Origin of the sequence: Vibrio sp. V09_P4A23P171, from assembly GCF_963875615.1 — a bacterium.
In the GTDB taxonomy this organism is placed as follows: Bacteria; Pseudomonadota; Gammaproteobacteria; order Enterobacterales; family Vibrionaceae; genus Vibrio; species Vibrio anguillarum.
In genome coordinates, this window is the sequence record NZ_CAWNMR010000013.1 from 1 (window position 1) to 54,211 (window position 54,211).

Here is a 54,211-nt window from a genome sequence, read left to right on the forward strand (position 1 = left end):
CCCTTTCAATTCTTAATTAACTCTTACAGTTGCCAGACCACAAGACGTTTTTATCAAATTGAAAGGGGTTATAACTGACTTATAGCCGTAAGCTTTACGGAACCCCCAGCCTAGCTAGGGGTTTTCTCGATACAAAAAAGCGTCCACTAATGAGTGAACGCTCTTATGCAATGGAAATAGTTAGGTTGAGAATTAATTCGTTTTATCTGCAGATTTTTCTGCTCTAATTTGGGATGCAACGATTTTTATGGCTTCTGCGGTACTGATACCTTGAGCCATTAGTTGTTGAATTTTCTCAACAGCTTCTTGCTGTTCTTGGTGAGATAAAGTTGGAATATCATCAAACATTTAAAAAGGCTCCGGTTGATTAGGAGCCTGACTATAGAGATCGAGTTAATAACTAGCAAGGAAATTTATGTAAGCTCCCATCGCATTATCGTTTGTATAGCTAGCTCCAATGTCCAGTTGGAAGAGATTGAGAGGTGAGATCCCTACCCCTGCTGTGATTGTTCCATCAACATTATCGTATGCTAAGTTCTTCTTATATCCTGCTCTTAATTTTAACTGACGCATGATATCGATTTCACCACCTACTCGAATCATCTGTGTATTGTCATTAAAATTCGTGTAGCGCTCTTCTTCATTAAGATCATAATCCACGCTTAATGTGGCATAGTCTGCAACAATGCCTACGCCTACTGTATAAAGTGGCCTCATTTGGTATGCGTAGCCAATATTGATGTCTCGTGTTTTACCGAATTGGCTCTTAAGACTCTTAGTGTAAGATTGAGTTTGAATGTCTCTCTTGACTAAATTGGTTGCGGAAAATCCAACTCTTAAAGGCCCATAAAACCACAATGCGCCGGCATCAAGGTTGAACATGGTTTCACCTTGGCCATTATCTCGTGCATCTTTGATATCGTAATCGGTCACGCTTGCAGAATATACATAGGTGTAGATGCGTTGAAGTTTAGGTGTTACACCAAAGGCAATATGTTGGCCTAAAAATGTTTGGTACTTGGCTAACGAGAGACCTACTTCGGTTACCCCAACGGAAACAGCATTCACGGCGCTAAGCTCCGCGTTTTCAACAACTTGTTCTTCGGGAGTTAATGACGCAGTATTTTCGCCGCTGTAAATATCAGGAGTGACAAACGTTTCGGTATAGGCTTTGGCGAATAAATTAGCCGCTATAAATTGGTTAGGAATGGCAAAGGCGACAACACCGCCAATTTCGGCTTTTAGTTTATCATTTTGTAAATTATCTAAACTTTTCTGCAGCTGTTCAGTATTTGTGTAATCTTTTTTTTCTATGAAGTTTGAAATGCTGTCTAAATCATCGACCATGTGGTCTTCATCATTATAAGAAATCCCGAAGCTGGGAACGATCATACCTAGGTCATCGTTACGACGATAAATAGCCACAAGTGCAGGGTTATAAAATGGAGCAGTGAGAAAGTTCGCAGATACAACCCCTACACCACCCATCGCATCCCCTCGCGCCTCTATTGCATAATTGGCTGCGAAGCTGAAAGAGGGTGTAAGTACGACTGTAAGTGGGAGTATTTTAATGAAATTTTTCATAATGTTATAAACGTGTCGTTTCCTTTATGTCTATAACGGCACATTGTCTATTATCTTTAATTATTCATCTACTGAAACATCGTAGGTTTTACTGATTACTTGAGATTGCTCAATGATAATCGGCCCTTGCCAACGCTGTTGAGTCATTGATACCGCTAATACATAACGGTCTGCAGCCAAATTAGTGATTTCAAGTTCATTAGGATACTCAGACTCGTATCGTTGACTCCATATTTCAGAGTATTTTCCATCGATGTAATCATACAGCGATACATTGAGTTCAGGTAAAGGACAATATGGATTGAGTAGCGCTTTTTTTTCAATTTGCCATTGATCTTTCGAAGCCCAACGTACAATTTGCTTTGCTTTGGGTTCACCAAGCACAATCCATGCGCTCCAAGATTGCTGATCTTTGGCTGTTATATCAAGACGGTATAAACCCATTGTAATTTTACTATTGAGATTATAACGCTTTAAGTAATGTGCCGTTCCAGTGACGCTGTCACTCGAAGTGGTCGTTAATACACTATCGGTTGATAAACTTTTATCGACCCACTGCGCCAGTCTAATATCAGCAAGTGGTTTTTCAGCGTCCACTTCTATATCAACATGAAATGCATCTCTTCCTGGGCTCTGGATCTCTTGCCTATTAATGGTGATTGATTTAAGCCATTCGGGGAGTGGTTTTTTGTCTAAACTTTTACCGCAATCAACGGTTAATGATTGTAATAATAATTCATTGAGATGGCTCTGAATGTTTTTGTTATGTTCAAGCTGCCACACTTCGACAAGTGAGTTAAACATGGCTTCTAAATTATTATTTAAAAGATTCTGATGCGCTTGGGTAAGCGGTGTGATTTGATCAAACCACTCAACATTTTGTGCTTTGGTAGGAATAGCCACAAATGCTATGCCTACCAATAGTAAACGAGATTTCTGCATCACGCTTTCATCTTGTATCCAACACCGCGCAAGGTTTCAATCTCTAAGCCTGGAAGTTTTTGGCGCAATTGCAACACGTGGGTATCTACGGTTCTTGTCGTTGGAAAGTGGTTATAACCCCATACATGATCAAGCAATTCGTCACGCGTAAACACTCTCCCGAGATTGCTTGCTAAAAATAAGAGTAAGTCAAATTCAGTACGCGTTAAGGTAATTGAATCTTCTTTAAAAAAAACTTCTCTTGTGGCTTTATCAATAACAAGATTGGGTGTAACCACTTTCGTGTCATCCTGCCCTTCTGATTCTGGTGAACGAAGCTGGGCTCGAATTCGTGCAAATAATTCAGCCTCGGCAAAAGGCTTGGTTAAGTAATCATTTGCCCCCGCGTCCAATCCGGCCACTTTGTCTTTGACCGTAACAAGTGCGGTTAAAAGAATTACTGGCAACTCTTTTATTTTACGCCATTCTGGCAAATGCTGAACAGAATCGCCATCGGGTAATTGGCGATCGAGGATGACTAAGTCTGCACTGTCCCAATGCAGTTTAACATCTGCAATAGTTTCTGCATGTAAACAGTCATACCCTGCTTGTTCAAGGCTTACTAATAAGCCATCGGCAAGGTTTTTATCATCTTCAACGAGAAGCAATGTCTGTTTCACAGGGGATCTCCAATATAAATGTGGTTGGCGGTCCTGCGAGTGTCATCTTACCACCCATCCGACCTACCATTGATTCTACAATAGTCAAACCTAAACCTAAGCCACTTTTGCTGACAAAAGGTTTACGTAAATTTCTCCAATCTCGATGATTTAACAGACCTTGATCTGTAACTTTGATCGTGATTGAATTTTGTTTAGTTGTTACCTCTAACGTAACTGGAGCAACACCGTATTTTACTGCGTTTCTAATTAAGTTATCGATGCATGTCCCAAGCCAATAAACATTCAGTTTAGCTGCAATATCTTTGTTTATAACAAGATCTATGCTTTCACGAAACTCTTCTTCCACTTTGTATTGTAACCATTCTTCAACGGAAGGTACCCAGTCTGTTGCAAGCGGCCTGCTCTCTGACTGTAAATAATCCTTACTGGCTTCGGCCAGTTGCCGTAAACGTCTGGAATCTTCGCATAGGCGTCTAAACTCATCGTAAACAGTTGATGGTAACCTTTCAAATTCGCGCCTAAATCCTTCAACGGTTAGCGATAGACTTGCAATGGGTGTTCTGAGCTCGTGAGTAAGAATCTGCAGCACCAACATACGACTTTTCATTTCCTGTCGTTTTGAATTCCAACGATAAAGGGACCAGCCTAATACAAGTATTATGTTAGCTAGGACAAGAATTACCATACTTATCCGTAACACGTTGGAATGATCTTCAACATTCCAGCAAATGTTGCCTCTTTGAATAAAACAGGTCGAATTTTCCGAGGCCATGCTATAGCTGAGTCCTGCTTTACTCGCGTTGTCTAACCATACGTCTTCGTTAAAAACGTAATACATATCCCCTTTTCTCAGCCAAAGATCGCTGTTCTCTACAAACATGGTTGCACCTGATATAAGTGCTAAGATCGTATCTTCATTCATGTTTTGGATGCGGCCAAGCAAAGAATCCACACTTGCTTTGGTGCGCTCTCGTATGTGCATATATTGTTGCAACTCTACAAATTTCTCAGGGTATTTTTTCACATAACGAGCCGCATATGTTCCACCTCCTGGGTGAATCAAAGCGCTTCTCGCAAACCATTTCGACGGTAATTGAGATCCTTTACAGATAGCTCTCGTGAAGACTAATGGCTCTGTTATGAGTGGGCTCAGCGGCAACTTACCTGTACAGCTTTGAGATAATTTGTATAACAACTGTAGATCTTTTAAAGGGTATTCAGCCGTTTGCGGTAACATTGATTCGGGAGTCAATAAGCGAGTTGGATAATCAACCTGCAAAGTACGGATATCATAACTTACATCAGCGGTACTATAATCAAAAAGCGACGCAAAAAGGTCGATGCGTTCTGGCAACGAATCGGCATAGGTTTGAATAGGTATTAGAACTAAAATAGTCCAAAAGTAGGTCTTAATCGCTTTAAACAAGTTTTATTTTCATTAATGGTTTAGATTAAAAACTATATAACATTATTAACTAATAATACATTGCACGTGTTATATCCATGTCAATAATGATTGCTCAAAAACAGAAGAAGCCAGCATTTTGCTGGCTTCTTCATTATCCTAATCGTAGATGCTATAACGCTTTTGAGATGGCGTCTACACTCTCTTTTGCATCACCAAAAAGCATATAGGTATTATCTTTAAAGAAAAGAGGGTTTTGTACACCTGCGTAGCCAGTATTCATTGAACGCTTGAATACAATGACATTTTGCGCTTTCCATACTTCCAACACTGGCATTCCGGCGATCGGACTGTTCGGATCTTCTAATGCTGCAGGGTTTACTGTGTCATTTGCACCGATCACCAAAACCGTATCCGTTTCAGTAAAATCATCGTTTATTTCGTCCATTTCTAACACAATGTCATAAGGCACTTTTGCTTCAGCAAGCAGTACGTTCATATGGCCAGGCAAACGTCCCGCTACTGGATGAATACCAAAGCGAACTTTAATGCCTTGTGCACGCAACTTCTCCGTGATTTCGTGAACCGGATACTGTGCTTGAGCCACTGCCATGCCATACCCTGGAGTTATAATCACTGACTTAGAGTTTTTCAGCATTTCGGCTACTTCTTCAGCGTTTATTTCACGGTGTTCACCGTATTCAACGTCTGCGCTGATAGCCACATCCTGGCCAAAGCCCCCGGCAATCACACTAACAAAAGAGCGGTTCATCGCTTTACACATAATGTAAGAAAGAATGGCACCTGAAGAACCAACCAGTGCTCCGGTTACGATCAGCAAATCATTCGCTAACATAAAGCCAGCCGCTGCGGCTGCCCAACCAGAATAGGAGTTAAGCATCGATACCACAACGGGCATGTCTGCACCACCAATCGAAGCCACCAAATGGTAGCCAAACGCGAACGCTATCAGAGTCATAATAATCAATGCAAACATGTTGCCACCATTATTAACGAAGTAAATCATTAATAATGTGGAGACAACAATGGCCGCGAGGTTGAGCTTATGCTTATGAGGGAGATTGAGCGACGACGACGAAATGATTCCACGCAGTTTACCAAAGGCGACGATAGATCCTGTAAAGGTGACGGCACCAATAAATACCCCAATGAACACTTCAACCAAATGAATCACGTGTTCAGCGTGATCGAGTACAATTGGCGCATCGATATAGCTGTTATAACCCACTAATACCGCAGCCATGCCCACAAAACTGTGGAGAATAGCCACAAGTTCGGGCATTTCGGTCATTTCTACTTTTTTAGCATAATGAATACCGATACCACCCCCAATTACCATCGCCAGCAATACCCAAGCTAAGCCCTGCGCATCTGGACGAAAAATAGTGGCGATGAGTGCGATAGCCATACCCGCGATACCATAGTAATTACCAGCTCTTGCTGATTCCTGCTTTGATAATCCAGCAAGGCTCATGATGAAGAAGATAGCAGCAATAATATATGCGGCTTGTACTAATCCTGCAGACATATATTACTCCCTTAGTCTTTACGGAACATTTCAAGCATACGTTTGGTGACTGTAAAACCACCAAAGATGTTAATGCTTGCAATTAAAACAGCGATAAACGCGAGGAAAGTGACCACACCACTTCCTTGACCTATCTGCAATAAAGCTCCGACTACAATAATGCCGGAAATTGCATTGGTAACGGACATCAAAGGAGTATGTAAAGCATGAGTAACATTCCAAACGACGTAGTAACCCACAACACATGCTAAAACAAAAACGGTGAAATGGCTTAAGAAAGCCGCAGGTGCGACCGATGCGATCCAAGCAAAAGCGCCAACGGCAGCAACTAAGCCAGTAATTTTTTTCGTCGCAGAAACGGGTTCTTGCTTTTTGGATTCAGGTCTAGTTGGTGCGGTCTTGACTTGCGGTTGCGCAGAGACTTGGATCGGTGGTGCTGGCCACGTTATTTCGCCTTCTTTCACGACCGTCACACCACGTAAAACAACGTCTTCAAAGTCAATATTGATGGATCCATCTTTTTCCTTGCATAACAATTTCAGCAAGTTAACGATGTTTGTTGAATATAATTGAGAGGATTGTGTTGGTAAGCGGCCAACCATATCAGTATAACCGACCACTTTCACACCATTGGCGGTTGTAATCACCTGATCGGCAACCGTGTATTCACAGTTCCCTCCGTTTGCAGCTGCAAGATCGACGATCACGCTACCAGCGCTCATACTGTCGACCATCTCTTTGGTGATCAGCTTAGGGGCTGGACGTCCAGGGATCAAAGCCGTCGTGATAATGATGTCGACATCTTTAGCTTGCGCTGCATACAGTTCAGCGGCCTTTTTATTAAAGTCGTCAGACATCTCTTTGGCGTAACCATCGCCTGAACCAGCCGTTTCTTGGAAATCGACTTCCAAAAACTCTGCACCCATAGATTGAACTTGTTCTTTTACTTCTGGGCGAACATCAAAAGCTCGTACAATTGCCCCCAAACTTCCTGCGGCACCGATAGCAGCGAGGCCAGCAACGCCAGCTCCGGCAACCAGTACTTTTGCCGGCGGGACTTTGCCCGCTGCGGTAATTTGCCCTGTAAAGAAGCGGCCAAATTCATGTGCAGCTTCAACAACAGCGCGGTAGCCAGCAATGTTAGCCATTGATGACAAAGCGTCTAAAGCTTGTGCTCTGGATATTCTCGGCACTGAGTCCATCGCCAGCACGTTGATTTTTTTACTTGATAACTGTTCCATCAATTCTGGGTTTTGTGCAGGCCAGATAAAACTGATTAGGCTTGCCCCTTCTTTGATCAAAGCAACCTCATCAATCGATTGTTTTTCATCAACAATCGGCGCATTGACCTTCAAGATAATGTCTGAATTCCAAACATCTTGTGTCGAAACAATCGTGGCACCAGCCGCCTCAAAAGCCGCATCATCAAAACTGGCTAAAACCCCAGCTTGAGTTTCAATGGAGACGTCGAAGCCTAGTTTGATTAATTGCGCTACCGAACTCGGTGAAGCTGCAACCCGTGTTTCACCCGTAAGGGTCTCTTTTGGTACACCAATTTGCATAGTTATTCCTTGACTATTGGCACAATGATTATTCTGTTTTTATCTAACCACCAGCATAACTGCAAGCAGTTTGTAATAAAAATACAAAATGCTATTACATATAAGGTTAAGTAATGAGTGATTGTCATAGGTGAAAGACAAAAACACAACGACATCCAAACAAAGCAGAGGTCGAACCACTTATCACAAAGCTCTATAAAAACAGGATATTAGCCATGTATTTTACTCAATGAATAAGGGTATCGACTAATGAGGATATTCATTATGATTTTTATCAAGTTGGACGATGTTAGGAAAAGATTTTCTCGCCCATCTGATCGATGAGCATTTTTGCTTTTTTAAGCATAAGCTCATCAGCGTCGCTTTTACTAGCTACGACATCGGAGCGGATAAAACGGTGAGTACATATTTCACCATTAACATCTTTACTAATTTTACCAGCGACACGATATTGCCCTGATTCAGACATTGCATCTTGGTAAATTAAAAAACCTTTATATTCAATGGGATCTAAAAGCTTCATTTTTGAGTCATTGCCTGACCCTTGATTAAATAAACGAGAAAAAAATCCCACAAGAACTCCTTTAAGACTTGTTTGTTTCAATAATCGGCTTCTCGAACCACTCTAGTTCTAAGTTATCGTCAAAGCGCAATTGGCCTAGAATGATAGGAATATCATCTTCTCTGTGTCTACGTCGATCATTAACGATCATGCTTTCCGCCGATTCAACGGCAACTTGTGCATTCTCTTTAAGTATGACCAATTTTTCTTCAGGTAGCGCAGAGAGAAAATCTATGTCGTATCGAATATAGATCGGTCTCAATTGAGCAAGGGATAAGCATGCGAGATCGGCAAGCTGCTCATTATCATAGTGATTTACATACTTATCTTCAGCCAATACGCGTCCGACAAGTGTTTCCATGTAATTATGTACATCAACACTGATTTGCATCCTTACACTCCTTCCTCTTCGTACTAATCAAAATATTTAGATAGAACTTAGCAGTAACAACTTAGCGTACCTTGGTGATTTTATACAACTTTTAGATGCGTTGTCGTCTAAACTTTGTTCAAGTGCTCGCTTTCATTTAGTAAGTCTAGCAAAAAGCTTGGCAATCTATTAAATAAAAGTATGCTATGGGCCTTATTATCAATTTTAATTTTAAATGCCACAAAGGTCATATTTGTATTATTAATGCCGACAAGTTTTGTATCATCTCATTGGTTTCGATTCTTATTCCCAATAGGGTTGCTAATAGCCATTATGTTGGGGATGGAAAACGTCATTCTGATCACTAGCGCCAATATTGGCTTCGCTAGTAACCTGCCTTATATTCTTTTCACGGTAGCAATCGCATTAGGACACATTTTTAAGCAAGGGCGTTTGGCTATGATCTCGACAGCGATGATGGTGGCCTACGCAATCATCCAGTGGCGCTTACAAATGCCCCTTTCTACGGGAACAACCTTGCTAGAGCTTTCGTTATTAAGTTTGTTATTACCCGTTTTGTGTTTAGTACCTTATGCGTTAGGAAGTAATGCTACTGTATTGAGTAAAACTTATGGCTTATACATCGCTATTTTGCTGCTGTTAATGTTTTGGGCCGTTGTTACTTTGATGTACGTCAGTGATGGCGGATTTGAGAATTTTAGCCAGGTTTTGTTAGTAACTATACCGAAAATATCGAAATTGCCATTTTTGTTGGTGATGTACCTCTTGGCATTAATTGGGGTCTCCGCAATATTTGTGCTCACGCGAAACCAGATCTTAGACACCAGCATTTACGCCAGTATTTTACTCTCCTCCGTCACCTTTATTTTTTTCCACGTGAGTTATATCTCAAGCACACTTTTCTCTCTAGCCGGGGTTTTATTGATCTTATATCTAATTTCGGCGGGCCATAAAATGGCATTTATTGATCGCTTAACGGGTATCCCAGGTCGCCACGCCTTAGATCTTGACATCAAATACTTAGGCAAAAAATATGCGATAGCGATGCTAGATATAGACCATTTTAAGCAGTTCAATGATCACTATGGTCATGACACTGGCGATGATGTGCTTAAGTTGATTGCTAGCCGTTTATTGTTGACTCAAGGAAACGCACGTGTTTATCGCTACGGTGGTGAAGAGTTTACCATCCTATTTAAAGGAAAAAATGCACAGCAAGCTGCAATCTACTTAGATTTGCTTCGCAAAGATATTGAACAGTACCAAATGGTCATTAGGAACGCAGAAGACAGACCAAAAGACGATAAGCTCGGTTCCAAGAAGCGTGAGCAGAAAACACCATCAAATCTTGTCTCTATTACGGTTAGTATTGGCGTTGCTGATAGCTACGCCTCAGAAAAACCTGAAGCAGTGTTAAAAATTGCGGATCAAGCGCTCTATAAAGCTAAACAAAACGGCAGAAATAGAGTTGAAGTATGAACAGTTACCTTGATTTAATGCATCACATTTTGGTATAGAAATCGCAAAACTTGATACTCAACAAGGCGTACATCACATTCACAGAAACTTCATTAGATTGTGCAAAATACTTTGGTTAAGTTATTCATGTTGCAACTGTTTCGCAACGTCAAAACAACATAGCAAGAGTAAGATTATGAGTGAAAAAGTAAACGGAATTGTAAAGTGGTTCAACCAAGATAAAGGTTTTGGCTTTATTACCCCAGATAATGGCAGCAAAGATGTATTTGTACATTTTTCCGCTATTACGGGTGAAGGGCGCCGCAACTTAGTCGATGGCCAAAAGGTGAGTTTTGTAATCACTGATGGTCAAAAAGGGCCACAAGCTGAGAGCGTCAGTCCCGTTTAAATTTTTAAAAAGAACGACTCTAATCCACTCTTTCTAGGGTGGATTTTTTGTTTCTAGTAGACTGGATAAATACGAGAATATGGAGCGGGCAGCGGGAATCGAACCCGCATCATCAGCTTGGAAGGCTGAGGTAATAGCCATTATACGATGCCCGCGCACCGAATTGACGCTGTCACTATGCCACAGTTAGCAAAAAAGAAAACCCATTTTTTATCAAAACCCGTTCAAGCGAACAGTAAATAAACAAAGTAAATTCAATTGGTTGAGATTTGTGTGCTTTTGGTTATTTTTAACTCAATTGAATATCTACTCTTGCGTTTAAATTTTGAACTTTTCCATTTCTTGATTGAGTACAGTGACATTATCTTTTACTTGCGCTGACGTTTGGTTTGAGATTTGGCTAATACTTGCCACACTTTCCACCGAATTGACAACTTCTTGCATGAATTGAGTCATTTGGTGTGTTGATTGTTGTTGCAGATCGGCCGCCGAGGATAACTGGTGCATTTCCTTATCTAACGCCGTTATTTTTCCTTGTACGTCCATCATTTTGTTGAAGGCGTGGATGGTCTGCGCCGCACCTTCATTGGCAAGGTTCTGACTCATGTTAATTTCATTGACCACAGCCGCAGTCGCTGACTGTATGGCGTTTATAATAGTGTTAATTTCTGTGGTTGATTGAGTGGTTCGAGTCGCCAGCAGCCTAACTTCATCCGCTACCACAGCAAAGCCTCGTCCATATTCTCCGGCTCTTGCGGCCTCAATCGCCGCATTTAAGGCCAGAAGGTTAGTTTGTTCCGCTAATCCCTCTATTACTTCGGTCACACGCCCAATCGATTCGCTTTCTCGACTAAGATCGAGCACCAATTGCGTTGCCTTTTGTATGGTTTGATCAAGCTTATCAATACTCTTTCTATTTTGTTCTAGCGCCGAGGCTCCCTCTTTGAGCTCATTTTGTGATAACAAAAGAGATTGCGTAGATTGTTCAGCTTTTTCTGCGGTCGCCATAGAATACTGCGCCACATCGCTCAAACGTACTGTAACCTGCTCAATACTTGCTCGCTGCTGCTGTACTTGCTGCCGAGTGTTTGAGTTATAGTTCAGAAGCTCATCCATGTTTTGACTGACCTGTTGCGCTTTGGTACTGACTCCCTGAACGATCGTTCGCAGTGAGTTGTTCATATTGTTTATCGCGGCGGTAAGCTGAGATAGCTCGTCGCTACCTTCACACAAAAGTGCTGGTTGAGAGACATCTCCTGCCGCAATGATTTCGGCTCTCTTTCCGATTCGACTCACTCTGCGGCCGATATTCTTACCTAAGTAATTGGAAAGCCAAACAGCAACTGAAACAGTCACGGCAATCATGATAAATAACACGTTAATCACATTACTAATGCTACGACTCATCCTTTCGCCACTTTGCTCTGCTTTTGATTGTTGAGTGGCGATAACATCTTCAAGACGGTTAGTCATTTTATCTACGGCAGGCATAAGTTGTGTGGCCATTTTTTGGTTGACGCCGTTCCATTGCTCAGATTGGCGTATTGCAATCACCTGCTGTGCGAGTGGGAAATAAAGCTGCTGCATCTCATTAAATAATGACCACAGACTCTGTTCATCATCCGATAACAAAGAGGACTTTTCCACAATTTCAGCAACAGATTGGTTGTGAGAGTTAATTAAGTCTTGATATTTTTCGAGATGTTCAGGCTTCGCATACAGTAAGAAATCTCGCAACGATGCCAGTGCATTAGCTAACGAATTATAGCTGTCAGCATACAATTTAAAGAGACGTTTCCGCTCCCCTCCTTCTTTGTTAGTCGACTCGTCGTTAATCAGCCCTTGTAACTGGTCAAGTGCAACTTCTGCTATGGGGGCGGCCTCGTTAATGAATAATGTGTGGGCAGGTAAATTATCCTCACTTTGGCTCAGTAATACGATGCCTTGGATATGCGCTTTGATTGCAGCCCATTCGCTTATGATCGCGGTGTATTGCTCACTGAGAATCAACGTTTCTAACACCGGTACCGTTTTGTCCATCTGTCCAATAATAGTTTCAAGTTTTGTCAGTTGCGTTGCACCCACTGCACTTTGAGAACCCACCAATAAATAGGCGCGTAACGTTGAAATAACCTCTTGCATCGACTGCTGAATATTTCGGCTAGTATTCACGGTTGGCAGATCCGTTTGCAGCAATGAATTGGTGTGAGTTTCGACTTGCGTAATACTGCGATAGGTAAAAAAGGTCGAAATGATAAGAAGCACCACCAGCAATAAAAAACTTAATTGCAACTTCCCTGATATCGAGAGTTTCATCCTTTGACTCCTCAAAATTTTCTTCGTTTAACTATAGCGGGTTCAATGGGTTTATTAAATGCGTATAGCCAATGCGAGTCTACCGTATACTCGTCTTATAACCCTAAATTGAGCATTGTGCGTTCAGTTGTGGAGTTTATTCCACTCGGGCGATTTATCATCCCTAATGCGCTATTTTCATCGTTTTGTGGTGCATTTTGTTAATCTTTGCTTTAATTGGGACAAATATTCCTAAATTTCTCATGTTATGTCTTTTCATCGACTTATTATTCTTAGCATCGTGTTTTTTTCAGGATGTGCAATGTATGCGGGCTTGAACTATGACCAACTGTTTGGTGAAGCAAGCGTTCAGTCAAGACAATCGCCAGTAGATTCAAAAGAAGCCTCTTTCTTTTTAAATGATGTTAAACCCATCATCGATCAGCGCTGCGTGGTCTGTCACGCCTGTTATGATGCGCCCTGCCAGCTAAAAATGTCTTCAGTTGAAGGGATTGTTCGTGGAGCCAGTAAAGCGTTGGTTTATCATGGTACGCGCCTGACGGCGTCGGCTCCTACCCGTTTGTTTGAAGATGCACAATACACAGAGCAGTGGCGAGATTTTGGTTTTCATCCTGTGCTGAACGAGAGATCTCAAACGCCTACCGCGAATCTAGAAGCAGGATTAGTCGCGAAATTATTAATGCAAAAAGAGGAACATCCGTTACCAGAACAAGATCAGCTAAAAGGTTTTGATTTTTCGATAGATCGCGAACAAGTTTGTCCAACAATTGAAGAGTACGGACAGTACAAACAAGATCACCCAACGTGGGGAATGCCTTATGGCATGCCAAATCTTAGCCCTCTTGAATACAATACGCTACTCACGTGGCTAAGAGATGGCGCAATCATGAATGGCCATATTCCGCTCACTTCTGATCAGGAGAAATCGGTTGCGCAATACGAAAACTTTTTAAATAAAGGTACAGCAAAGAATCAGTTAATGGCTCGTTATATCTACGAGCATCTTTTTCTTTCTCACCTTTATTTTTCTGAACTTGCTGGTCAGCCTAGATTTTTCACTTTGATACGTTCGACAACGCCCCCGGGCGAGCCTGTTAACCGAATTGCGACAAGGCGTCCTTACGATAATCCTGGTGTAGAACGCGTCTACTACCGTTTGATCCCTGAGCAAGGCAGTATCGTGGATAAAACTCATTTACCCTATGCGTTGAATAAAAAACGTCTTGATGATTGGCAGGCATGGTTCATTCGGCCTAATTATCAAGTCTCGGTTTTGCCTAGCTATGATATTGAAGTTGCCGCCAATCCGATGACGGCATTTGATGCCCTTCCGGTTAAAGCACGCTTTCGATTTATGTTAGACAATGCTCAAAACACCATCATGGCTTTTATCAAAGGGCCAGTGTGTCGTGGTCAGCTAGCCCTGAATGTTATTAACGACCATTTTTGGGTGTTCTTTTTAGACCCAGAGAAAGCTGATTTACCCGAAGTGAATCAATTTTATCGCTCGCAAGCCGCGAATCTAAAACTGCCAAGCGAGTTGGAAAGTAACACGTTGCCTATTACTCATTGGGTCCGTTATGCGCATCAACAAGCACGTTATTTGAAAGCAAAGTCTGAATTTACTAATCAGTGGTTCAAAAATGGCGAGAACTTAACCACGGATGTACTGTGGATGGGTGATGGCTATAACCCGAATGCGGCACTGACTATTTTTAGGCATTTCGATAGTGCATCGGTAGTGCAAGGCTTGGTGGGAGAAAAACCCAAAACAGCATGGGTTTTAGACTATGCCCTACTAGAAAGAATCCATTATTTACTGGTGGCGGGTTTTGATGTTTACGGCAATTTCGGCCACCAGCTCATTACTCGCATGTTTATGGATTTTCTGCGTCTTGAAGGTGAAAGTAATTTTGTCTCTCTGCTGCCTAGAGAGATAAGGCACCAAGAGCAGTCAAGTTGGTATCAAAATCAAAGCACTCAACTCAGTGACTTTTTGCAACGTAACGTTGCCCCTTTTGATCAACCGACCAGTATTGTTTACCACACGCAAGATCCAAAATCTGAGTTGTTTGATCTTTTGAAGTCTAAGCTTCAACCTGTGTTATCAAATCGTTATTCGATAATTGACACTGGTTTTTCAAAGCGCAGTGAACAGATGTTAAATAGCATTAATAAGATCAAAGGCGAAGGGTTGCTGGCTGTGCCACAAATTATGATGTTGATGATCACGGCTGAAAACGGAGAGGATCAACTGTTTACTTTGTTACACAATAACGCCCATCTCAATATTTCAAGTCTATTTGATGAACAAAGCAACCGTGACCCAGCGAATGATGATTTGACTCTAGTGAGAGGTGCCATTGGTAGTTACCCTTCTGCTTACTTGTCACTGCATGAGCACGAGATCGCAGAATTGGTGATGCTATTGAGTAAAATGCAAAATGAGCAGGACTACGTTAAGTTACTCGATAGGTTCGCCATTCGCCGCAGTTCTTCGAAGTTTTGGCCGTTCAGCGATAAAGTTCATGCATGGTATCGAAAAAATCAACCTGTCGAATCTGGTTTACTTGACTACAATAGATTTGAAAACAGATAAAAGTCACCTTTAATGGGTGAGATGAGAGGTGCCAAATGACCATACGCGACAGCATTGAAGCACTAGAACAACAAATTTATGTAGCCTGCTCTGAAGGTGACTATGAGACAGTCAATCAGTTAGAACATCAGTTGGAAGTGTTACTGTATAAGGCACAACACCCTTTTGATGATGATCCTAATGGGTTAAATAGCGGTTCGACAACAAATGACGAATGGCGCTGAGTAAAAGACGGGAGCCATATCGCTCCCGTCTATTTATCAGATCATTAAAAAACAGAAAATTAGAAAAAGTCTATTGAGTTACGGCCACTTTCAGCATCTTTGCTTTTAGGTGCATCGGAGTTTTCTTTCTTTGTGGTCGCCGGCTTATTTCTAGCCGGTTTGGTTTTTGACGCCTTTTGCTTCGGCTTAGGCACATTTGTTGCTGCCACTACCGACGTCACATCAGTTTTAGGTACTTCAGTCACAGGTTGGTCACACAATACAACGTAGTACTCCTGGTTAAATTCAAGAAAATCCCCATTGTACATTTTACGTCGTTTTCGAGTTTCAAGTTCTCCATTGACTGCCACGTAACCATCGCTAATCAGGAATTTTGCTTGCCCGCCACCATCCACTAGGTTAGCAATCTTTAACACCTTATAAAGCTCAATAGGTTGCGACGAAACTTCAATACCAATCGCCTCTATTTCAATTTCTTCGTTTTCTAATGTGTCTTTATCGTTAATCATTACGTTTTTCTTATCACGAATTTTCACGCAGTGTAATGCTAAATGCACAAATTAGGAACCACAGTTAAATACTTCAACTGAACTTATAAGCCCACCGTTTTGTCATACACACATCACTCAGGTTACCTTGTCACCATTTTCTGAATGCGTTCCGCTCGCTGTTCATCGCTTTCTTGACTTGGTGGTGGCACGGTAAACTGCAGGGCGTTGCGCGATTTCCGCCAACCAACGTTGTAGGTGCTCGAGCCCGTCAATATTAATGCCACTCCATTCGTAAATTCTCACCCATGGCCATGTTGCGATATCGGCGATGGTGTATTCATCACCCGCAAGATAACGGTGATGCTCTAATTGGCTATCCATGACTTCAAATAGACGTCGCCCTTCTTTTTGGTAACGATCAATGGCAGGTTGTATTTTTTCTGGAAAGTAACGAAAGAAAACATTAGCTTGTCCCATCATCGGCCCTACGCCCCCCATTTGAAACATTAACCATTGGATCACTTGAGAGCGGGCTTTCGGATCTACGGGCAAAAATTTTCCCGTTTTTTCTGCTAAGTAAAGCAAAATTGCCCCAGATTCAAATACTGGAAAATCATCGTTATCTTTATCTACAATTGCGGGAATACGTCCATTCGGATTGATGGCCGTAAACTCAGGCTCTTTTTGCTGATTGGTTGAAAGATCAAAAGCGTTGACCTTGTATGGCAGCCCCATTTCTTCTAATGCAATGGAGATTTTCTGACCATTCGGCGTTGCGGCGGTGTACAGTTCAATCATTCTTAGGCTCCTCGGTGAAATGATGGACGTTGCTCAACGGATTTAAGCAAATAGCAAAATTGCCACTTTGTGTCTCAACAAGGATATAAGCAGTAATCTCTTTAGACGTAAACTCTCATGCACGATAAACTAAACATAACCCATAATTTTATAACGAATTATCTATGATAAAAGTGACAGTGTCTCGCTTAATAAAAGGCCACGACTTAAAGCAATCTATTGCCGCGTTGATAAAGCAAGAGAATATACAAGCGGGCAACATCGCTTCTTGTGTTGGGTGCCTATCTGAAGTGCGCATCCGCCTCGCTGATGGATCTTCAGAGCTACACCTTGTTGATGCATTTGAAATTGTCTCTTTGATTGGCACGCTAACCGCATCTCATCAACACTTGCACATTGCGGTTGCAGATAAAACAGGCAAAGTGATCGGTGGTCATCTTTTGGATGGTTGTCTTGTCAATACTACCGCAGAGCTGATTTTACATTCCTACCCTGACTTAGTGTTTGAGCGAGAATTTGATAATCAAACGGGCTACAGTGAGCTGGTGGCACCTTGTTAAAATCCCTTTAATGATAAAAGTGAATGCACATATACTAGTCTACATTCTGTAAAATGTGGTGAAGCGTGTTTTTTATTCACCCATTTCTCCCCAATAACGATAGGCAATTCGACGTTGAGCAATTTCCGTCTGTGAGCTATCTCTCACATCTGTTCTTTTTGTAATAACTCTGTATAATTCGCCGCCTATTTAACCATTGTTTATGTTCTGCTGATTTGGCGTCTGCACATCACTGATTCGCTAAACTGAATACCTAGGAAAACTCTCTTGATCTCTACCGCAAATATCACCATGCAATTTGGCGCTGAGCCTTTATTTGAAAACATTTCTGCAAAATTCGGTAACGGCAATCGCTACGGTTTGATTGGCGCTAACGGCTGTGGTAAATCGACGTTCATGAAGATCTTGAGTGGCGCGTTAACTCCCAGCTCAGGCAACGTCTCCATTACACCAGGGCTAAAATTGGGTGTGCTGAGCCAAGATCAGTTTGCTTTCGAACAGCATACGGTAATTGATGCCGTGATTATGGGTGACCGTAAACTATGGGAGATCAAGCAAGAGCGTGACCGCATTTATTCATTAGCCGAGATGAGCGAAGCCGACGGCATGAAAGTCGCCGAGCTTGAGAGCGAATACGCTGAAATGGATGGTTACACCGCCGAAAGTCGCGCGGGTGATATTTTGTTAAAAGCGGGAATTGAGGAATCGTTTCATTTTGGCTTGATGCAACAAGTGGCTCCTGGTTGGAAACTGCGCGTTTTGTTGGCGCAAGCCTTGTTTGCCAACCCAGATATTTTGCTGCTCGATGAGCCAACCAACAACTTAGACATCCACACCATTGGTTGGTTGGCTGAAGAACTTAATCAGCGTAAATGCACCATGATTATTATTTCCCATGACCGTCACTTTTTGAACTCAGTGTGTACCCATATGGCTGATATTGATTACGGTGAACTGCGTATTTATCCGGGTAATTATGAGTATTTTCTTGAAGCGTCAAGCTTGATTCGAGAGCAGTTACTCTCTGGCAACGCGAAAAAAGCGGCTGAGATCAACGAACTGCAAGACTTCGTTAACCGCTTTGGTGCCAATGCTTCAAAAGCAAAACAGGCTAGCTCACGCGCAAAAAAAATGGACAAGATCAAGCTTGATGAAGTGAAATCCTCAAGCCGCATCAGTCCTTCGATTGATTTTGGTGAAGGAAAGAAACTGCATCGTCTTGCACTTGAACTACAAAATCTCGGCCACGCTTTTGACGATGAACAGCTCTTCAACGGTGGCAATCTGCTGCTTGAGGCGGGCTCGCGTTTGGCGGTAATTGGTGAAAACGGCGTCGGTAAAACAACCTTTCTACGCTGCTTAGTCAAAGAGCTGCAGGCCAACCAAGGTGTGGTGAAATGGTCTGAGAACGCCTCAATTGGCTATTGCCCTCAAGACAGTACTGTCGATTTTGATAACGATCTGACTATCTTTGATTGGATCTCGCAGTGGCGCACAGTAAAACATGATGATTTGATGGTGCGTGCCATTCTTGGCCGACTACTCTTTACAGCTGATGATGTGAATAAGAAAGCAAGAAACTGCTCGGGTGGTGAGAAGAACCGTCTGCTATTTGGCAAACTAATGATGCAAGATATCAACGTGCTGATCATGGATGAGCCAACCAACCACATGGATATGGAAGCGATTGAGGCGCTAAATAACGCGCTAAAGTCCTACACGGGGACACTGATTTTTGTTAGCCACGATCGCGAGTTTGTCTCTTCGCTGGCCACTTCGATCATTGATGTGAAAAACAAACAGTTGGTCTACTTCCAAGGTACGTACGATGAATACTTGGCTCATCAACAGAAGTTGTTAGCTGCGGCGTAATCAAACCAACGTCATAGCTCCTGATACTTGTTGCCGCCAGAAATGACGGCAACAACGGATAATTTAGATACTGCTGTTTAGTCTTAGCTTATTTTATCGGCCACTGACAAGCCGCCTACTTGTAACTCCAAGTCGTTTGGGTACCACTGTGATTTGTTATAACTCTGGTTTAACCCAAACATTGCTAAAATCAAACCAGCCTAACGCGTTGCATTTCGCGTTTTGTAATGCACCACATTGATCTTTGCTTATCCCTAACCAACAGTGGAACATCGGGATAACTTGCTGTTTTTCTATCAAAGACTTGCCAATCTCTTTGGCCGGAAATATGGCATTTGGATCGGCGCGCCATTCATCCACTAACTGGCACCAATACGAAAAATCTTCAGCGCGGCTTAAATGCTCGATATCACTGTAATCAAGTAACCATCCTGCTAACGCATCTTCTCTATGGTTGGCAATTCCCATCGGTTTGACCCAAACATCGACAGCATCGGTGTCTTCAACCGTCAAATCATATTTAACAAGCTCCACCGAAATCCCATCTTCTTTTAACAACTGTTGTATCGTTTTCACTAAGCTAGGAAACATGGGGTGCTGAGCATGATATGCAATGGTGATCGAACGCTCGCCCGGCGGTGTAGCGGCAACATCTCCCGATGACTGATGATACCAGCCCGGTTTCAAGCCATAAGCAGGTAACACCCCCAACTCGACCACTTTGTCTTCTGGTAATTGACGAAATAGGTTGAGAGTACTGAGCTTATTGGTAAGGTAGCGAGCCCAATTTACATCCGCGGCGACGCCATTTTTTCGATTGAGTAACAAGTAAGTACAGCCGGGATCAAGATCCACGTCTTCTGTAAATGAACCTCGCTTTGTTTTTATCGGATGCGATAAGCTAGGAAAAACCATCGAAGAATGTACTTCGTCAATCACCCACACTTCGACCCGGTCTAATAAAGGCCTAAATCCAAAATATCCATCAAACGCTTGCAAAACTAAGCGTTTTTCATCATTTAAAATGACTTTGTAAGGACCAGTACCAATCGGCATTAAATCAAAATTATCACTACGATTGGACTCTGGTAGTAAAATCTTGGCACATGACTCAGATAAAAGAAGCGGTAAGCGACTATCCGCTTTTTGTAAAAAGATATCGATAACCCAGTTGGAGGGCGAGCTGATCCTATCAAGATGGGAGAATAAGTTCAGAAATCGCAATTCCCACAAACTTTGGATAACACCGTCGGTGGTAAGCAAATCACCATTGTGGAAACGAACCCCTGGCCGAAGATAAAAACGCCAATGTGTTGCTGTCACCGATTCCCATGTATGTGCGAGATCTGGCTGCAGCTGTTCATATTCATCTAGCCGCGTTAGCCCACTAAAAATTTGCATTACGATATGTTGCTCAGATCGACGCATGGATTTTAGCGGGTTTAGCATTGAAAGCGGGCGATAATAAGGCAACCGTATGACTTGCAGACCTTCTTGATGCTGAACACCAAGATAGCTTTGGATCACTTGCGTCAGTTTCGCCGCATCTTGATCCAGTACCGAAAATGCATGGCCAATTTTACCTTCATCTAAGTATCGACGCGCAAGGTTTTCACTGACATCACTGCGACTACGTTTAAAAATGAGATCGGATAATTTTCCACGCCCCGCCGCAGGACGCCATTCTATCCAGCCTTCATCCTCCATTTTATTTAGAACAATACGCGCATTACGGCGTGTGCAGAAAAGGATCTCGGTGATCTCTTCTAGCTGGACACCAACATCTTGGCCGTTAAAGTGCTCAAATAAGGATTCAAATTGAACGCGAAGTCGTGGGCTACTCATAAAGAGGAAATCTCAGTTTATAAAAAACAGAGGTAGTTTCCTCATTTTATATTGGTTATGCAATAGTCTTAATCACTGTTTAAAGAATATTACAGCCGAGTTGTTGAGAAAGTTGCTGAATTTGCTCTTCGTTGTCCAACTTAATCGACCATTTACTTTCTGAGCAATTTACAGAGATGACATTCGCCCCTCTCCCAATGAGCTGAACAGCATCGGCTTGGGCTTGTAGCGTGATGGCGAGATCACCCAATACTCGTACCACTAATTCATGGGGTGTTACGATGATTTTTCCACCTGAAAATTCAATCACCATTTTATAAATCAACCTTGATAGCTTGAGAACGGTTACGAATTTTTTGTACTGCGACCGTCAAACGGCTAGTGCATACCAAACGTTCGCGCTCATCAGTGATATTGATTTGCCATACTTGCGTTGAAATACCAAGATGGATAGGTGTCGCTGTTCCTATAACCATCCCCTCTCGCATGGCGCGAACATGATTAGCATTAATGTCTAACCCTACACAATAGTGTTCTTGATCCACACTGAAGTTCGCGGCAACTGAACCTAGGGTTTCCGCAAGTACCACCGAGGCGCCACCATGCAGCATACCAAGCGGCTGATGGGTAAAGTGACAAACAGGCATGGTCGCAGACAAAGAGTGATCACTATAATCGGTATAAATAATATTGAGATGCTCTATCAAGGTGTTTTTGGAGGTGGCGTTTAATGTTATTAAATCGATAGGCTTCTTCCAAATATCCATGCTTTTTTGTCTCATTCATCGTAAAAGAGATTCATTCTATACTTAAAAGGTAGCAACTTGCAGCGAGTAATCAGTCAGTTCCAGCGATTGAGATCCTGCCAACTAAACATTTTCGAGACAGATCCGATCGCTCATAAATATTAACTGCAGTGTTGTCATTAGCCGTTTATCGGTGCTAAGAAGCCTCTTCATACAAAGATGTCATTTAAGCGCTTAAAGATGAGCACAAAAAGTGCTCTGATACATGGCTTACAAGTGTCAACGTACCGACTCAAGTACCTAAAATGCGTAATGGTAGTTGTAGCAGCTCATCCCCTGTCGTTGCAAAACCCCAAATAATAGCGATAAGTGCAGCCACTAAGCTGACATACCAAAGTGAAGCTACAATTTGTCCATATCGATTCAGAGGTAGCAAATGACTTTGATGACGCTGCTTCCATTCCATCACAATTTCAATGCTGCCCATAATCAATAAAAAGCCGAACAGGGTTAATCCAAGCCAATAGCTCAAAATGACACCAGCGATAGCCGCAAGAGCACACAACGCAATCCCCAAAGTGCTGTTCATAGAAAAGCTGATGCTTTTTAATACGTGACCACCATCAAGCGGCAATATAGGCAATAGATTGAATAGATTGAGAAAGGCATTAAAAACAGCAAGGCCGGCAAAAAATATCTCTCCCGTTATCCAATAAACGACAACCAGCACAACCGAGAGCAGCAAACCAAAAAATGGCCCCATAATTGAGATCACTACATCTTGCCAACGTGTATTGATTTTTTCATCACTTAATGCCAAGCCACCAAGAAATGGAATGAGATAAATGCCTTTAGTCTTCATACCAAAATACTTCATCGCTTTGATATGGCCAAATTCATGGAACACCAAACAGGCAATAAGCGCCATAGCAAACTGGAAGGAAAATAACCACGAATAGGCTGCGATACTTGCTGACGCCAGAACAACTTTAATCAGCTTGGCACTTTTCAGTGCTTTCATACCAAGTGAGACTAGACCAATAAGGCTAAAACGTCGCTCCGGCTTTGGCGGGTTATAAGGTGTTTGTTTTTCAACGTCTTTTTCTGAACGCTCGCCCTGCGTGACAATGTCACCATTCACCAATGCCTGATAACTCAGTTTAAAAGGTTGCCAACTCAGATTAACATTCAGCTCACACTGGATCGGCGTTTCACCACTTAATAACTGAAACCGATGGGTCGTTGTCGCCTCGATATTCCCTGTCGCATCGCATTGCGCGACCAGTTGATTATCCCAATAGAGTTGCTGCCAGCCTGACATTGAACCTTCGAGACGAAGTGATTTTCCTAAAAATGGAGCGGAAAGGAGTTCCACAGTGATACCTACATACAAACATAAAAACGGCGTTCATTATGCCTTTGGGCAATAACAGCGTAAAGCACGATGCCCATTTTCTTACTATTGACGATGACTTAGTTCAATTCCCTCACGAATACCAAGCTTTTTGCCATCTCCCCTTTTAATTCCAGTCGTAACGTGGATAATACGCGCTTACATATTTTTACAAGGTGGGTACTATGTCTACTGAAGCAACTTTACTTGAACGCAGCCAATCAAAATGTGAGCTTTGTTCATCAGAATCTCCATTAGCTCCATTTGTGGTAGCGCCACACACTATGGTTACTGTTGACCATGCCGTTATGTTGTGTGATGTCTGCAAAGGCCAAATTGAGAACCCAGAAACAGTAGATGTGAACCATTGGCGTTGTTTGAACGACAGCATGTGGAGCCAAGAACAACCCGTTCAAGTTCTGGCGTGGCGTCAACTTAAGCGCCTTGCGGCCACTGAGGGTTGGGCTCAAGACCTACTTGATATGATGTATCTTGAAGAAGAAGCTGCAAAATGGGCTGAAATTGGTATGGATGATGATGCAGAAAAGCCTCGTGATGTGAATGGCGTAGAACTGAAAAAAGGCGACGACGTAACCATCATTAAAGATCTCCCTATCAAAGGCTCAAGCCAAGTCATTAAACAGGGTACTGTGGTTCGCGGTATCAGTTTAAGCGACGATCCTAAGTTGATCTCTGGTAAAGCTAATGGCCAATCGATGTATATCATTGCTGAATACTGTCGCAAAAAATAATAGCCATTGACGAATAAAACAAAGGCGCAACTTAGTTTGCGCCTTTGTTTTTCGGAAACCGTTGTTTTCATGAGCAGTGAAACTAGTAAATTTTAAATACAAAAAAGCCGACGATTTAATCCGTCGGCTTTTACATCTCTACACATTGAATTAACGGTATAAACCGATATCTTTCTGCATGTGACCAGACAAATTATTCGCGTAGTAGCTGCGAGGTTCGCTGTGGTCGACAAACAGAATATCAACTAAATGTGCAATCAATCCTTTGAAGTTAACCGCGTAGGTTTTTTTATCCATAGAGGTAGGTGCTGTAATCGTACCCATATTCATTGCTTGTGCCATGATAGCCTCTCTGTTAATTCGGTAACTTACTTTGTTGAAATGAATTCTAGGTGATATTTTTTTGGTTAAAAAATGACAAATTTTCCACATTCAAATTAGTTATTCTAATGAAACAACCCCATAACAATGCATGCTTTTATTATCCACGATAATCGACTACTTATTCACATTAAGTTTGATTTGGTGAATTTAAATCGCAATGAAAAACAAAAACACCGGTTATTTACAAAATTTTCACATTAATATTTTTATCGTCGGTTAGATAAAGGATAAATAAAAGAGAGAGGTAAGTATTGTCAAACACTTACCTCCGTTTACTTATATTATGACTTATGAGTAGCAGGTAATGGACTTCTCTGCTTATAGACAGAAGCCAACACCGCAATAATCATAGTGACTAACAGTACACCCAGTGAGACTGGTGTCGGAATTTCCCACGCAGAACCGACTAGCATCATCTTAATACCAATGAAGATCATGATGAAGGAAAGCGCTGGTTTTAGATAAATAAACTTATCCATCATCCCTTGCAACACAAAGTACAAAGATCGCAAACCAAGTAACGCAAACACGTTCGCTGCTAACACTAAAAAGGGTTCGCGGGTCACGGCAAAAATAGCCGGTATTGAATCTAATGCGAACATGACATCCATAAAAGCAATCACGCCAATCACAATCATCATTGGAGTCACAAACCATTGCTTATTGCGGCTCACAATCAAAGCATTCCCTTCGTAATGATCCGTCACATTGAACCAGCGTCGAATCAGTTTCTCCGGCATTGGGTTTAGCTGTTCATCGCCTTTCTCACGCGCAAGTTGAATACCGGTCCACATAAGAAATAATGCAAACACATAAAGTAACCAATGATATTGTTCAAGCAGTTGCGCGCCAATCACAATCATCACCGCTCGTAAACACAAAGCACCGATCACTCCCCACAATAGAGCCCGCGGGCGTAAATGCTCTGGGACGGCGTATTGATGAAAAATAATCGCAAAGACGAATAAGTTATCAACACTTAACGATTTTTCTAACAAGTAACCAGTAATAAACGAGATCGTCGCCTTTTCGGCACTGTATGAACTGGTTGGTGCGTAACTATCCCAAAAGAAATAGATACTCGCGGCGAATGCAAACGCCAGCATAAACCAAATCACGCTCCAAACGGCCGCTTTAGTGATCGTGACTTTACCGCCACGGGTTTGCCAAATATCGATAACAACAAGAAATAGAGTCAGAATTGCAAAGCTGAGATAGGTTGTTGGGGTCATATATCCTCCAAAGGCGGAAGGATAAGATGGGATTAACCGATCGAAACCTTCCGCAAACAAAAACCGCTGTTCATAATGAACAGAGCTGAATGCGTTGGTCTCGTCGAAATAAGCATTCCGTTTTTAACAGAAGGCTATTTATACTTACCGGATAAGCATGCGCTTAACGAGCTGACGATAAGTAAACAAAGGCGACTACTCCCCAATCAGCGCGGATTTTATGCCTATTGGATGCAAAGGTCCATAGCCGTGATCAAAAAAAGGAGCCATTTATGCTCCTTTTTAGCTTAGATTTTTATACGCCTGCCAGTGGTAATAAATACACCAATACAGACCATGCACTGACCCAAGCAACGACGACAGCAGCATCTAACCAATCTCTAATCCACATTATACTTTCCCCTTTCACATCTTCATGCACCTTCATCGGGTTGAAGATGCGCTAAGACTGAAAGTTAAAAAGCAAAGTCTATGCCAGTAAATTTATGTCAAACCGAGTTACTGATAATGATGTTGGGGTTGAGTTCCTGCGTGGTTAAGTATTTCAGGTTTTTCCGTCAGCAGTTCAATAAACGCATCGGCCATTGACACATTCGAAACAAAACCTTCTCCCTTCATTTTCAGTATCGCATCATATCCCTCTTTGCCTTTCATGGTATAGGCCGAAGAGGTTCCACAATAATAACCATTAAGATCAATAGGTTGCCAACCTTTTTGCTCATCAAATAACAACATATTTGTGATGCGTTGTCCTACAGGCCGATCGGCGGCATAAGTAAACGAGAGATTGTGGGTGTAAGGATAACTGCCAGAACCTGTGCCGTCGACCCCATTGCCCAGTGCATTATTAATCGCCCCTTCAAGCATCTCAATTAAGGTTTCTCCCTGCACTCGGTAGACACCAATAGGAACGGCAAAAGGCAATAAATTTCCGGCAATGTCTGCCACCGAAACTTGTCCGGCGTTGAGCGAGTTTCTGACTCCACCAGCGTTATGTATTGCAAACTGCACGGGGTGCCCTCTTTGCCGCATGGCATAGACGAATGATTGAGCCACCAAAGGAGCCAACTCACTCGGCCCAGTTTCATCAGGAATTCTGACGTGTCTTAAGAAACGATCAGCATGTGCGATAATATTTTGTTGCAGCTGACGTACTCGCGGCATGTATTTATCGATCAATATTCCTTGGACCTGCGGATCTTTCTTACACACCACCACATTAGGGTGCTGGCTTAAAAATTCGCACGCCGCTAAATGGGTGTTATCGGTGCCCGCTTCGCTCATGCTGGCATCAAGAAACAGTCGACGGCCCAGTAACAGTTCATTACGACCCTGAAATTTGTCCACTTTGCCATCGGCTGAAAAGTCGATATAACAATGACCTAAGCTCAAAGAATGATAACCGGATTGGACGACATAAGTGTCATTAATTCTTAAACCATACTCATCATCTTTCATCAGCCCTAGTGCACTAAAATCACCTTGTAATCGGTGGCTATGCCCGCCGACGACAACACTAATACCTTCCACTTGCTGTGCGAGCTCAATGTCCGCTTCATAACCTAAATGGCTAAGTAGAATAATTTTGTTGATCCCTTTAGCGCGAATTTCAGCAACCGTATTTTTCGCCGTTTGGATAGCGTCAATAAATGGAGTATCGAGATCTGGGTTGGCAATATCAGCCATTTTATCGAGTGACAAGCCGAAAATTGCAATCGTTTCATCACCAGCCTGTTTTTCTATCCAGCGAGCGTATTTACCTTGAGGTTGATAACTTATCACTTGCGGGCTACCGGCTATTGGAAAAGGCTTATTCGATCTTTCATTGGAAAGATCCCAATTGCCAGCTAGCAATGGAAATTGAATACGTTTAACAAAATGGGCAACGGGTTCATTACCCATATCCAGTTCGTGATTGCCTAATGCCATCGCATCAAGATTCAATGCGTTGAGCATGTCCGCATTGGCTTTACCTTTAAATAGCGAGAAATAGAGCGTGCCTTGGAAACAATCCCCAGCGTGTAAAAATACAAAGGCTCGCTTCATACGCACCGCATCTTCTTTCAATTGCTGAACTCGTGTTGCAATTCGTGCAAAGCCGCCAGCGCTTACATACGGTGTTAAAGTCTGCTGTTCGATGTGGAGAGTCAATTGCAGCGATGTCGGTTCAAAATATGAGTGAGTGTCATTAATGTGTGCCAGCATAATTGATGCTGGTCTATTCTTTTTATGCATCATTTATCTTTCTCTTCTTTTTCCACTCTATCCTAGCTGAAGAATCATGACAGAATCGTGACTTTTATGAAACGAGTTTGAAAATATAATTACGCTAAGTCAACCTCATCACGCTTTGTAGCCTTTGTCTCATTCGGCTGCCCCTACATAAACACTTGATATGTGAGCCAGCAGCCTACTTATCTGCATAATTTCCATTATGCTTAAAGAAAAACAGACTCAGCGAGAAGCTAACTTGTTGAGTTATAAAAGGAGTCTGCCTATGCATCTAGAGCGAATTGAAATTTCCGGATTCAGAGGAATCAAACGTTTATCGCTCGCTTTTGATGAACTCACCACATTGATCGGTGAAAATACTTGGGGTAAGTCCTCATTGTTGGACGCCTTATCAGTAGTGCTACCAGCCAACGGTGTACCTTATCAATTTGAAATGCAAGATTTCCACGTCGATTACTCTATCGCTCATCCTCAAACTCAGCATTTACAAATTGTCTTAAGCTTTGTTTCTACAGACAAAAATGAATCTCGATCCGGCCGTTATCGTAAGCTGAGGCCGATTTGGGTTGAAGATGAAACGGGTACGAAACGGATATTCTATCGCATCAGTGCCACTCGTGAGCGATATGATATTACCACTCGCTACCTGTTTTTAGACCTCGAAGGCAATCCACTACCGCTGCATCATTCCGAAAAATTAGCGCAAGAGCTGATGAGCTTACACCCAGTGATCCGTTTGAAAGATTCACGGCGTTTCGAGCGACCTTTCGTCAATGGTAACGGTAAAAATTCTCGCGCCGAAAAACGCATTGATAATACCTGTCGTCGTTTACTGGCCATTCCTGGACATGTCAACAAAGGCGAGATGAGAAGTAGCCTTAACTCAATGAATGTATTAGTTGATCACTATTTTTCATTCAAAAGTCAGACACGTAAAAACCCAAGACAGCAACGTGACAGCTTAGTCTATTCCAGCCCAACCGCCGATAAAAACATAAGCCAATTTGTTGAAGAAACTAAAAATAAGCAAACTCGTTTGCTGTTGATGGGCTTACTCAATGCTTATCTGCAAGCCAAAGGCCCAACTGACCTACGACGTTGCGCTAGGCCGCTGCTGATTATCGAAGATCCCGAAGGTCGATTGCACCCTACTCATCTGGCGCGCGCTTGGAGTTTACTTCAACTATTACCCATGCAGAAAATTCTCACAACGAACAGTGGTGATCTGCTTGGCTCTGTTCCCCTTCATTCGATTCGGCGTTTGGTGCGTACTTCTGACCGTACCATTGCAAATTCGATGGTCTCCCGTGGATTGAGTAAGGACGAACTACGACGTATCGGTTTTCATATCCGTTTTCATCGCTCAGGGGTGCTTTTTGCTCGCTGCTGGTTATTGGTTGAAGGAGAAACTGAGGTGTGGCTGTTTAGTGAGCTGGCTCGCCAGTGTGGCTATAACCTAGCCGCCGAAGGAGTACAAATTGTCGAATTTGCTCAATCAGGTCTGAAGTCCTTAATTAAAGTGGCGAAAGCGTTTGGCATTGATTGGCATGTCGTGACTGATGGCGATCCCGCTGGCAAAAAATATTCGTCAACGGTACGCGGTATGTTAACAGGTGATCAAGAACGGCACCGCCTGACCGAACTTCCCGATCGAGATATCGAACATTTTTTGTACTCTCATGGCTTTGAACATTTCTTCAAAGATTTGATTAAAATACCTTACGATCATCCAATCCCTGCGAAAAAAGTGGTCACACGTGTGCTGAAAAAACACGCGAAACCTGATTTGGCGCTTGCCATCGTTTCCCATTGTGAACAACAAGGTGTGGACTTTATTCCTGTACTGCTGCGCTGGACACTAAAACGCGTGATTACGATGGCCAATGGCCACACGTAAAGGCACACATGATTATGTGCCTCGTATCATTTCCATTTCGCTATATGTGACTAATCTTATATTGAATGGGTATATCAACAATTTTGATGAATCGATACGGATCAATTGGGGTAACCTTTACCAATGCGGATTTCACCAACATTAGCCTTAAACACAAATTAACAAGTTGAGGATTTAGAACGCGTTTCAACAGTTGCGCTATCGCTCAACGTTGGCTGGTTAGATCGTTGATGCAACCACATACCACTTGTTTTCATCGCAAAGCCAAAAATGCCACCTAATAGAAGTGATGGAATAACTAGTTGCCAATCACCACCAGCAGCAAAAGTGGCACAAGCGCCAATAAAGGTTCCAGGGATATAACCAAGCCACGCTTTCGACGCTTGAATGCACATTAAAAATGCCACTACCGCAGTGACAACGTAACACAAAATATCCAAGCTCACCAAGCTGGATGAATGAATAATGACCATTGCCCAAAAAACGCCACTGATATTAGTTATCAAACTTTCTGCAAGACCTTTAATACCCTCGGTTGGAGAGGCAAAATAACTCGTACATCCTAAAAAGCCAGCCCATGATAGTAAGCCTAACGAAACGGCTATCCAGCCCCAAACACCAGAAAGAATGCCTGTCGTTAGTGAAATTGCAAATAGTGTGCTCATAGCGCCCTCATTTAGCCGCTATCTGCCTGTCATTTAACAAGCCGTTGCTATAGCGACATCAATAAATCAAGTGCCGATATTAAAAGCTTCAACCACGGATGACTAGTGACCTAAGTCATGAAATAAATGCAATGACTGCACTTATTTCATTGAAATGTTGACGCAAACGCTAAATCAACACATTTGAAGTGCTTTTTAATCAAGCATGAGCGTTAGATTAGGTGATGAGGGTGTGTAGCATGATGCTAAATGCGAACACTCAACAGCTTCACTTATCACACCCCATATTGAGAAGTAACAAAGTAAATCATAACCAAGATTAACAAGCTTAAAGTACGCTTGGTCGTCCTTTCATCATGCGCAGTCCTTCACGCTTAATGCACTCAACCAACGGGTTTTCAGCCATATCTGCTCGCCAAATAAACGACAACGTTCTTTCCATATTCAGATCAGGCACATTGAGCGCTACCAGTTGGCCATTCTCAATAAAGCGTTCTACATCGAGGTAAGGTAAACAAGTTAAGTACGGACCATTCGCAACCATACTGCGTAGCACAGGAACATGTTCGTACTCTCGCCACACATCTAAATCGGAAATAAGATGGTGAATCGAGCTATCAAAAATATTTCGAGTGCCAGAACCGTGTTCTCTTAACACCCATTTGGCTTGTTCAAGCTGTGCAAGACTCACCGTTTTACATTTGGCAAAAGGATGATGAGCCGAAGCTATCACTGTTAGGTGATCTCGACACCACACTTCTTGGGAAATACGGTTATCATCGCATCGACCTTCAATGATACCAAGGTCATATTTGTAGTCGAGGATGCCATCGATCACCCCTTTGGTGCTTTTCACACCAAGCTCAATACGCATCTCTGGGAAATCGTTATCAAGAATGCTGATAAGGTCTGGAACGAGGTGCTCGGCAGGGGTCTGGCTGGCCCCCATACTGATTTCACCGCTAAGCAAGTGCTGATCATAAAAGCCCATTTCGATCTGCTGAGCATCTTGTAATAAACGCTTCGCTTTCGGCCTAAGCCACATTCCCCAATGAGTTAATGCCATCTGCTTTCCTTGTCTTTCGAACAAAGGGCGACCTAACATTTTTTCCAATTGTGCTAGCGACATGCTGGTCGCGGATTGAGTTAACGCTAATTTATCCGCAGCTTGACTGACGCTGCCACTATCGGCAACAGCATCGAAAACTGCTAATTGTTTGAGTGAATACCGCACTGCTTTTCCTATTTAGCTTTCATCTACTGCGCGCCACACCTTTAATTTCAAGGGAGTTAATATGCGCAAACGGTTTCATTCTACTCTTTCATTTATTCATATCAATTCATTTGATGAGTAATCTAAAAATTATCAATTTTACTACTTCATGAACCGTTCGTTAGTCTGTATGGGAAGCAAGGCATGACGCTTTGTTTGAACTTGGGAGGTAATTATGAAATTGAGCTTTGGGAGCGTGTATGTCAGCAGCCTACTCTGAAAATAAACAGCTGTTTTCACCGATTGAGATGATGGCAGAAGCCGAGAAATTTGCATTAAGCAAAGCCAAGAAAAGTAGCGGTATGACACTGAGCCTTGCCATTATGGCTGGTGCTTTTATCGGCTTAGCATTTTTGTTCTACATCACTGTCACGACAGGCAGTGCTAACGCAGGTTGGGGGCTCAGTCGGTTAGCGGGTGGTTTAGCCTTTAGCATGGGGCTGATTTTAATCGTGATTTGTGGCGGTGAACTGTTTACCAGTTCCGTATTGTCGAGCATTTCTTGGGCCAATAAACAAATCAGCTTTAGCAAAATGTTATCCATTTGGGGCAAGGTTTATATCGGTAACTTCATTGGTGCCATGTTCTTACTGCTTTTAGTTACTGGGGCTGGTCTCTATCAGTTGGATGATGGTCAATGGGGTTTGAATGCGCTGAACATCGCGCAGCACAAACTGCACCATACACCTGTTCAAGCATTTTCTCTTGGGGTGCTATGTAACTTACTGGTTTGTCTTGCTATTTGGTTAACGTTTAGCTCAGCCAATGCAATGACCAAAGCCGCAATGACAATTTTGCCTGTGGCGATGTTCGTCTCTAGCGGCTTCGAGCACTGCGTAGCCAACATGTTTATGGTCCCTTTAGGCATTGTGATTCAAAACTTTGCACCAGAGAGCTTCTGGCAGCAGATCGGTATCAGTGCCACTCATTACGCAGATTTGAACATTCATCAATTTGTGGTGGCAAACCTTATCCCAGTGACTTTGGGCAATATTGTCGGCGGTGCTGTGTTGGTTGGTCTCGCCAACTGGTCTATTTTCCGCCGTCCACAACTTAAAGCCGCAAACATTAGCACTATTACGGAAACAGCAACAATTACGTCAGTGAAGGAAACGAAAATGAATAAAACAATTACAGTTAAAGATATTATGAACACCCAACCTGTAACTCTAGGCGTGGAAATGCCAACCGCAGTAGCGATTGATATGTTGCTGGATAACCAGCTCGATAGTGCTCCTGTGGTTGATGTGGCTGGTCGTTTGGTCGGATTTTTCTCAGCTCACGATGTCATGGTGGATTTATGGTGCCAAGACTACCTCCCTACCGAAGGGCAAAAAGTGGTGGATCTTATGAGCCGCGATGTTATCGCCATCGATGCATCTGACCGTCTGATTGATATCGCCGAGTTTTTATGCATCGATAAAGAACAGTTATACCCTACTAGCAGCATGGGTATTGCTACCCGTTTTAGCTCACTCTCTTTAGAAGAGCGCGCAAAAAGCATGAAAGTGAACAAACCACAAAATCTCCCCGTCCTTGAAGATGGCAAGTTTGTCGGTATGCTAACTCGTAACCATGTACTGGCAGCACTACGTCCAATTTATGGCGAGCGTCTAAGCGTGGTCAAAGAGCGTACGTTAGAAACGGCTTAACACGTTGTTTTGTTCAAAACGGTTTTTGGTCAGGAAATAAGTCGCTTGACTAAAAAGCAAAGACCCCGCATTGCGGGGTCTCTTTGATTCATCTATTTCGCTTGTTACTATCCCTGACGCCACCAGCGTCCGACGCATGGGTTTTCAGGATCAAGATATCGATTCAATAACGTTAAGTTGCTGTCGAACAAAATGAGATAAGGTTGAATCTCACTGACACTTAACGCCCCCTTTGTGGCATTGATACACTGCATCAATAAATCCGTAAGGCAGCGAACAAAAACCCACTTTGGCTTGTCTGCGATTTTATGGTTGATCGCTAAAATAGCCTCATATGCGATTTGGTAGGGAATGGCTCTCACTTGCGTGAGATCGCGCAAAAATGAGCCCGCCACAACACCTTCAAGGTAGACACGGTAAGTCGTTAGTTGATCGGCCAATAGAAACAGTTCCGCGGCTAAATGCGTATAAGGGTATTTCACCGCTAGGTGATCGTGCAGATCCGGTGAAATAGCCAGCGTGATCTCCATCATTTCACAGCGTTGTTTAAGCACTCGCAGTAACCCTTGCTCATCCATTAATTGCTGAATTTCAAAAATACGCTGCAAGTGATAGTCGTTAGAAATGAAAGTGACAGGTAGTATTTTTTGCGTGTCAATGCCACCGTTTTTTTGCAGCTCTAACGCGACGTTCTCGATATTTTCCACTGTGCTGGTCGAGTGTTCTTCCAGCAAAATGCGGTTATTCGAAAGTGACACATTGAGCCGAGTAAGCTCCGATTGAAGGTAATGATACATAGCCTTCGCTTCAGAAATCTGTTGCCCTAGCGTGAGCCCACCACATAAAGCAATGACACTATGATCGATGTCATGACGTTGTAACGCCTTAACAAGGCCATCAACACGGCTACGCCCTTCTAATGTTAATTGCTGATCAACAAGTCGTTTACCTAATACGATATAAAGATGCTCGGCTACCATCGTTATTTTTCTCTCTCCATTCCAGCCACCATAAAACTTGTGTCATAGCAATCGACATCAAGAAAGCAGCAGTATTAAAACGTATGGTTTGGTAACACGTAAATACTCCTACATGTGCATAGTGCTTGAGTCAAAAAATAAAATAAACAATCACTTTTTAAACATTACTCAAACGATAGCCACGCATTAGAAATGCTCGTGTATAAAGTAAGGTTTCTGCGATAATTGTTTCAATTTATTTATAACTACCGATGATAAAATCCACAGGAATAAACTCTAAAAATCCACTGCATGGAGAGATTAATATGTGGAATAAACTCAATAAATCAATGATGTTCTGCCAAATGATGTTTGGCTTATCATTTTACGGGGTAATGGTTATCCTAACCCGTTTTTTTCTAGAAGATTTGGATTATAACGAAGCCGATACCATGATGGTGGTAGGAGCATTTTCATCCATTGGCCCCCTTTTTGCGATCGCTGGTGGTTTTATTGCCGATAAGTTCCTTGGCGCTTATCGTTCATTAACCATTGCCTACGGCGCTTTTGCTCTTGGTTACACGCTACTGGTGCTGGGTGCCTCAACAACCAACGTCGCGATGGCATTAGCAGGCATCGCTTTAGCGAGCTACGCACGCGGATTAATGTCTCCTTCTTACCCCAGTTTATATAAACGCACTTTTAGCTCCCAAGAACATTTTGAAAACTGTTACCCTGTCAATTATTCGGTAAACAATGTGGGGGCATTACTTGGCCAATATTTATTCCCGATGTTTGTTTTAGTGATCGGTTTTCACGGTAGCTTTATGCTCTCAGCCATTTTGGCAGCGTTCGCCTTTGCCACTTTAATTGTGTTTAACAAATCCTTAGTGAATGCTGCAGCTGAGATTGATCAAGCTCCCGTAAGCGTGAAAAACTGGCTCGCCTTTTGTGCAGTATCGTGCGCGATGGTTGGGCTAGTTTTCTTCATGTTTTCTAATATGGACATCGGTCAAAACATCGTTTATGCCATTGGTGCGGCTGCCATTTTTTACTTCATCTTTTTGATGTTTAAAGCGAATCGATCCGATACCTTGAAAATGGGCACTATTCTTATCATGACGGTGCTCACCACCTGTTTCTTTGTCTATTACGGGCAAATGATGACCTCCATGACCATGGTAACCATCAATACGATGCGTGGTGACTTATTTGGATTAATCCCAATCGCTCCTGAAGCATCAATGGCGATGAACCCACTGTGGTGCATTGTTGCTGGGCCTGTCATTGCTATGACTTTCTCTTCACTGGAAAAGCGAGACATTAATTTTTCAACAGCCACTAAAATTGGCTTTGCATTCATCTTTACCGCCATTGCATTTGGCATCTTAACCATGGCAGTCATGAATATTGGTGCTGATGTTGTCATCAGACCAGAAGTCTTTTTGATGATCCACTTCTTCCAAGCTTTTGCGGAAGTCATTGTTGGTAGTTTAGTAGTAGCCTTCATTTTGTCAGTGGCTCCCAAGCACATCGAAAACTTTTCGGTTAGCCTCTTTTCAGTCGCCATCGCCTTAAGCGGCATTGTGGGTGCGGTGTTCTCAACCTCCATCGCATTAGAAAAAGGTCAAGTGATCAGTCAGCATATCGTCCAAAGCGTTTATGGCGACTACTTTAAAATGCTCACGATCTTAGCCGTAGTGATGGTAGCAGTGGCCATCGTTGCTTCATTGGTTGTTCGAAAAATGCTTGAAGCATCAAAAATGAACGAACGGGATGAACTTGCAGAAGTTGCACCTAACGAAGTTTAAACATCAGCAAAATGTGAGCATTATTAAGCCTCATACCATTATGCGTATGGGGCTTTTTATCTGCAAAGTTACATATTCCCATCTCTTCAAAGTAAAATAACGTAAATGATAGTTATTATCATTGAATCAATTGAGCACTCAGTTTAAGGTTATACCTACAAAAGACAAAACGGTAATCTAGAGAATAATGAAAAAAGAAACAGAACCTAAACGCTCTTTCTATCCACTCACGGTTGTGGGTAGTCAGCAGATTTCGCCTTCCCTGCAACGCATTACGTTACAGGGTGACTCAATTGAGCATTTTACACTTGAAAACGAAGGCGATTATATCAAGCTGTTGTTTAGTGAAGATGGTGGCACTGATTTGTCACGGTTAACCCCTGATCAGCGCCCAGTAATGCGCACTTATACCATTCGAAGCTTTGATGCGACCAACAATCGCATTGAAATCGATTTTGTACGGCACGAAGCGGAAGATAAGCAGTGCGGATTTGCAGTCAGATGGGCGATGCATACGGCCATTGGTGATACGATTTCAATCGCTGGCCCAGGTAAAGCTCAAGGGTTAAATCCCAATGGGAAATGGTTTTTCTTAGCCGCTGACATGACCGCGATCCCTGCTCTTGCAGCTCAATTAAAACGCTTACCGCGTGATGCAAAAGGTTATGCAGTAATTGAAATTGAGCATGTGGATGACAAACAGGCACTACAGGCTCCGGAGAACATAGAGATCTCTTGGGTAGTGAAAGACAGCAGCACCAATTTGGCGACTTCGGTTATCGAGAAAAATTGGCTGGGTGAGAATGGCTCGGTATGGTGTGCGTGTGAATTTGATACCATGCGCGCGCTAAGAGAGTATTTTCGCAATGAAAAAGAGATAGCCAAAGACTATATTTATATCAGCAGCTACTGGAAACGTGGCGTCAGTGAAGATGGGCATAAACAGCTCAAACAAACGGATGCACAAACTCAGTCATAAACAGCAATAACACAGTAAAAAGGTGACTTAATAGAGGTCGCCTTTTTCATTGAATGCGCTCAATTTTCAACGAACATAGCTTTAACAGACCTAGCTTTAACGGACCTAGTTTTAATGGACCAAGCCTCAGCGGGCCACGGTTAGCTTGGCTAACGACTCAATACAAATCGCGTCATGTCGCCAGTATTCGATGCCACAATCGATCAGTTCACCCTGTTGATTATAATTAATACGCTCAACGACCATCGCCGGAGTGCCTGATGTAGCGCGTAGCGCTTGCGCCATATGACCAAGCAAAGAGCTAGTGGTAATTCGATAACGAACTGTTTGATACTCCACGGCAAAATGGTCGCGATAAATATCCGTCAGTGATTGAGACAAATCGAAAGTCAGCAAGTTGGGAAACAATTCAGGGCGCACGTAATTCGTCACATAGACCACGGGGCGATCTTCTAAATAACGCACACGATCAATTTGGTAAACATCCGAAAACGGCTTCAATCCCAATAAGAGCGATGCTTGTTTATTGGCTAATAGCGCTTTTGCCATCATCAGTTCCGTTTTTGGTACTCGGTTTTGTGCTAAAGCCATGTTGGTAAAATTCAGGGTTTGGGTTGGGTCGTAACGTATCGGCTCGGGAGAAATAAACCAACCTCGCCGATCTTCTCGGTAGATCTTGCCGTCCGCTTCCAACAGAGACAACGCCTCACGCAGGGTCACGCGTGTGGTATTAAACGACTCTGCAAGTTTTCGTTCAGAAGGTAATTTTTGACGAGGGGCAAGCATGCCAGCATCGATTTGTTCAACAATCACATCTTTAATTTTTACGTACTGCACAACATCCACTCCCAGCCTAAATACGTGCATGCCAAATTCATAACAAACTGATACCGTATTATTTGCATTCTATGTCGAACAAGATTAATGTCATAGCCTGAATCGCAATAACATTGACGCTAATTTTTATACCGCCTAGCTTTTGGGCGGTATTTCTTTTTGGAGTATTAAAAATGTCAAACTTAGCACCTGTCTTAGTTTCAAGCCTTGATATGGACAGAATATCCGCATTACTGGATGGCATGCCTAAACTAACGCCAGAGTTAGAAAAGCTCGAAGCTGAGTTGGATAGAGCCACCATTGTCGCCCCACAAGAGATGCCAAATAATGTGGTGAGCATGAATTCGACCGTACGCTTCAAGTTTATCGACAGTGATGAAGTGATAGAAAAAAATCTTGTGTATCCGCATGAAGTGAAAAGCAGTCAAGATATCTCTGTTTTTGCCCCAGTAGGCAGTGCATTGTTGGGCCTAGCTGTTGGTCAACAGCTAAGTTGGCCAATGCCAGGTGGTAGAGAAAGAGTGATTGAGATTCTTGATGTAGTTTATCAACCTGAGCGTGACGGTGAATTCAACCGCTAACGAATCGATTTGTTGGTGTGGAGGTCGATATCATCACTCCACACCCCAAACCACACCATTGTGAATAATTATGCGACCAAAATATCTTTAAGCTCGTGCAATGAACGCACATGGTAGTGTGGCTCAATGCCATCAACAGCACTTGCGCCAGTAGAGTTTAGCCAACAGGTTTCAATACCAAAATTTAAGCCACCTAGAATATCGGAATGCGGGTTATCTCCTACCATCAATACACGATTTTTAGCAGGGTTGCCCATTTTGTCTAACGCGTAGGCAAAAATCCCGTGATCGGGTTTCGCTACACCAACCTCTTCTGAAATAATCACGTAGTCAAAGTATTCACTCATCCCCGTTCTTTGCAAACGAATCGCTTGAAGTTCGGTAAAACCATTAGTAATGATGCCAAGTTTCGCTCGACCTGTAAGGGCATCCAATAACTCTTTTGCTCCTGGTAGTGGAGTGCAGATATCAGCCATGGCTTCAAGAAATGCGCTGTTTAATTCCGTGGTTGTCGTCGCGAGCTTTTCTGCCCACTCTGCAAAACGAGTATGCTTCAACTGCGCCGCCGTGATATCACCATTTTGGTAATCGACCCACAGTGGTTTATTAACTTCTTGGTACTGCGCAAAATCTTGTTCAGTAAACAACACTCCTTTGCGCTCAAACATCAGCTGCATACCTTTGAAAGCATCAAAATGAAACAAGGTCTCGTCAGCGTCAAATAAAATCCAGTCGTACTTCATGATCTCTCCTCATAATGTTCGGGCTAGTTTAGATTGTTTTTAGTTAAATGATAATCTCTATCAGAAGAAACTTTTAAAATTCAATGCGATAACGAATCTAATCGTCCCTGTAATAAAAAACCTTTTCTTATGCTTAATATTGCAAATTATGATGCTTTTTCAGCTTCGTTAACCATAGAAAGCGCCAATGCTTCGGCCGCTTTAATACCATCAATGCCTGCTGATAAAATCCCGCCAGCATAACCTGCACCTTCACCTGCCGGATAAAAGCCTTTCAGGTTGATGCTTTGGAAATCTTTACCCCGTTTAATGCAAATAGGTGATGACGTGCGAGTTTCTACTCCAGTTAACAAACCATCCTCAGAGGCAAATCCTTTGATCTGCTTATCAAACGCAGGGATCGCTTCACGAATGGCTTCAATGGCAAAATCAGGCAACGCTTTTGAAATATCTGTCAACTTGATGCCGGGTGTAAAAGAGGGTTCGACATCACCTAACGCACTCGGATCACGACCTTGTAAAAAGTCACCAATTTTTTGTGCTGGCGCATCGTAGTTTTCGCCGCCAAGTTGATAAGCTCTTGATTCAAGCTCACGTTGGAAGCGCACGCCCGCTAGCGGATCACCGGGATAATCACGTTCAGGATCAATACCCACAACAATCGCACTGTTAGCATTACGTTCTGCGCGAGAATATTGGCTCATGCCATTGGTCACAACGCGCCCCTCTTCAGAAGTAGCCGCCACTACCGTGCCACCGGGGCACATGCAGAAGCTATAAACAGTGCGGCCATTCTTACAGTGGTGAACCAATTTGTAGTCCGCCGCGCCAAGAATGGGGTTACCCGCATTCGAACCAAAACGCGCTTCATCAATCATTGATTGTTTATGTTCAATACGGAACCCTACTGAAAAGGGTTTGGCTTCCATATAAACTCCACGTTCATTCAGCATTTCAAAGGTATCACGTGCGCTATGGCCGACCGCAAGGACAACATGACGCGTTTTAATTTCCTCACCATTTGACAGCGTAAGCCCGGTAATTTGCCCTTCTTCGATGTGAATGTCATCAACACGAGTACTAAAACGAATTTCACCGCCTAATTCGATGATTTTGGCACGCATTTTTTCAATCATGGTCACCAATTTGAACGTGCCAATGTGCGGTTTGCTCACGTACATGATTTCAGCAGGTGCGCCCGCAGCGACAAATTCTGTAGTGACCTTACGACCATAGAAGTTAGGATCTTTCACTTGGCTATAGAGTTTTCCATCAGAAAAAGTTCCCGCTCCACCTTCGCCAAACTGCACGTTAGATTCAGTATTCAATGTACGTTTACGCCAAAAACCAAAGGTATCTTTGGTGCGTTCGCGCACTTCTTTACCACGCTCGACAATGATTGGGTTAAACCCCATTTGAGCAAGAATCAGTCCTGCGAATAGACCACAAGGGCCAAAGCCTATCACCACTGGGCGATCAGTAAGATTCGCTGGCGCTTGAGCAACGAATTTGTACTCCATATCCGGCGTCACTTTCACATGCGGATCATCAGCAAACTGAGCAAGCAACTCTGTTTCATTCTCCACGCTCACATCTAGCGTGTAAATCAGCATGATTTTCGTTTTCTTACGAGCATCGTAGCCACGTTTAAACATATTGAATGAAAGAACTTGTTCATCAGCAATACCAAGTTTTTCAGTAATAGCAGCAAAAATTGCCCCCTCCTCGTGGTCCAAAGGAAGTTTAATTTCGGTTAAACGTATCATGTCGGTGTCTCGTTTTAGTCGGTGTCTTAGCCAAAGCCGCAAGCGGCCCGCTCACAATGGCGCGCATTTTACGGGAAATGGCGTTATCTGTCATACTAAATCCCGAATTCATCACACGTTACACTAGATATTCATAGCGTTGGATGTTGAAATTTAACTTGGGATGCGTATTATCCCCATTCTTCATTTTTGACTAACTAAGAGCTGATCATCATGGCGTTTGTCGTAACGGATAATTGCATCCAATGTAAATTTACTGACTGTGTCGCGGTATGCCCTGCAGATGCCTTTCACGAAGGCCCCAATTTTATGGTGATCAACCCTATTGAATGCATTGATTGCGGTTTATGTGTTCCTGAATGTGCAGCTCAAGCTATCTTTCAAGAAGATGAACTCCCAGAAGATCAGAAGATTTACATCGAACTCAATGCTGAGCTTGCCGATATATGGCCGGTGCAAACCGAAGTCAAACCAGCCATGGATGATGCTGAAAAATGGAATGGCGTGCCAAACAAACTGGGGATGTTAGAGAAGTAGTCTTTTCTTCTTATAACTAGCGTTATAAAAAAAGCGCAAACACGGCATCCGTTATCACGCTTTTTGACGACAATCCAAAGCAACAACTTTTAAGCTTTACTTATTGACCGAGTGATCTTAGTTTGATCTAGTGATGTTGGCGGCGCAGGTTATCCAAAATAATACCCGTAGCCATTGCTACGTTAAGTGACTCAGCTCCCCCGAAGGCGGGAATGGTGATTTTGTCGGTAACATATTGAGCCGCTTCGGCACGAATACCATGCGATTCACTGCCCATCAATAAAATCCCTTCAGCTGCAAATTTCGTATGATGTACGCTCTCACCTTCTAAAAAAGCCCCATAAACAGGTAGATTTGAACTCTGTAAATACGCACCCAAATCCACTTGGCTCACCGTAACACGCCCAAAGCTACCCATGGTGGCACTGATGGTCTTTGGATTGTATGGATCGGCGCAATCGTGGCTAGCGACAATGTGTTTAATGCCATACCAATCAGCAACACGGATAATCGTCCCTAAATTACCGGGGTCAGAAACACCATCGAGAGCGATCATCAATCCTTTCGCTTCAGGCACCGTCACTTCGGGGATCTCAACGACGGCGATTGCCGCATTATTGCTCACCAAGGTGCTGGCTTTGGTTAAGTCATCTAATGTGGCCTCAATGCATTCAAAAACACTAAGCTCAACGCGGTTTTGTGCGATAAACTCCGCAGTGGCAAAAACCTGCTTCACCGTCAGTTGGCTGTTAATCAATTCCAACACGTTCTTTTCGCCTTGCACTAAAAACAGGCCATGAGCTTTGCGCTGTTTCTTTTGGCCTAAAGCACGAAGTAGTTTCAGTTGGTTTTTTGAAATCATAAAATATCCGCAGTGAGGTAAGGTTGGCCTAGTAAAAACGCCGCATTATAGAGTAAAGGCCGTCAGAGCTAAAGCAGTGTAAGTCGAGTTTCAATACCATATGTTCAGTTACTAACAAACAAGGAAATCCATATGAAACGTTTTCTTCCCTCTTCCGTTATGTTAACCCCCTTTGTCGTCAAGCATTATGATCAACAAGATAGTGATCAACTTGAAGATGATCATCATAAAGAGCCCAACGACAATGACACAAAAGAGAACGAAGAATCGAGCTAAAAGCTCAGACATTAGTTTATAATCCACTCATTAAATAACTTTACAACCCATTTTTTGACGTTATTATCGCGACGCAAACGTTTTCCCAACCCGTACAATACTAAATAATGAGGGTTTTATGCTGCCTGATATTGAAATTTGCCGCGCCACTTCATTAACCTCCATAGAGGCTATCGCTAACAAAGCAGGATTCACCGCCAGCGAATTCCACAGCCAAGGCCGCTTTAAGGCCAAAATTTCATTAAGTTGCCTTGAACGTTTGCAAACACAAACGGTTGGAAAGTTAATCCTTGTGACTGCCATTACCCCAACGCCATTAGGGGAAGGAAAAACCGTCACGACCATCGGCCTATCACAAGGAATGGCAAAATTGGGGCATTCGGTGATGGCATGTATTCGTCAACCCTCAATGGGACCAATCTTTGGTGTTAAGGGCGGAGCCGCTGGCGGCGGTTATTCACAAGTGGCACCAATGGAAGAGCTCAATTTGCATCTCACTGGCGATATCCACGCCGTCACAGCGGCGCATAACCTAGCGGCAGCGGCGATAGATGCCCGGATCTATCACGAACAGCGCCTTGGTTATGACGATTTCGAGCAACGCACCGCAATGAAAGCACTGCGTATCGACCCGAATAATGTGGTTTGGAAGCGAGTGATGGATCACAACGATCGCGCATTGCGCATGGTTACCGTTGGCCGAAATGAAACGGATAAATCAATCAATGGCTTTGAGCGTGAAGATGGTTTTGATATTTCAGCGGCTTCTGAGCTGATGGCGATTCTTGCATTAGCCAAAAACTTAAACGATCTGCGTCAACGGATTGGGCGGATTGTCGTCGCCTATAGCCACCACGGTACACCGATTACCACTGAAGATTTGCAAGTCGCTGGGGCGATGGCTGTCAGTATGAAAGAGGCGATTGAACCTACATTAATGCAAACGTTAGAAGGCGTACCGACACTGATTCACGCCGGGCCTTTTGCCAATATCGCGCACGGTAACTCTTCTATTATCGCCGATGACATCGCCACAAGGTTAGCCGAATTTACTGTAACAGAAGGCGGCTTTGGCTCTGATATGGGATTTGAAAAGGCGTGCAATATTAAAGCCGCGACATCTGGGAAAGCGCCAGATTGCGCCGTTATCGTCACCACACTTCGCGGCTTAAAAGCGAACTCTGGTCTGTATGAATTGCGTCCCGGCCAGCCAGTTCCCGACACTCTATTTCAGCCAGACCATGCCGCGTTGGTGTCCGGTTTTGAAAATCTCAAATGGCATATTGAAAATGTGAGTAAGTATGGAATACCCGCCGTGGTTGCCATTAACCGCTTTCCACAAGACAGCCAAGAAGAGCTTGAGCAGCTCGCCATGATGATTCACGCACTACCTTATCAGGTGGAGGTAGCACTGAGTGAAGGTTTTGCTCTTGGAGGCGAAGGGACGACTGAGCTTGCTTCCAAAGTCATTAAGCAGTGTCAAAAAGTGAGTACGTTCACACCGTTATACCAAGCACAGCAGACGATCGAAGATAAGATCAACGCCGTGGCGAAAAAGGGCTATGGCGCGGCAAGCGTTACTTTTAGTGATAAAGCACGACGTCAAATGCACAACATGCAAGAGCAAGGTTACGGGAAGCTTGCTGTCTGTTTGGCGAAGACGCCGCTTTCAATTTCAACCAACGCTGCGATTAAAGGTGCACCAAAAGGTTTTGATGTACCGATTCGCGAATTAAAGCTCTGTGCGGGTGCTGGCTTTATCTATGCGCTATGCGGCAACGTGATGACCATGCCGGGTCTTCCTGAAAAACCCGCCTTCATGTATTTAGATATTGATTCTAAAGGAAATATTATCGGCCTAACCTGATATTATTGTTCGAAATTAACCTTTCTGAGCACAAATCTTCGGGCTCAGAAAGGTTTTCTTCACGCTATTTGTTTTCTTTCTCTGTAATTTTTTGCGCTTTTCACCGTTCTTTACCAGTATCAATAAAAAATAAGTAAGGTCGGTTATGAAACGTTTTACTCCCTTTATATTCTCAATAGCGCTTATTGTGCCTATTCTGTTTTCGCTATTTAGCCAAGCAGAAAGTCAGCCTAAAGCCATGCCCAGCATTGGTAATCAGCAAATCGCGACATTAGCTGGGGGCTGTTTTTGGTGTACAGAATCTGATCTTGAAAAACTCAACGGTGTCATTAGCGTTGTCTCTGGTTATGCGGGTGGCAGCCTTGAAAACCCTACCTATAAACAAGTCTCATCAGGAAAATCGGGCCACATTGAAGTGATTCAAGTGACCTTTGATCCGCAAGTTGTCAGCTACGAAAATGTATTGGATCATTTTTTCCGCCACATTGATCCGACGGATGATCAAGGCTCGTTTGTTGATAGAGGCCCACAGTATCGGCCTGCCATTTTTTATCACAACAGTGAACAAAAGCAGACCGCGCAGCGTTTTATGCAAGAAATCGATGCGCTAGGGATCTTCAAAAAGCCGCTCAAAACAGAGCTTATTCAATATAGCCAATTTTGGCCTGCTGAAGAGTACCACCAAGACTTTTATAAAAAGAGCAAAGTACGTTACACCTACTATCGTCATGCTTCCGGACGTGACCAATATCTTGATACCATCTTCGGTAAAGATCGTAATGAGCATCCAAAAACCTTACGTCAATTGATCGAAGCGCAAAAAATGCAAAACAACGTTAAGGCATACTCCAAACCTTCGAATGAAGAAATACGCGCCAAATTGACTGATTTGCAATATTACGTGACGCAAGAAGAAGGTACTGAACGCGCATTTAACAATGAGTATTGGGATAACAAAGCCGATGGTATTTATGTCGATGTGGTCAGCGGAGAGCCATTATTCTCTTCTACCGACAAATACCGTTCTGGTACAGGCTGGCCCAGTTTTACTCGGCCAATTAATGAAGCGTATATTGCGACCAAAAGCGATTCTCGGCTTTTTTATACCAGAACCGAAGTGCGCAGCCGTTTTGCAGATTCTCACCTAGGCCATGTCTTTGAGGATGGACCAGCACCAACCGGCTTACGCTACTGCATGAACTCTGCCGCGATGCGATTTGTACCAAAAGAGGCGATGCAAGCTGAAGGCTATGGCGAGTACTTGGTTCTGTTTAAATAAAATTTGGTTCTGTTTCAATAAGGCGTGCGTGGTAAAACGAAAAAGCCCTCGACTTCACTTGCGAGGGCTTTTTTAATTGATCAACGTTAATCGATGGACTCAACTGAGATTCGATTAATGTAAACCATGGAAAAATTCGGCGCGGGTGGCAGGGTTAGATTTAAAAATACCGCCTAATGCTGTGGTGGTCGTTTCACTGGTCGCATCCATAACACCACGTGACTTAACGCAGTAATGAGTGGCATCAATAGTGACTGCGACATCGTCTGAACCGAGTAAGGTTTGCAAAGCCACCAGAATCTGCTGTGTCATTCGCTCTTGAACTTGGGGGCGCTGAGCAAAAAAACGTACAATACGGTTAATCTTAGAAAGACCAATTATCTTGCCTCTTGGGATATACGCCACCGCGGCTTTACCATCGATAGTCACTAGGTGATGCTCACAGGTACTGGTTACGGTAATCTCTTTTACGCGCACCATTTCACTGACGTTCATCTTGTTTTCGATCACAGTAATTTTGGGGAAGTTTTGATAATCAAGGCCAGAAAACACTTCATCCACATACATTTTCGCAATTCGATGGGGTGTCTCTTCTAAACTGTCGTCGGTCAAGTCAAGACCGAGTAATGTGAGGATCTCACGCATATGGTGTTCGATTTTTTCTTTCTTTTCTTCACGAGTAACCTCATTTGGACGCATAGGCGTTTCCAAACCTCGGCTCTCTAGCGCATCTTTGACCAACTTTGCTGATTCGCTAAGACCTAGCATTCCGATTCCTCTTACTTTTTACCCCTTTCGGATGGCAGACAAGGATACTCGGAATTTTGAATAATTACATCCATATTTTAAGGATGGTCATTATTGCCCGTAAGCAATGTATGATAAAGTCCTCGCAAAGAAAAAAGCTATAGGAACCGACCATGGGCTGTTGTGATTCACCGGGCTTAATGCCTATCGAACGAGCGTTAGAGACAATGTTAGCGAATATCAAACCCATCCAAACGACGCTGAAACTACCGCTAGCCGACGCATTAGGCTATGTGTTGGCTGAAGAGTTACTCTCACCCATTTTTGTGCCGCCTTTCGATAACTCAGCGATGGATGGATACGCTATTCGATTAGCTGATCTGCAACAGTCAACCACCCTGCCGCTGGCTGGCAAATCTTTTGCCGGTCTTCCATTTGAAGGGCCGTGGCCAGCCAACAGTTGCGTGAGAATTATGACTGGCGCGAAAATTCCAGCTGGTTGCGACGCGGTGATCATGCAAGAGCAAACGACCGAAAACGAAAATGGTATCTGCTTTCTACAGCCGAATGCGAAGCCTCAGCAAAATATTCGCCCCACTGGTGATGACATCAAACAAGGCGATGTAGTGCTACATAAAGGGGCTCGCTTGACTTCGCGTGATATCCCAATGATTGCCACACTCGGCATCAGCCATGTGACCGTTTTTCGTAAACCCAAAGTGGCCTTTTTCTCAACTGGAGATGAGCTAAAACCACTCGGTGAACCTCTTGCTGAGGGGCAAATCTATGACAGCAATCGTTATGGCATTAAACCATTAATTGAGAATTTTGGTTGTGAAGCGATTGATCTTGGGATCATTGCTGATTGCCCTGCCACTTTAAAAGCTACCTTTGATAAAGCTCAACATTTGGCCGATGTGGTTATTACTTCTGGCGGCGTAAGTGTAGGCGAAGCTGACTATACCAAAGATATTTTGCAAGAACTCGGAGAAATCGGTTTTTGGAAACTGGCAATAAAACCGGGCAAACCGTTTGCATTTGGAACATTAGATCATGCTTGGTTCTGTGGCTTACCTGGCAACCCCGTCTCAGCCGTATTAACCCTATACGTCTTGGTGCAACCTATGCTGGCTAAATTGGCTGGACACACTCAGTGGAAAGCACCGGAGTCCATTCCAGCCATCACTAAAAATGCCTTTAAAAAATCACCGGGCCGTACTGACTACCAACGCGGTATTTACACAATTGAAAATGGCCAGTTTGTTGTTGAAACTACCGGAAATCAAAGTTCGGGAGCATTTCGTTCGATGAGCCTCGCCAACTGTTTTGTGGTGTTAGAGCAAGATCGTGGCCGAGTGGAAGTGGGCGAAACCGTCAATATCCAACTTTTTAATCCCAGCTTGTACTAAGGATCACTATGGAGATCCTATCTGATCAAGAGCTACTGCGCTACAACCGACAAATCATTCTCAAACAGTTTGATTTTGAAGGACAAGAAGCACTTAAACAAAGCTCTATTTTAATTCTTGGCGCAGGAGGATTGGGCTGCGCTGCAAGCCAATATCTTGCCACGGCAGGTGTTGGTTCACTCACGCTCATCGATGATGATGTGGTTGAGCTCTCTAATTTACAGCGCCAAGTGCTGCATAGCGATGCCGATATTGGACGTAAAAAAGTGGACTCAGCGGCAGAGTCACTGCGTATGCTTAACCCGTATTTAACGGTAAATACCGTTGATCAACGCCTTGAAGATGCACAATTGAAAGCATTAATTGAACAGCATTCTTTGGTGCTGGATGCATCAGATAACCTTGATACTCGTAACCAATTGAATAAAATCTGCTTTCAAACTAAAACACCACTGGTATCTGGTGCCGCGATTCGTATGGAAGGGCAAGTCAGCGTGTTTATGTATCAGCACCCAGACGAGCCCTGTTACCAATGTTTAAGCGCTCTTTTTGGTAGTAACGTACTCACTTGCGTCGAAGCGGGCGTAATGGCCCCTGTCGTCGGGATTATTGGCGCGGTACAAGCGATGGAAGCGATCAAAGTGATCGCTCAATATGGGCAGGTAAAACAAGGCAAAATTTTGATGTTGGACGCTCTTTCAATGACGTGGAGAGAAATGAACTTAATCAAACTCGCTCACTGCCAGACTTGCCAGTAAATGAACGACAAAGACTCAATAATGTCTTTCTCGTTCGTCCACCGCATCAGCCCACACAATAGGAGAGTTAAACTCATGTCACCACTCGTCTCCCCCCAATGGCTAGCACAAAAGTTAGGCGACCCGCGCACCGTTATTCTTGATTGCAGTATTGAATTCCAAATTCCCAGTGAAACTGAGAAAGATACTCTGCATAACATTCCCGGCGCTCGCCGCTTTGATTATGATGGTGAATTTTGTGACCTACAATCGCCACTACCTCATATGATGCCTAGTGAAGATCGCTTTAACCAATTAGCACAATCGATCGGTTTAAACCACGATTCGATCGTCGTTGTCTATGACAATAGCGGGACGTTTGCATCACCGAGGGCATGGTGGATGCTCAAAGCGATGGGACATGCGTCGGTATACGTTCTTGATGGTGGATTAACCGAATGGAAACGCCAAGGTTTACCCGTTGTAAAAGAGTACACACATGCCTTTAAACACGGAAACTTCCATGGCACGCTCGATCCTCGCTATTTTGTGAACGCAGACTATGTGCTTGCACAAATAGAGAACCCAGAGAGCTTAACTGTTGATGCCCGTTCACAAGCTCGTTTTTTGGGTCAAATAAAAGAACCAAGAGAAGGCGTACGTAGCGGCCATATTCCTCACTCTATTTGCTTACCTTTTACAGAGTTGATGAATGGGCATAAGCTTAAATCACCGCAAGATCTACAACCTATTATGCAAGCAACGCTGACTGCTGGAAAAGAGCAATACATTTTCAGTTGTGGCTCAGGCGTAACCGCCTGCATTGTGCTGCTGGCTGCGCAAATTTGCGGCTACGAAAAACTGTGCGTTTACGATGGTTCGTGGACAGAATGGGGGCAGCGCACTGAGCTGCCTATTGAGCTTTAGTCTCTGAATCAAATCCCCATCATTGTGGGGATTTGATCATGTTTTACAAAGCGTGCTATTTCAACTCATCAGCCATTGCTTTGATCAATTCATTTGAAGGATCACCTGAAAGTTCCCATGTAAAAATTCCCCCTAGCTTCGCTGATTTTGCCCATTTGGCTTTGGCGCGCACTGAACGTTCATCTTCATACGAGATAAATACTTTCTTTTCTGCATTCCATAAATATGGTGCTTGCGATTCTTGATCGTAACCATATTGATACCCTTGTGCCGCGCGATAATTTTTCATCAAATCCCAGAACATGAAATAGCCATTTTCACCGGTCCCAAACGGCGCTCCCTGCTCAGACACGAGATCAGCCGTAGGCAAACCACCCTCATAATCTTGAGTGCCTTGCCAACCACGTCCATAAAACGCCGCGCCGATAACCAATTTCTCGCTTGGTATACCCAATTCGATCATTTGATTGATAAACACATCGGCTCCCATTCCCCACCAACTGCGATCCGTCGCATGTAAATTGGTTAAATGGCCCGTTTGCGTTCCCCAACCACCCAGAAAATCATAAGTCATCGCAAACATATTGGTTAAATAAGGGGATACGGCGGGCCAATCTATCTGAGCCGCTTTCGCTCCAACACCAACAGCAGTAGAAAGTTCATAGTGGCGAGCCGTCTTTTTACTCAACGCATCCAAATCAGCACGTAATGTTTTCATCAGCTCGGTATAGGCCTGTTTTTCTGCTTCTTTTTGTTCGTCGGTTAATTTCGTATCCGGATTCCAAGGCGAAGTAGTTAAACCGCCACCACCCGGATATTCCCAATCGATATCGATACCGTCAAAAAAGGCGTACTGCTCTATAAGTTCAACCGCTGTTTTGGAAAAATGCTTGATCGTAGCAGGATCTTTTATCATTGCGTGGAACGGTTCAGACATTGTCCAGCCGCCAAATGAAGGCAGAATCTTAAGCGTCGGATAGTCTTTCTTCATTTGTGCAAGTTGAGCGAAGTGACCTTTGTAAGGAACTGGTACATTGACTACGCCAAACTCTTTTTCTAGTGCGGATTTAGTATCAACAACAATCGCACTAAATGGTGCTTTTCCTTCACATTGCTTAGCGATTTGCTTTTGTACGGTTTCACTGGCTCCAGAATGGGGGCCACACATACTCAAAAAGGCGTAAATAACATGAGTCAAGTTCTCTGCTGGAATATCTTTAACGGTGTAGGGGTTTTGCTCATTTTCATATTGCCAATCAGCAAAGTAGCCCGCCACGACGGGTTTGGTTGTCTCTGCAGCGGCGTTAAATGACGCAACAACGAGAAGGGCGATCATCAACTTGTTCATAAGTTTCTCCTTGGGTTTGCGTCAATACAGCAGAGAAATATATTTTAAGTTTAAAAATAATCAGCCAATGCGAGCCAAACTCAGATCTTAAAATCACGTTACAGTTATTGCAGATTAATTTATGAGCCTAAATTCACTAACCTGAATCCACTAACCAATGACGGTTTGTATCTGCTCATCTAAATTCAATACCGTTAACGCGTTGCTTACGCTGGTGGCAATCACATCAATTGCACCGGTGCGTAGCGCCCCAAGCAGCGCTAAAGGTTTGCTGTTTTCAGCCGCGATAGCGATCACCTCAGCAATCGGTCGAAATTCGTCAATCCCTAACCCAATAACACGATCGCTCATCACCGTATTGGCAGCTTTACCGTGGATATCAAAAAAATCATAACCAGCGAAATCCCCCACCACACCTTGCTGTAAACGCGACTGCACCACTTCATCGGCGGTAAACCAACCGAGATCGACCATGTAGCTGTTTTCACTCATATCCCCAATACCCACTAACGCAATGTCTGCCTTACGTGCTAAATCTAAGGTTTGTTTGACGGTTGCATTTTGCATAAACGCCAATTTTTGTTCGCGATTTTCAGCATAGGCAGGCGCATAAAGCGTTTCAGAGCTTCCACCGTATTTTTTGGCCAGTTGCCGACAGATATGATCCGCATTAAACATCCCACCTCTTGGGTGAATGCCACCAATACTACAGACAAACTTACACTCTCGTGGTGTGATCACGCCAATATGATGCGCAACGGCCGATACATTTCGGCCTTGACCAACGGTCACAACCATGCCGTTTTTTAGCGTACTGGTCAGGTAATTGGAAACCAACCCCGCCACTTGTTGGCGCTGCAACTCTTCGCTAGGTTGATCAAGTGCAACCAGCGCACGTTTTACGCCAAAGCGTTCAATCAGTCGCTGCTCAATTTTGGCGCTAAAAACAGGGTGATATTTCACCGTAATTTCGACAATCCCTTCATCGCGTGCCTGTCTAAGCATTCGCCCTACTTTGGCTCGTGAAAGAGAAAACTTTTTCGAGATCTCTTCTTGAGTTGCACCATCTTGGTAATAAGCCACTGAAATTTCAGTTAATAAGTCAGTATTTTCGATAGAAATGTCTTGATTGGGAGTGGTCATACGGGATCTCATGGTCAATATTGTGCGCAGAATAACGACAATTGAGCATTTGCTCATTGACCTAGCATAGGTTAAGCCTCATTTACTTTGCAACATTTGCTCACGGAAATTACATTTTCTCACTCTAATCAATGCACAGTAACGTTCGCTTTCAACCCTTGATAAATCTAAGCAAACGTTTATTTACCAGTGCTTAGATTAATTCACAAAAAAATAGTTGATTGATATCACTATAACCTCAGAACAGCGATTGACTTTCCCAGTGGATAAGATAAATATGGCTACATCATTTACTCAACGATCGAGCAAATGTTCAACGCAAATGTTCGGTCGCTGGAAATAATTGAGTTAGCTTTTCTGGCATGTGTAAGACATGATTATGTGATTGCTAACCCGCTTGCAAATGCCCAGCAAACTCAAAATCTGGCTTGGCCCAAAGAAATAGGATGATCGATATGAGCAATAAATTAGAGCAACTTCGTAAAATGACGACTGTTGTTGCTGACACTGGTGAAATTGACGCAATCAAAAAATACCAACCAGAAGATGCGACCACTAACCCATCTCTCATTCTTAAAGCGGCTCAAATTGCAGAATACGCGCCACTGATTGATGCTTCTATCGCATACGCAAAAACACAGAGCTCAGACAAGGCTCAACAAGTTCAAGATACTTGTGACATGCTTGCTGTCAATATCGGTAAAGAGATCCTAAAAACGATTCCGGGCCGTATTTCTACCGAGGTCGATGCTCGCCTCTCTTATGATATGGAAGGTAGCGTGACAAAAGCGCGCCAACTGATCAAAATGTACAACGATGCTGGCATTACTAACGACCGTATTTTGATCAAGCTGGCTTCAACTTGGGAAGGTATTCGCGCAGCAGAGATCCTTGAAAAAGAAGGCATCAACTGTAACCTGACTCTATTATTCTCCTTTGCTCAAGCACGCGCGTGTGCAGAAGCAGGCGTATTCCTGATTTCTCCATTCGTCGGCCGCATTATGGATTGGTATAAAGCCAAAGAAGGCCGTGATTTTGCACCGCAAGAAGATCCTGGTGTATTGTCCGTGACTGCTATTTACAATTACTACAAAGAACATGGCTACAAGACAGTCGTTATGGGCGCAAGCTTCCGTAATATCGGTGAAATTTTAGAGCTAGCAGGCTGTGATCGTTTGACTATTGCCCCTTCTTTACTGGCAGAACTCGAAGCAGCTGAAGGTGAAGTGGTTGAAAAACTGGTTGACTCTCAAGGTAACAAAGAACGCCCTGCAGCAATGACCCATGCAGAGTTCCTATGGGAACATAACCAAGACCCAATGGCCGTAGAAAAATTAGCGGAAGGCATCCGTAACTTTGCCATTGACCAAGGCAAACTTGAAGTCATGATTGCAGCCAAGTTGTAATCCACTTACGAATTAAAATTTGGGGAACGATTAACGTTCCCCTTTCCTTTCTAACTCTATTATTTGTCGGTAATTATTATGGAACGTAAACAATTAGCCAATGCCATCCGTGCTCTTAGTATGGACGGTGTTCAACAAGCTAACTCTGGTCACCCTGGTGCACCGATGGGTATGGCGGATATCGCTGAAGTGCTTTGGCGTAGCCACTTAAACCATAACCCACAAAACCCACAATGGGCTGACCGCGACCGTTTTGTGCTGTCAAACGGCCACGGCTCAATGCTGATTTACTCTTTATTGCACCTGAGCGGTTACGCGCTGTCGATTGATGATTTGAAAAACTTCCGTCAATTGCACTCAAAAACACCGGGTCACCCAGAATACGGTTACGCGCCGGGCATTGAAACCACCACGGGCCCACTAGGCCAAGGTATTACCAATGCGGTCGGCATGGCGATGGCTGAAAAAGCACTGGCGGCGCAGTTCAACAAACCGGGTCACGACATCGTTGACCACTTCACTTATGTGTTCATGGGTGATGG

Annotated in this window: 48 protein-coding genes, 1 tRNA gene and 2 pseudogenes; 21 read left to right on the top strand and 30 right to left on the bottom strand. The window is 43.3% G+C overall.

Annotated features, from left to right (window positions below):
- Positions 1-192 precede the first annotated feature (192 nt).
- From AACT23_RS05950 to AACT23_RS05990, 9 genes are all read right to left on the bottom strand, one after another.
- Positions 193-348: a YoaH family protein gene (locus tag AACT23_RS05950; protein WP_013867794.1), complete on the bottom strand. Its 156-nt coding sequence runs from the start codon at positions 346-348 to the stop codon at positions 193-195.
- Positions 349-393: 45 nt separating this feature from the next.
- Positions 394-1,584, bottom strand: a complete 1,191-nt coding sequence (locus AACT23_RS05955) for a conjugal transfer protein TraF (protein WP_094127218.1) — start codon at positions 1,582-1,584, stop codon at positions 394-396.
- Between the two features lie 60 nt (positions 1,585-1,644).
- On the bottom strand, positions 1,645-2,529 hold the full coding sequence (locus tag AACT23_RS05960; protein ID WP_094127220.1) for a DUF2861 family protein: 885 nt from the start codon (positions 2,527-2,529) through the stop codon (positions 1,645-1,647).
- The gene (vxrB, locus tag AACT23_RS05965; RefSeq protein ID WP_094127222.1) at positions 2,526-3,185 is read right to left on the bottom strand and encodes a response regulator transcription factor VxrB; all 660 of its coding nucleotides are present in this window, start codon (positions 3,183-3,185) and stop codon (positions 2,526-2,528) included. Before vxrB ends, AACT23_RS05960 begins: the two co-directional genes overlap by 4 nt.
- The gene (vxrA, locus tag AACT23_RS05970; protein WP_017046913.1) at positions 3,160-4,614 is read right to left on the bottom strand and encodes a sensor histidine kinase VxrA; all 1,455 of its coding nucleotides are present in this window, start codon (positions 4,612-4,614) and stop codon (positions 3,160-3,162) included. Before vxrA ends, vxrB begins: the two co-directional genes overlap by 26 nt.
- A 151-nt stretch (positions 4,615-4,765) precedes the next feature.
- Positions 4,766-6,142 (bottom strand): Re/Si-specific NAD(P)(+) transhydrogenase subunit beta, encoded by a 1,377-nt coding sequence (pntB, locus tag AACT23_RS05975; protein ID WP_094127224.1) that lies wholly within the window; start codon positions 6,140-6,142, stop codon positions 4,766-4,768.
- 11 nt (positions 6,143-6,153) lie between these two features.
- A complete protein-coding gene (locus AACT23_RS05980; RefSeq protein WP_094127226.1) occupies positions 6,154-7,704 on the bottom strand; it encodes a Re/Si-specific NAD(P)(+) transhydrogenase subunit alpha in 1,551 nt (516 codons plus the stop codon).
- A gap of 289 nt (positions 7,705-7,993) precedes the next feature.
- Complete coding sequence (locus AACT23_RS05985; protein WP_026027783.1) at positions 7,994-8,278, bottom strand: HlyU family transcriptional regulator; 285 nt, start codon at positions 8,276-8,278, stop codon at positions 7,994-7,996.
- A gap of 10 nt (positions 8,279-8,288) precedes the next feature.
- The gene (locus AACT23_RS05990) at positions 8,289-8,657 is read right to left on the bottom strand and encodes a late competence development ComFB family protein (RefSeq protein ID WP_013867802.1); all 369 of its coding nucleotides are present in this window, start codon (positions 8,655-8,657) and stop codon (positions 8,289-8,291) included.
- Positions 8,658-8,771: 114 nt separating this feature from the next.
- On the opposite strand from AACT23_RS05990, the gene AACT23_RS05995 reads away from it, so the two are divergent.
- Both AACT23_RS05995 and AACT23_RS06000 read left to right on the top strand, forming a co-directional pair.
- Positions 8,772-10,136 carry a GGDEF domain-containing protein gene (locus tag AACT23_RS05995; RefSeq protein WP_017046915.1) on the top strand — a complete coding sequence of 455 codons (1,365 nt, stop codon included), beginning with the start codon at positions 8,772-8,774 and terminating at the stop codon, positions 10,134-10,136.
- Positions 10,137-10,311: 175 nt separating this feature from the next.
- Positions 10,312-10,524 (top strand): cold-shock protein, encoded by a 213-nt coding sequence (locus AACT23_RS06000; RefSeq protein ID WP_013867804.1) that lies wholly within the window; start codon positions 10,312-10,314, stop codon positions 10,522-10,524.
- A gap of 80 nt (positions 10,525-10,604) precedes the next feature.
- On the opposite strand, the gene AACT23_RS06005 is transcribed toward AACT23_RS06000, so the two are convergent.
- A tRNA-Gly gene (locus AACT23_RS06005) sits at positions 10,605-10,679 on the bottom strand.
- Between the two features lie 163 nt (positions 10,680-10,842).
- Entirely contained in the window at positions 10,843-12,840 is a 1,998-nt protein-coding gene (locus AACT23_RS06010) for a methyl-accepting chemotaxis protein (protein WP_255211870.1), read from the bottom strand.
- Positions 12,841-13,087: 247 nt separating this feature from the next.
- Between AACT23_RS06010 and AACT23_RS06015 the strand changes: the two genes are divergently transcribed.
- Both AACT23_RS06015 and AACT23_RS06020 read left to right on the top strand, forming a co-directional pair.
- Positions 13,088-15,439: a fatty acid cis/trans isomerase gene (locus AACT23_RS06015; RefSeq protein ID WP_094127230.1), complete on the top strand. Its 2,352-nt coding sequence runs from the start codon at positions 13,088-13,090 to the stop codon at positions 15,437-15,439.
- A 35-nt stretch (positions 15,440-15,474) separates the two neighbouring features.
- Positions 15,475-15,663 carry a hypothetical protein gene (locus AACT23_RS06020; RefSeq protein ID WP_013867807.1) on the top strand — a complete coding sequence of 63 codons (189 nt, stop codon included), beginning with the start codon at positions 15,475-15,477 and terminating at the stop codon, positions 15,661-15,663.
- A 59-nt stretch (positions 15,664-15,722) separates the two neighbouring features.
- Here the strand turns inward: AACT23_RS06020 and AACT23_RS06025 are convergent, their stop codons facing one another.
- Entirely contained in the window at positions 15,723-16,172 is a 450-nt protein-coding gene (locus AACT23_RS06025; protein ID WP_176428623.1) for an RNA-binding S4 domain-containing protein, read from the bottom strand.
- Positions 16,173-16,294: 122 nt separating this feature from the next.
- Positions 16,295-16,952, bottom strand: a pseudogene (locus tag AACT23_RS06030) (glutathione S-transferase family protein).
- A 164-nt stretch (positions 16,953-17,116) separates the two neighbouring features.
- Here AACT23_RS06030 and AACT23_RS06035 point away from each other — a divergent pair.
- Together AACT23_RS06035 and AACT23_RS06040 are read left to right on the top strand one after the other, a co-directional pair.
- Positions 17,117-17,512: a PPC domain-containing DNA-binding protein gene (locus AACT23_RS06035; protein WP_017042825.1), complete on the top strand. Its 396-nt coding sequence runs from the start codon at positions 17,117-17,119 to the stop codon at positions 17,510-17,512.
- 267 nt (positions 17,513-17,779) lie between these two features.
- The gene (locus tag AACT23_RS06040) at positions 17,780-19,384 is read left to right on the top strand and encodes an ABC-F family ATPase (RefSeq protein WP_094127234.1); all 1,605 of its coding nucleotides are present in this window, start codon (positions 17,780-17,782) and stop codon (positions 19,382-19,384) included.
- 156 nt (positions 19,385-19,540) lie between these two features.
- Here the strand turns inward: AACT23_RS06040 and AACT23_RS06045 are convergent, their stop codons facing one another.
- From AACT23_RS06045 to AACT23_RS06060, 4 genes are all read right to left on the bottom strand, one after another.
- Positions 19,541-21,229, bottom strand: a complete 1,689-nt coding sequence (locus tag AACT23_RS06045; protein ID WP_017046920.1) for an SgrR family transcriptional regulator — start codon at positions 21,227-21,229, stop codon at positions 19,541-19,543.
- Between the two features lie 79 nt (positions 21,230-21,308).
- Positions 21,309-21,542 (bottom strand): DUF3389 domain-containing protein, encoded by a 234-nt coding sequence (locus AACT23_RS06050; protein ID WP_010320752.1) that lies wholly within the window; start codon positions 21,540-21,542, stop codon positions 21,309-21,311.
- A gap of 1 nt (position 21,543) precedes the next feature.
- The gene (locus tag AACT23_RS06055) at positions 21,544-21,996 is read right to left on the bottom strand and encodes a hotdog fold thioesterase (protein ID WP_176428624.1); all 453 of its coding nucleotides are present in this window, start codon (positions 21,994-21,996) and stop codon (positions 21,544-21,546) included.
- 271 nt (positions 21,997-22,267) lie between these two features.
- Positions 22,268-23,350, bottom strand: a complete 1,083-nt coding sequence (locus AACT23_RS06060) for a site-2 protease family protein (protein ID WP_094127238.1) — start codon at positions 23,348-23,350, stop codon at positions 22,268-22,270.
- 203 nt (positions 23,351-23,553) lie between these two features.
- Between AACT23_RS06060 and AACT23_RS06065 the strand changes: the two genes are divergently transcribed.
- Complete coding sequence (locus tag AACT23_RS06065) at positions 23,554-24,120, top strand: PhnA domain-containing protein (RefSeq protein WP_026027787.1); 567 nt, start codon at positions 23,554-23,556, stop codon at positions 24,118-24,120.
- A 150-nt stretch (positions 24,121-24,270) separates the two neighbouring features.
- Here the strand turns inward: AACT23_RS06065 and AACT23_RS06070 are convergent, their stop codons facing one another.
- The 3 genes from AACT23_RS06070 to AACT23_RS06080 all read right to left on the bottom strand — a co-directional run bounded on the left by AACT23_RS06070 (position 24,271) and on the right by AACT23_RS06080 (position 27,974).
- Positions 24,271-24,462 (bottom strand): hypothetical protein, encoded by a 192-nt coding sequence (locus tag AACT23_RS06070; protein WP_017042819.1) that lies wholly within the window; start codon positions 24,460-24,462, stop codon positions 24,271-24,273.
- A 323-nt stretch (positions 24,463-24,785) separates the two neighbouring features.
- Positions 24,786-25,736 (bottom strand): TerC/Alx family metal homeostasis membrane protein, encoded by a 951-nt coding sequence (locus AACT23_RS06075; protein ID WP_176428625.1) that lies wholly within the window; start codon positions 25,734-25,736, stop codon positions 24,786-24,788.
- Between the two features lie 498 nt (positions 25,737-26,234).
- Positions 26,235-27,974, bottom strand: a complete 1,740-nt coding sequence (locus tag AACT23_RS06080; RefSeq protein WP_094127242.1) for a bifunctional metallophosphatase/5'-nucleotidase — start codon at positions 27,972-27,974, stop codon at positions 26,235-26,237.
- A 259-nt stretch (positions 27,975-28,233) separates the two neighbouring features.
- Here AACT23_RS06080 and AACT23_RS06085 point away from each other — a divergent pair, with 259 nt between their 5' ends.
- Positions 28,234-29,865, top strand: coding sequence for an ATP-dependent endonuclease (locus tag AACT23_RS06085; protein ID WP_094127244.1), 1,632 nt, complete (start codon positions 28,234-28,236; stop codon positions 29,863-29,865).
- Positions 29,866-30,023: 158 nt separating this feature from the next.
- Here AACT23_RS06085 and AACT23_RS06090 read toward each other — a convergent pair whose 3' ends face one another.
- Positions 30,024-30,530 carry a DUF1097 domain-containing protein gene (locus AACT23_RS06090; protein WP_094127246.1) on the bottom strand — a complete coding sequence of 169 codons (507 nt, stop codon included), beginning with the start codon at positions 30,528-30,530 and terminating at the stop codon, positions 30,024-30,026.
- Positions 30,531-30,858: 328 nt separating this feature from the next.
- Entirely contained in the window at positions 30,859-31,764 is a 906-nt protein-coding gene (locus AACT23_RS06095) for a LysR substrate-binding domain-containing protein (RefSeq protein ID WP_013867825.1), read from the bottom strand.
- 239 nt (positions 31,765-32,003) lie between these two features.
- Here AACT23_RS06095 and focA point away from each other — a divergent pair, with 239 nt between their 5' ends.
- Positions 32,004-33,455 (top strand): formate transporter FocA, encoded by a 1,452-nt coding sequence (gene focA, locus AACT23_RS06100; RefSeq protein WP_094123444.1) that lies wholly within the window; start codon positions 32,004-32,006, stop codon positions 33,453-33,455.
- A gap of 107 nt (positions 33,456-33,562) precedes the next feature.
- On the opposite strand, the gene AACT23_RS06105 is transcribed toward focA, so the two are convergent.
- Positions 33,563-34,435 (bottom strand): YdcF family protein, encoded by an 873-nt coding sequence (locus AACT23_RS06105; RefSeq protein WP_094127248.1) that lies wholly within the window; start codon positions 34,433-34,435, stop codon positions 33,563-33,565.
- Between the two features lie 305 nt (positions 34,436-34,740).
- Here AACT23_RS06105 and AACT23_RS06110 point away from each other — a divergent pair, with 305 nt between their 5' ends.
- A complete protein-coding gene (locus AACT23_RS06110; RefSeq protein ID WP_094127250.1) occupies positions 34,741-36,225 on the top strand; it encodes a peptide MFS transporter in 1,485 nt (494 codons plus the stop codon).
- A 187-nt stretch (positions 36,226-36,412) separates the two neighbouring features.
- Positions 36,413-37,204 carry a siderophore-interacting protein gene (locus AACT23_RS06115; protein WP_094127252.1) on the top strand — a complete coding sequence of 264 codons (792 nt, stop codon included), beginning with the start codon at positions 36,413-36,415 and terminating at the stop codon, positions 37,202-37,204.
- Between the two features lie 126 nt (positions 37,205-37,330).
- Here the strand turns inward: AACT23_RS06115 and phnR are convergent, their stop codons facing one another.
- Complete coding sequence (gene phnR, locus AACT23_RS06120) at positions 37,331-38,041, bottom strand: phosphonate utilization transcriptional regulator PhnR (protein WP_026027711.1); 711 nt, start codon at positions 38,039-38,041, stop codon at positions 37,331-37,333.
- A gap of 173 nt (positions 38,042-38,214) precedes the next feature.
- Here phnR and rnk point away from each other — a divergent pair, with 173 nt between their 5' ends.
- Positions 38,215-38,622, top strand: coding sequence for a nucleoside diphosphate kinase regulator (rnk, locus tag AACT23_RS06125; protein WP_026027712.1), 408 nt, complete (start codon positions 38,215-38,217; stop codon positions 38,620-38,622).
- 68 nt (positions 38,623-38,690) lie between these two features.
- On the opposite strand, the gene yjjG is transcribed toward rnk, so the two are convergent.
- Positions 38,691-39,365: a pyrimidine 5'-nucleotidase gene (yjjG, locus tag AACT23_RS06130; protein WP_094127254.1), complete on the bottom strand. Its 675-nt coding sequence runs from the start codon at positions 39,363-39,365 to the stop codon at positions 38,691-38,693.
- Between the two features lie 146 nt (positions 39,366-39,511).
- A complete protein-coding gene (locus AACT23_RS06135) occupies positions 39,512-41,131 on the bottom strand; it encodes an NAD(P)/FAD-dependent oxidoreductase (protein WP_094127256.1) in 1,620 nt (539 codons plus the stop codon).
- 213 nt (positions 41,132-41,344) lie between these two features.
- Between AACT23_RS06135 and fdxA the strand changes: the two genes are divergently transcribed.
- The gene (gene fdxA / locus AACT23_RS06140) at positions 41,345-41,668 is read left to right on the top strand and encodes a ferredoxin FdxA (RefSeq protein ID WP_010318513.1); all 324 of its coding nucleotides are present in this window, start codon (positions 41,345-41,347) and stop codon (positions 41,666-41,668) included.
- A gap of 127 nt (positions 41,669-41,795) precedes the next feature.
- On the opposite strand, the gene AACT23_RS06145 is transcribed toward fdxA, so the two are convergent.
- The gene (locus AACT23_RS06145; protein WP_094127258.1) at positions 41,796-42,530 is read right to left on the bottom strand and encodes an RNA methyltransferase; all 735 of its coding nucleotides are present in this window, start codon (positions 42,528-42,530) and stop codon (positions 41,796-41,798) included.
- Positions 42,531-42,662: 132 nt separating this feature from the next.
- Between AACT23_RS06145 and AACT23_RS06150 the strand changes: the two genes are divergently transcribed.
- The 3 genes from AACT23_RS06150 (at position 42,663) to msrB (ending at position 45,952) form a co-directional block, all read left to right on the top strand.
- On the top strand, positions 42,663-42,806 hold the full coding sequence (locus AACT23_RS06150; RefSeq protein WP_013867835.1) for a hypothetical protein: 144 nt from the start codon (positions 42,663-42,665) through the stop codon (positions 42,804-42,806).
- 118 nt (positions 42,807-42,924) lie between these two features.
- A complete protein-coding gene (locus tag AACT23_RS06155) occupies positions 42,925-44,673 on the top strand; it encodes a formate--tetrahydrofolate ligase (RefSeq protein ID WP_064626178.1) in 1,749 nt (582 codons plus the stop codon).
- 145 nt (positions 44,674-44,818) lie between these two features.
- Positions 44,819-45,952: a peptide-methionine (R)-S-oxide reductase MsrB gene (gene msrB / locus AACT23_RS06160; RefSeq protein WP_094127260.1), complete on the top strand. Its 1,134-nt coding sequence runs from the start codon at positions 44,819-44,821 to the stop codon at positions 45,950-45,952.
- A 114-nt stretch (positions 45,953-46,066) separates the two neighbouring features.
- Here msrB and folE read toward each other — a convergent pair whose 3' ends face one another.
- Positions 46,067-46,720 (bottom strand): GTP cyclohydrolase I FolE, encoded by a 654-nt coding sequence (gene folE, locus AACT23_RS06165; protein ID WP_013867838.1) that lies wholly within the window; start codon positions 46,718-46,720, stop codon positions 46,067-46,069.
- A 152-nt stretch (positions 46,721-46,872) separates the two neighbouring features.
- Here folE and moeA point away from each other — a divergent pair, with 152 nt between their 5' ends.
- From moeA to AACT23_RS06180, 3 genes are read left to right on the top strand one after another with little or no spacing between them, the layout of a single operon-like run.
- Positions 46,873-48,108: a molybdopterin molybdotransferase MoeA gene (gene moeA, locus AACT23_RS06170; RefSeq protein WP_094127262.1), complete on the top strand. Its 1,236-nt coding sequence runs from the start codon at positions 46,873-46,875 to the stop codon at positions 48,106-48,108.
- Positions 48,109-48,116: 8 nt separating this feature from the next.
- Positions 48,117-48,866, top strand: a complete 750-nt coding sequence (moeB, locus tag AACT23_RS06175; protein ID WP_017045530.1) for a molybdopterin-synthase adenylyltransferase MoeB — start codon at positions 48,117-48,119, stop codon at positions 48,864-48,866.
- Positions 48,867-48,887: 21 nt separating this feature from the next.
- Positions 48,888-49,772, top strand: coding sequence for a sulfurtransferase (locus AACT23_RS06180; protein WP_176428626.1), 885 nt, complete (start codon positions 48,888-48,890; stop codon positions 49,770-49,772).
- 55 nt (positions 49,773-49,827) lie between these two features.
- On the opposite strand, the gene AACT23_RS06185 is transcribed toward AACT23_RS06180, so the two are convergent.
- Positions 49,828-51,108 carry a glycoside hydrolase family 18 protein gene (locus tag AACT23_RS06185; protein ID WP_422824461.1) on the bottom strand — a complete coding sequence of 427 codons (1,281 nt, stop codon included), beginning with the start codon at positions 51,106-51,108 and terminating at the stop codon, positions 49,828-49,830.
- Between the two features lie 162 nt (positions 51,109-51,270).
- Positions 51,271-52,263, bottom strand: coding sequence for a sugar-binding transcriptional regulator (locus tag AACT23_RS06190; RefSeq protein WP_019283151.1), 993 nt, complete (start codon positions 52,261-52,263; stop codon positions 51,271-51,273).
- Between the two features lie 455 nt (positions 52,264-52,718).
- On the opposite strand from AACT23_RS06190, the gene tal reads away from it, so the two are divergent.
- The gene (gene tal / locus AACT23_RS06195; RefSeq protein ID WP_026027792.1) at positions 52,719-53,669 is read left to right on the top strand and encodes a transaldolase; all 951 of its coding nucleotides are present in this window, start codon (positions 52,719-52,721) and stop codon (positions 53,667-53,669) included.
- Positions 53,670-53,744: 75 nt separating this feature from the next.
- Positions 53,745-54,211: pseudogene (locus AACT23_RS06200) on the top strand (transketolase); the annotation flags it as partial.

Excerpts from the sequence above, each read along its gene's own strand:
- AACT23_RS06035 (WP_017042825.1), top strand. The coding sequence starts at position 17,117 with ATGATAAAAGTGACAGTGTCTCGCTTAATAAAAGGCCACGACTTAAAG.
- AACT23_RS05990 (WP_013867802.1), bottom strand. The coding sequence starts at position 8,657 with ATGCAAATCAGTGTTGATGTACATAATTACATGGAAACACTTGTCGGA.
- AACT23_RS06075 (WP_176428625.1), bottom strand. The coding sequence starts at position 25,736 with ATGACCCCAACAACCTATCTCAGCTTTGCAATTCTGACTCTATTTCTT.
- AACT23_RS06190 (WP_019283151.1), bottom strand. The coding sequence starts at position 52,263 with ATGACCACTCCCAATCAAGACATTTCTATCGAAAATACTGACTTATTA.
- AACT23_RS06180 (WP_176428626.1), top strand. The coding sequence starts at position 48,888 with ATGTCTTTCTCGTTCGTCCACCGCATCAGCCCACACAATAGGAGAGTT.
- folE (WP_013867838.1), bottom strand. The coding sequence starts at position 46,720 with ATGCTAGGTCTTAGCGAATCAGCAAAGTTGGTCAAAGATGCGCTAGAG.
- AACT23_RS06045 (WP_017046920.1), bottom strand. The coding sequence starts at position 21,229 with ATGAGTAGCCCACGACTTCGCGTTCAATTTGAATCCTTATTTGAGCAC.
- AACT23_RS05980 (WP_094127226.1), bottom strand. The coding sequence starts at position 7,704 with ATGCAAATTGGTGTACCAAAAGAGACCCTTACGGGTGAAACACGGGTT.
- AACT23_RS06145 (WP_094127258.1), bottom strand. The coding sequence starts at position 42,530 with ATGATTTCAAAAAACCAACTGAAACTACTTCGTGCTTTAGGCCAAAAG.
- yjjG (WP_094127254.1), bottom strand. The coding sequence starts at position 39,365 with ATGAAGTACGACTGGATTTTATTTGACGCTGACGAGACCTTGTTTCAT.
- AACT23_RS06000 (WP_013867804.1), top strand. The coding sequence starts at position 10,312 with ATGAGTGAAAAAGTAAACGGAATTGTAAAGTGGTTCAACCAAGATAAA.
- AACT23_RS06150 (WP_013867835.1), top strand. The coding sequence starts at position 42,663 with ATGAAACGTTTTCTTCCCTCTTCCGTTATGTTAACCCCCTTTGTCGTC.
- AACT23_RS06135 (WP_094127256.1), bottom strand. The coding sequence starts at position 41,131 with ATGATACGTTTAACCGAAATTAAACTTCCTTTGGACCACGAGGAGGGG.
- AACT23_RS06055 (WP_176428624.1), bottom strand. The coding sequence starts at position 21,996 with ATGGATATTTGGAAGAAGCCTATCGATTTAATAACATTAAACGCCACC.
- AACT23_RS05950 (WP_013867794.1), bottom strand. The coding sequence starts at position 348 with ATGTTTGATGATATTCCAACTTTATCTCACCAAGAACAGCAAGAAGCT.
- moeA (WP_094127262.1), top strand. The coding sequence starts at position 46,873 with ATGGGCTGTTGTGATTCACCGGGCTTAATGCCTATCGAACGAGCGTTA.
- AACT23_RS06155 (WP_064626178.1), top strand. The coding sequence starts at position 42,925 with ATGCTGCCTGATATTGAAATTTGCCGCGCCACTTCATTAACCTCCATA.
- AACT23_RS06090 (WP_094127246.1), bottom strand. The coding sequence starts at position 30,530 with ATGAGCACACTATTTGCAATTTCACTAACGACAGGCATTCTTTCTGGT.
- AACT23_RS05955 (WP_094127218.1), bottom strand. The coding sequence starts at position 1,584 with ATGAAAAATTTCATTAAAATACTCCCACTTACAGTCGTACTTACACCC.
- AACT23_RS06050 (WP_010320752.1), bottom strand. The coding sequence starts at position 21,542 with ATGGTGATTGAATTTTCAGGTGGAAAAATCATCGTAACACCCCATGAA.
- AACT23_RS06015 (WP_094127230.1), top strand. The coding sequence starts at position 13,088 with ATGTCTTTTCATCGACTTATTATTCTTAGCATCGTGTTTTTTTCAGGA.
- AACT23_RS06020 (WP_013867807.1), top strand. The coding sequence starts at position 15,475 with ATGACCATACGCGACAGCATTGAAGCACTAGAACAACAAATTTATGTA.
- AACT23_RS06105 (WP_094127248.1), bottom strand. The coding sequence starts at position 34,435 with ATGGTAGCCGAGCATCTTTATATCGTATTAGGTAAACGACTTGTTGAT.
- moeB (WP_017045530.1), top strand. The coding sequence starts at position 48,117 with ATGGAGATCCTATCTGATCAAGAGCTACTGCGCTACAACCGACAAATC.
- rnk (WP_026027712.1), top strand. The coding sequence starts at position 38,215 with ATGTCAAACTTAGCACCTGTCTTAGTTTCAAGCCTTGATATGGACAGA.
- tal (WP_026027792.1), top strand. The coding sequence starts at position 52,719 with ATGAGCAATAAATTAGAGCAACTTCGTAAAATGACGACTGTTGTTGCT.
- AACT23_RS06085 (WP_094127244.1), top strand. The coding sequence starts at position 28,234 with ATGCATCTAGAGCGAATTGAAATTTCCGGATTCAGAGGAATCAAACGT.
- AACT23_RS06065 (WP_026027787.1), top strand. The coding sequence starts at position 23,554 with ATGTCTACTGAAGCAACTTTACTTGAACGCAGCCAATCAAAATGTGAG.
- AACT23_RS06025 (WP_176428623.1), bottom strand. The coding sequence starts at position 16,172 with ATGATTAACGATAAAGACACATTAGAAAACGAAGAAATTGAAATAGAG.
- AACT23_RS06185 (WP_422824461.1), bottom strand. The coding sequence starts at position 51,108 with ATGATCGCCCTTCTCGTTGTTGCGTCATTTAACGCCGCTGCAGAGACA.
- fdxA (WP_010318513.1), top strand. The coding sequence starts at position 41,345 with ATGGCGTTTGTCGTAACGGATAATTGCATCCAATGTAAATTTACTGAC.
- AACT23_RS06010 (WP_255211870.1), bottom strand. The coding sequence starts at position 12,840 with ATGAAACTCTCGATATCAGGGAAGTTGCAATTAAGTTTTTTATTGCTG.
- AACT23_RS06115 (WP_094127252.1), top strand. The coding sequence starts at position 36,413 with ATGAAAAAAGAAACAGAACCTAAACGCTCTTTCTATCCACTCACGGTT.
- AACT23_RS06080 (WP_094127242.1), bottom strand. The coding sequence starts at position 27,974 with ATGATGCATAAAAAGAATAGACCAGCATCAATTATGCTGGCACACATT.
- AACT23_RS06070 (WP_017042819.1), bottom strand. The coding sequence starts at position 24,462 with ATGGCACAAGCAATGAATATGGGTACGATTACAGCACCTACCTCTATG.
- focA (WP_094123444.1), top strand. The coding sequence starts at position 32,004 with ATGTCAGCAGCCTACTCTGAAAATAAACAGCTGTTTTCACCGATTGAG.
- AACT23_RS06110 (WP_094127250.1), top strand. The coding sequence starts at position 34,741 with ATGTGGAATAAACTCAATAAATCAATGATGTTCTGCCAAATGATGTTT.
- pntB (WP_094127224.1), bottom strand. The coding sequence starts at position 6,142 with ATGTCTGCAGGATTAGTACAAGCCGCATATATTATTGCTGCTATCTTC.
- msrB (WP_094127260.1), top strand. The coding sequence starts at position 44,819 with ATGAAACGTTTTACTCCCTTTATATTCTCAATAGCGCTTATTGTGCCT.